This window comes from Ruegeria jejuensis (assembly GCF_041537905.1).
Taxonomy (GTDB): domain Bacteria; phylum Pseudomonadota; class Alphaproteobacteria; order Rhodobacterales; family Rhodobacteraceae; genus Ruegeria_C.
On record NZ_JBGRUO010000010.1, the window covers coordinates 1 to 56,915 of the forward strand.

General features: G+C 62.2%; 52 protein-coding genes (1 of these 52 running past the window's edge). 26 read left to right on the forward strand and 26 right to left on the reverse strand.

The window, feature by feature from the left end; genetic code table 11:
• The first annotated feature begins 318 nt into the window (after nt 1-318).
• Nucleotides 319-1,206 (forward strand): AEC family transporter, encoded by an 888-nt coding sequence (locus tag AB1E34_RS12935; RefSeq protein ID WP_372572762.1) that lies wholly within the window; start codon nt 319-321, stop codon nt 1,204-1,206.
• Nucleotides 1,207-1,218: 12 nt separating this feature from the next.
• On the opposite strand, the gene AB1E34_RS12940 is transcribed toward AB1E34_RS12935, so the two are convergent.
• On the reverse strand, nt 1,219-1,569 hold the full coding sequence (locus tag AB1E34_RS12940; RefSeq protein ID WP_372572763.1) for a hypothetical protein: 351 nt from the start codon (nt 1,567-1,569) through the stop codon (nt 1,219-1,221).
• A gap of 649 nt (nt 1,570-2,218) precedes the next feature.
• On the opposite strand from AB1E34_RS12940, the gene AB1E34_RS12945 reads away from it, so the two are divergent.
• Nucleotides 2,219-2,713, forward strand: a complete 495-nt coding sequence (locus AB1E34_RS12945) for a CHAP domain-containing protein (RefSeq protein ID WP_372572910.1) — start codon at nt 2,219-2,221, stop codon at nt 2,711-2,713.
• Nucleotides 2,714-2,755: 42 nt separating this feature from the next.
• Here AB1E34_RS12945 and AB1E34_RS12950 read toward each other — a convergent pair whose 3' ends face one another.
• From AB1E34_RS12950 to AB1E34_RS12965, 4 genes are all read right to left on the reverse strand, one after another.
• Complete coding sequence (locus AB1E34_RS12950; RefSeq protein WP_372572764.1) at nt 2,756-4,225, reverse strand: carboxypeptidase M32; 1,470 nt, start codon at nt 4,223-4,225, stop codon at nt 2,756-2,758.
• A 1-nt stretch (nt 4,226) separates the two neighbouring features.
• Nucleotides 4,227-5,372: a heme A synthase gene (gene ctaA, locus AB1E34_RS12955; protein ID WP_372572765.1), complete on the reverse strand. Its 1,146-nt coding sequence runs from the start codon at nt 5,370-5,372 to the stop codon at nt 4,227-4,229.
• Between the two features lie 60 nt (nt 5,373-5,432).
• Entirely contained in the window at nt 5,433-6,179 is a 747-nt protein-coding gene (locus AB1E34_RS12960; RefSeq protein WP_372572766.1) for an RNA methyltransferase, read from the reverse strand.
• A gap of 61 nt (nt 6,180-6,240) precedes the next feature.
• Nucleotides 6,241-6,996: an SDR family oxidoreductase gene (locus AB1E34_RS12965; protein ID WP_372572767.1), complete on the reverse strand. Its 756-nt coding sequence runs from the start codon at nt 6,994-6,996 to the stop codon at nt 6,241-6,243.
• Nucleotides 6,997-7,234: 238 nt separating this feature from the next.
• Here AB1E34_RS12965 and AB1E34_RS12970 point away from each other — a divergent pair, with 238 nt between their 5' ends.
• Nucleotides 7,235-7,855, forward strand: a complete 621-nt coding sequence (locus AB1E34_RS12970) for a thiamine phosphate synthase (protein ID WP_372572768.1) — start codon at nt 7,235-7,237, stop codon at nt 7,853-7,855.
• Between the two features lie 2 nt (nt 7,856-7,857).
• Here the strand turns inward: AB1E34_RS12970 and AB1E34_RS12975 are convergent, their stop codons facing one another.
• A complete protein-coding gene (locus AB1E34_RS12975) occupies nt 7,858-9,000 on the reverse strand; it encodes a HupE/UreJ family protein (protein WP_372572769.1) in 1,143 nt (380 codons plus the stop codon).
• Here AB1E34_RS12975 and AB1E34_RS12980 point away from each other — a divergent pair.
• The 4 genes from AB1E34_RS12980 (at nt 8,999) to AB1E34_RS12995 (ending at nt 12,408) form a co-directional block, all read left to right on the forward strand.
• On the forward strand, nt 8,999-9,796 hold the full coding sequence (locus tag AB1E34_RS12980; RefSeq protein WP_372572770.1) for a DUF4198 domain-containing protein: 798 nt from the start codon (nt 8,999-9,001) through the stop codon (nt 9,794-9,796). The genes AB1E34_RS12975 and AB1E34_RS12980 overlap by 2 nt on opposite strands.
• Before the next feature lie 49 nt (nt 9,797-9,845).
• The gene (locus AB1E34_RS12985; RefSeq protein ID WP_372572771.1) at nt 9,846-10,739 is read left to right on the forward strand and encodes a PfkB family carbohydrate kinase; all 894 of its coding nucleotides are present in this window, start codon (nt 9,846-9,848) and stop codon (nt 10,737-10,739) included.
• Nucleotides 10,736-11,650 carry a pseudouridine-5'-phosphate glycosidase gene (locus tag AB1E34_RS12990; RefSeq protein WP_372572772.1) on the forward strand — a complete coding sequence of 305 codons (915 nt, stop codon included), beginning with the start codon at nt 10,736-10,738 and terminating at the stop codon, nt 11,648-11,650. The genes AB1E34_RS12985 and AB1E34_RS12990 overlap by 4 nt, the downstream gene beginning before the upstream one ends.
• 77 nt (nt 11,651-11,727) lie before the next feature.
• Nucleotides 11,728-12,408 (forward strand): DUF502 domain-containing protein, encoded by a 681-nt coding sequence (locus AB1E34_RS12995; RefSeq protein ID WP_372572773.1) that lies wholly within the window; start codon nt 11,728-11,730, stop codon nt 12,406-12,408.
• Here AB1E34_RS12995 and AB1E34_RS13000 read toward each other — a convergent pair whose 3' ends face one another.
• Nucleotides 12,409-13,434 (reverse strand): patatin-like phospholipase family protein, encoded by a 1,026-nt coding sequence (locus AB1E34_RS13000; protein ID WP_372572774.1) that lies wholly within the window; start codon nt 13,432-13,434, stop codon nt 12,409-12,411. It lies immediately after the preceding gene.
• Between the two features lie 58 nt (nt 13,435-13,492).
• Nucleotides 13,493-14,266 (reverse strand): 3-hydroxybutyrate dehydrogenase, encoded by a 774-nt coding sequence (locus AB1E34_RS13005; protein ID WP_372572775.1) that lies wholly within the window; start codon nt 14,264-14,266, stop codon nt 13,493-13,495.
• A gap of 399 nt (nt 14,267-14,665) precedes the next feature.
• Here AB1E34_RS13005 and AB1E34_RS13010 point away from each other — a divergent pair, with 399 nt between their 5' ends.
• Complete coding sequence (locus AB1E34_RS13010) at nt 14,666-16,483, forward strand: extracellular solute-binding protein (protein ID WP_372572776.1); 1,818 nt, start codon at nt 14,666-14,668, stop codon at nt 16,481-16,483.
• Between the two features lie 32 nt (nt 16,484-16,515).
• Complete coding sequence (locus AB1E34_RS13015) at nt 16,516-17,193, forward strand: aquaporin (RefSeq protein WP_372572777.1); 678 nt, start codon at nt 16,516-16,518, stop codon at nt 17,191-17,193.
• A 2-nt stretch (nt 17,194-17,195) separates the two neighbouring features.
• Here the strand turns inward: AB1E34_RS13015 and AB1E34_RS13020 are convergent, their stop codons facing one another.
• Nucleotides 17,196-17,819, reverse strand: a complete 624-nt coding sequence (locus tag AB1E34_RS13020; protein WP_372572778.1) for a helix-turn-helix domain-containing protein — start codon at nt 17,817-17,819, stop codon at nt 17,196-17,198.
• Between the two features lie 64 nt (nt 17,820-17,883).
• Between AB1E34_RS13020 and AB1E34_RS13025 the strand changes: the two genes are divergently transcribed.
• From AB1E34_RS13025 to AB1E34_RS13040, 4 genes are all read left to right on the forward strand, one after another.
• Entirely contained in the window at nt 17,884-19,392 is a 1,509-nt protein-coding gene (locus AB1E34_RS13025; protein WP_372572779.1) for a class I adenylate-forming enzyme family protein, read from the forward strand.
• Nucleotides 19,389-20,051: a DsbA family oxidoreductase gene (locus AB1E34_RS13030; protein WP_372572780.1), complete on the forward strand. Its 663-nt coding sequence runs from the start codon at nt 19,389-19,391 to the stop codon at nt 20,049-20,051. The genes AB1E34_RS13025 and AB1E34_RS13030 overlap by 4 nt, the downstream gene beginning before the upstream one ends.
• A 75-nt stretch (nt 20,052-20,126) precedes the next feature.
• Nucleotides 20,127-21,335 (forward strand): multidrug effflux MFS transporter, encoded by a 1,209-nt coding sequence (locus tag AB1E34_RS13035; RefSeq protein ID WP_372572781.1) that lies wholly within the window; start codon nt 20,127-20,129, stop codon nt 21,333-21,335.
• A gap of 51 nt (nt 21,336-21,386) precedes the next feature.
• Complete coding sequence (locus tag AB1E34_RS13040; RefSeq protein ID WP_372572782.1) at nt 21,387-23,054, forward strand: tetratricopeptide repeat protein; 1,668 nt, start codon at nt 21,387-21,389, stop codon at nt 23,052-23,054.
• Here the strand turns inward: AB1E34_RS13040 and mfd are convergent, their stop codons facing one another.
• Nucleotides 23,055-26,513 carry a transcription-repair coupling factor gene (gene mfd, locus AB1E34_RS13045; RefSeq protein WP_372572783.1) on the reverse strand — a complete coding sequence of 1,153 codons (3,459 nt, stop codon included), beginning with the start codon at nt 26,511-26,513 and terminating at the stop codon, nt 23,055-23,057. It lies immediately after the preceding gene.
• A gap of 21 nt (nt 26,514-26,534) precedes the next feature.
• Complete coding sequence (locus AB1E34_RS13050; protein ID WP_372572784.1) at nt 26,535-27,056, reverse strand: component of SufBCD complex; 522 nt, start codon at nt 27,054-27,056, stop codon at nt 26,535-26,537.
• 124 nt (nt 27,057-27,180) lie between these two features.
• Between AB1E34_RS13050 and hemB the strand changes: the two genes are divergently transcribed.
• The 5 genes from hemB (at nt 27,181) to AB1E34_RS13075 (ending at nt 32,993) form a co-directional block, all read left to right on the forward strand.
• Entirely contained in the window at nt 27,181-28,179 is a 999-nt protein-coding gene (gene hemB, locus AB1E34_RS13055; protein ID WP_372572785.1) for a porphobilinogen synthase, read from the forward strand.
• Nucleotides 28,180-28,319: 140 nt separating this feature from the next.
• Entirely contained in the window at nt 28,320-28,892 is a 573-nt protein-coding gene (locus tag AB1E34_RS13060; protein ID WP_372572786.1) for a lipid-binding SYLF domain-containing protein, read from the forward strand.
• A gap of 133 nt (nt 28,893-29,025) precedes the next feature.
• Nucleotides 29,026-31,491, forward strand: a complete 2,466-nt coding sequence (locus AB1E34_RS13065; protein ID WP_372572787.1) for a penicillin acylase family protein — start codon at nt 29,026-29,028, stop codon at nt 31,489-31,491.
• Between the two features lie 111 nt (nt 31,492-31,602).
• Nucleotides 31,603-32,484 carry an alpha/beta hydrolase gene (locus tag AB1E34_RS13070; RefSeq protein WP_372572788.1) on the forward strand — a complete coding sequence of 294 codons (882 nt, stop codon included), beginning with the start codon at nt 31,603-31,605 and terminating at the stop codon, nt 32,482-32,484.
• 113 nt (nt 32,485-32,597) lie between these two features.
• Nucleotides 32,598-32,993, forward strand: coding sequence for an SgcJ/EcaC family oxidoreductase (locus tag AB1E34_RS13075; RefSeq protein ID WP_372572789.1), 396 nt, complete (start codon nt 32,598-32,600; stop codon nt 32,991-32,993).
• 44 nt (nt 32,994-33,037) lie between these two features.
• On the opposite strand, the gene AB1E34_RS13080 is transcribed toward AB1E34_RS13075, so the two are convergent.
• From AB1E34_RS13080 to trkA, 5 genes are all read right to left on the reverse strand, one after another.
• A complete protein-coding gene (locus tag AB1E34_RS13080) occupies nt 33,038-33,634 on the reverse strand; it encodes an imm11 family protein (RefSeq protein ID WP_372572790.1) in 597 nt (198 codons plus the stop codon).
• A 60-nt stretch (nt 33,635-33,694) separates the two neighbouring features.
• Nucleotides 33,695-34,966 (reverse strand): GTPase HflX, encoded by a 1,272-nt coding sequence (gene hflX, locus AB1E34_RS13085; protein WP_372572791.1) that lies wholly within the window; start codon nt 34,964-34,966, stop codon nt 33,695-33,697.
• Nucleotides 34,966-35,205: an RNA chaperone Hfq gene (gene hfq, locus AB1E34_RS13090; protein WP_027260655.1), complete on the reverse strand. Its 240-nt coding sequence runs from the start codon at nt 35,203-35,205 to the stop codon at nt 34,966-34,968. Before hfq ends, hflX begins: the two co-directional genes overlap by 1 nt.
• Nucleotides 35,206-35,335: 130 nt before the next feature.
• A complete protein-coding gene (locus tag AB1E34_RS13095) occupies nt 35,336-36,871 on the reverse strand; it encodes a TrkH family potassium uptake protein (protein ID WP_372572792.1) in 1,536 nt (511 codons plus the stop codon).
• Complete coding sequence (trkA, locus tag AB1E34_RS13100) at nt 36,871-38,247, reverse strand: Trk system potassium transporter TrkA (protein WP_372572793.1); 1,377 nt, start codon at nt 38,245-38,247, stop codon at nt 36,871-36,873. Before trkA ends, AB1E34_RS13095 begins: the two co-directional genes overlap by 1 nt.
• Before the next feature lie 96 nt (nt 38,248-38,343).
• Between trkA and AB1E34_RS13105 the strand changes: the two genes are divergently transcribed.
• Nucleotides 38,344-38,829 (forward strand): hypothetical protein, encoded by a 486-nt coding sequence (locus AB1E34_RS13105; protein WP_372572794.1) that lies wholly within the window; start codon nt 38,344-38,346, stop codon nt 38,827-38,829.
• Nucleotides 38,830-38,835: 6 nt separating this feature from the next.
• Here the strand turns inward: AB1E34_RS13105 and ntrX are convergent, their stop codons facing one another.
• From ntrX to dusB, 5 genes are all read right to left on the reverse strand, one after another.
• Nucleotides 38,836-40,251: a nitrogen assimilation response regulator NtrX gene (gene ntrX / locus AB1E34_RS13110; protein WP_372572795.1), complete on the reverse strand. Its 1,416-nt coding sequence runs from the start codon at nt 40,249-40,251 to the stop codon at nt 38,836-38,838.
• On the reverse strand, nt 40,244-42,532 hold the full coding sequence (locus AB1E34_RS13115) for a sensor histidine kinase NtrY-like (RefSeq protein WP_372572796.1): 2,289 nt from the start codon (nt 42,530-42,532) through the stop codon (nt 40,244-40,246). Before AB1E34_RS13115 ends, ntrX begins: the two co-directional genes overlap by 8 nt.
• Before the next feature lie 99 nt (nt 42,533-42,631).
• Nucleotides 42,632-43,999 carry a response regulator gene (locus AB1E34_RS13120; protein WP_372572797.1) on the reverse strand — a complete coding sequence of 456 codons (1,368 nt, stop codon included), beginning with the start codon at nt 43,997-43,999 and terminating at the stop codon, nt 42,632-42,634.
• Nucleotides 43,999-45,081, reverse strand: coding sequence for a two-component system sensor histidine kinase NtrB (locus tag AB1E34_RS13125; protein ID WP_372572798.1), 1,083 nt, complete (start codon nt 45,079-45,081; stop codon nt 43,999-44,001). The genes AB1E34_RS13120 and AB1E34_RS13125 overlap by 1 nt, the downstream gene beginning before the upstream one ends.
• On the reverse strand, nt 45,078-46,061 hold the full coding sequence (gene dusB, locus AB1E34_RS13130; RefSeq protein WP_372572799.1) for a tRNA dihydrouridine synthase DusB: 984 nt from the start codon (nt 46,059-46,061) through the stop codon (nt 45,078-45,080). The genes AB1E34_RS13125 and dusB overlap by 4 nt, the downstream gene beginning before the upstream one ends.
• 184 nt (nt 46,062-46,245) lie before the next feature.
• Here dusB and AB1E34_RS13135 point away from each other — a divergent pair, with 184 nt between their 5' ends.
• The 4 genes from AB1E34_RS13135 to AB1E34_RS13150 all read left to right on the forward strand — a co-directional run bounded on the left by AB1E34_RS13135 (nt 46,246) and on the right by AB1E34_RS13150 (nt 49,727).
• A complete protein-coding gene (locus AB1E34_RS13135; protein WP_372572800.1) occupies nt 46,246-47,379 on the forward strand; it encodes a bifunctional 2-C-methyl-D-erythritol 4-phosphate cytidylyltransferase/2-C-methyl-D-erythritol 2,4-cyclodiphosphate synthase in 1,134 nt (377 codons plus the stop codon).
• A complete protein-coding gene (locus AB1E34_RS13140) occupies nt 47,376-47,888 on the forward strand; it encodes a phosphatidylglycerophosphatase A family protein (RefSeq protein ID WP_372572801.1) in 513 nt (170 codons plus the stop codon). The genes AB1E34_RS13135 and AB1E34_RS13140 overlap by 4 nt, the downstream gene beginning before the upstream one ends.
• The gene (locus AB1E34_RS13145; RefSeq protein ID WP_372572802.1) at nt 47,885-48,364 is read left to right on the forward strand and encodes a CinA family protein; all 480 of its coding nucleotides are present in this window, start codon (nt 47,885-47,887) and stop codon (nt 48,362-48,364) included. The genes AB1E34_RS13140 and AB1E34_RS13145 overlap by 4 nt, the downstream gene beginning before the upstream one ends.
• A 181-nt stretch (nt 48,365-48,545) precedes the next feature.
• Nucleotides 48,546-49,727: an ammonium transporter gene (locus AB1E34_RS13150; RefSeq protein WP_372572803.1), complete on the forward strand. Its 1,182-nt coding sequence runs from the start codon at nt 48,546-48,548 to the stop codon at nt 49,725-49,727.
• A 66-nt stretch (nt 49,728-49,793) separates the two neighbouring features.
• Here the strand turns inward: AB1E34_RS13150 and AB1E34_RS13155 are convergent, their stop codons facing one another.
• Together AB1E34_RS13155 and AB1E34_RS13160 are read right to left on the reverse strand one after the other, a co-directional pair.
• Complete coding sequence (locus tag AB1E34_RS13155) at nt 49,794-51,089, reverse strand: MmgE/PrpD family protein (RefSeq protein ID WP_372572804.1); 1,296 nt, start codon at nt 51,087-51,089, stop codon at nt 49,794-49,796.
• 36 nt (nt 51,090-51,125) lie between these two features.
• On the reverse strand, nt 51,126-51,572 hold the full coding sequence (locus tag AB1E34_RS13160; RefSeq protein ID WP_372572805.1) for a type II toxin-antitoxin system RatA family toxin: 447 nt from the start codon (nt 51,570-51,572) through the stop codon (nt 51,126-51,128).
• A gap of 74 nt (nt 51,573-51,646) precedes the next feature.
• Here AB1E34_RS13160 and hpt point away from each other — a divergent pair, with 74 nt between their 5' ends.
• On the forward strand, nt 51,647-52,186 hold the full coding sequence (gene hpt / locus AB1E34_RS13165) for a hypoxanthine phosphoribosyltransferase (RefSeq protein WP_372572806.1): 540 nt from the start codon (nt 51,647-51,649) through the stop codon (nt 52,184-52,186).
• A gap of 1 nt (nt 52,187) precedes the next feature.
• Here the strand turns inward: hpt and lipA are convergent, their stop codons facing one another.
• Complete coding sequence (gene lipA, locus AB1E34_RS13170) at nt 52,188-53,144, reverse strand: lipoyl synthase (RefSeq protein ID WP_372572807.1); 957 nt, start codon at nt 53,142-53,144, stop codon at nt 52,188-52,190.
• A 248-nt stretch (nt 53,145-53,392) separates the two neighbouring features.
• Here lipA and AB1E34_RS13175 point away from each other — a divergent pair, with 248 nt between their 5' ends.
• The gene (locus AB1E34_RS13175) at nt 53,393-53,941 is read left to right on the forward strand and encodes a peroxiredoxin (RefSeq protein WP_372572808.1); all 549 of its coding nucleotides are present in this window, start codon (nt 53,393-53,395) and stop codon (nt 53,939-53,941) included.
• 54 nt (nt 53,942-53,995) lie between these two features.
• Here AB1E34_RS13175 and AB1E34_RS13180 read toward each other — a convergent pair whose 3' ends face one another.
• Nucleotides 53,996-55,117, reverse strand: a complete 1,122-nt coding sequence (locus AB1E34_RS13180) for a DUF6456 domain-containing protein (RefSeq protein WP_372572809.1) — start codon at nt 55,115-55,117, stop codon at nt 53,996-53,998.
• 237 nt (nt 55,118-55,354) lie between these two features.
• On the opposite strand from AB1E34_RS13180, the gene AB1E34_RS13185 reads away from it, so the two are divergent.
• On the forward strand, nt 55,355-55,648 hold the full coding sequence (locus tag AB1E34_RS13185) for a DUF6477 family protein (RefSeq protein WP_372572810.1): 294 nt from the start codon (nt 55,355-55,357) through the stop codon (nt 55,646-55,648).
• Nucleotides 55,649-55,654: 6 nt separating this feature from the next.
• Here the strand turns inward: AB1E34_RS13185 and AB1E34_RS13190 are convergent, their stop codons facing one another.
• Nucleotides 55,655-56,915 carry the 3' portion of a trimethylamine methyltransferase family protein gene (locus AB1E34_RS13190; protein ID WP_372572811.1) on the reverse strand. Its footprint extends 284 nt past the window's final position, so the window shows 1,261 of its 1,545 coding nt (coding positions 285-1,545); its start codon lies off the right edge, out of view — the gene reads right to left on this strand; it ends in the stop codon at nt 55,655-55,657.

Consider the following 56,915-nt stretch of genomic DNA (forward strand, 5'->3'; position numbering starts at 1 on the left):
TTTGCGAAGGATCGCGGCTAGGACATTCGACCAGATGTTCGATGCACTCGCCGAAATCTGCAATCTGTTCACATCGCGGGAATGTTGGAATTACTTCTGTGAGGCTGGATATGGATCAGGTTAAAGGCTCGGAACTTTAGAGGCGCCGTTGCCCCGCGTCATTGTTCTGGATCAATGCACGGCGCGTTTCGCGGCGTCGGCCGTGGTTTTTGCAAGCCCCCCAAGGCTCTTGCCGCCATCGCGGAATTGGCTCAGGCTGCCGGTAACCTTTTTTGCTTTCGGGCATGGGGGCAGCGCTGGCAGGAAAGGTCGGAAATTTTGGAGCAGCTCTTTCTGCATGTCCTGAACGTGGTGCTGCCGGTGATGATCTGCGCCGGGATCGGCTGGTGGCTGGCAATCATCAAGGCGCCGTTCGACAACAAGGTCATTGGCGGGATCGTGAGCAAGGTTGGTTATCCGACCCTGATCCTTTCACATCTGTCGACCACCAAGATCGCGGTGAGCTCCTTTCTCGACATGCTTGCGGCGGCATCACTTGTTGTCGCGGGGTTTGGTGTTCTGGGCTTTGTCGTGCTCAAGGCCATGCGCCTGCCGGTGCGCGCGTTTCTGACACCGCTGATGCATTCCAATGTGGGCAATATCGGCCTGCCGATCACGCTGCTGGCCTTTGGAGACGCCGGTATGGCCTATACGATGGCGTTTGTCGTTGTCGTGCTGGTCAGCGTTTTCACCATCGGCATGTGGATTCCCGCAGGGACGTTCTCGCTAAAAAGCCTGCTGACCTCGCCGATCATCTATGCGGTGATCATATCACTGGGACTGATGGCGACCGGCCAGTCTCTGCCCGCCCCGATCGAGAAATCCTTCGACATTCTGGGTGGGTTGTCGATTCCGCTGATGCTGCTGACGCTGGGCCATACCTTGGCGACGCTCAAGGTCGGCGCGCTCTGGCGATCCGGGCTTCTGACCCTGCTGCATCTGATCATGGCGGTGGTCATCGCCAGCGTTCTGGTGCCGGTCTTTGGGTTCACCGGGGTCGAACGCGGGGCCTTCATGCTGTGCTGCCTGATGCCCTCCTCGGTCGCGACCTATCTCTTCATCGACCAGCATGTGCCGGAATACGCACCCGAGGTGGCAGGGTTCATCCTGGTGTCGACGCTGGCGACCATCCTGGTGCTGCCCCTTGCGCTGACCTATTGGATCTGAGCCCGGCCAACGTCAGTTCCGGGACAGTTCCGAGGGATCGCGCAGCAATTCGCCATTGGCATGACGCCCCGAGCGAACGACCACTTTCGGCCGCCCCATCCGCGCGACCAACTCCTGCATGCTCAGCCCAAGAAAGCGCAAGCCGCACAGGCGCTGCCCGTTGCGATCATCAATGATCGAAAACGTGCCGCCCCGGAAGGCAAGGCTGTATTCTTTTGCCTGCATCTCATCAATCAGCGCCGTCCAGGACGAGACGCGGTTGAAGATCGGCAGGAGGATGGATCGAAGAAGTATAGCTGTTTCACAATCCCAGACCGCAGGCTGCGGGCCGGAGGGATTGGGTACTGGATTTGAATGCAACATAACAACACCGCACAATTTTACTCATTACTACAAGACAAGTGTGGCATAGATCGCGCAACAATGCTTCAAAAAATGTCCGTTTCTTTGAAACTTTATGCCGCCACAAAGGCCCTTACCAAACAATACTAACAGGGCGCTACTATTGTTTCTGTGAAAGATATCACAATGAGTGTTTTTTGCACGCCGCGGCGGACGGCGGTTGGCCAGACCGGGGCCGATTGTTTGTGCCGACGCGACGAATCTGTGACCGACTCTCCCCGGCGGGCGCTCGATTTCAGTGATTGAAATCGCACCGGGAACTTTCAAAGTTTTCGAAACCGGAAGCGGGTTACTCTCTGAACCGCCTTGGATACCTCGAACCCGCATGCAAGCCAAATCACTAGCGTCGGGCGTGTGTTCTGAACCTATTGCAGAAGCGCAGCGTTCGTCCTTGAGGGACCATCGGCGTCTATCGTCCCGGACATTTGCCTAGATGCGGCGCGGGGGATTGGCAAAATCTTGCCGGCGAATTGCCAAGCCTCTTTTCAATTCCCGTGGGACCACCGTAAAACGCTGTAACCCCTCGAACCGGCACTGAAGCTTCTTGCAAAACAAAGCCCGTAAAACGAATACGATTTGGCCGCGCCTGCGCGGCACCGCCCGGACTGCTATTGCGTTGGGGCTTTTCGGGCTTGTCGCTGCCTGCGCCCAAAGCCCAACTGAAGCGGATATCAACCCGGAACGTCAGTCAATGGCGCTGCTGGAGGTCTCGCACAAACGCGCGCGCGGGCAAAGGGTGTGGTGCGTGCCTTACGCAAGAGACCTCAGCGGCATCGAAATTCGCGGCAACGCCAAGGACTGGTGGGGTAAGGCGCGTAATACTTATGAGAGGGGCGCTGAACCGGTTGTAGGAGCGGTGATGTCGTTTCGGGCGACGGGCGGGATGCCGCTAGGCCATGTGGCAGTCGTGTCCGATATTGTCACCGACCGCGAAGTCATCGTGAACCACGCCAACTGGCACCGCAACCGGGTATCGTTGAAAATGGGCGTCAGGGACGTGTCCAAAAACAATGACTGGACGCTGGTTCGGGTCGAAAGCCAGCCTGGCCGGTATGGCAGTTCCTACCCGGTGAACGGATTCATCTATCCGAGTGTTGACGAGTAGCCCACTGCACAGCAGAGCTTTGGCCTAGAACGCCCCCAAAGCTCAAAGGCCGTAAAGCGCGACGAACTTTGCCTCAAGGTAATCCAGCAGCGGCTCCGGTGACGGTTCAGTTCCACTGGCGCGCCTGATCACCTCGCGCGGCGCGTAGAGGCCGCCGAAACGTTGCAGATTGTCGCGCAGCCAGCCTGTCGCGCCGGAGGTGTCTCCGCCAGCCAGTTGCGTGTCCAGATCGGGAACCGCCTGGCGCAGCGCGTCATAGAGGCAACCGGCATAGACATTGCCCAGGCTGTAGGTCGGGAAGTATCCGAACAGGCCTACAGACCAGTGCACATCCTGCAGACAGCCGTTCGAGGGAATGTCGACCGCGTAACCGAAATCAGCCTCGAACCGGTCGTTCCAGGCGGGTTCGAGGTCGCGGACCTGCAGGTCGCCCTGCATCAGGGCCCGTTCCAGATCAAAGCGCAGCATGATGTGAAGGTTGTACTGCACCTCATCCGCCTCGGTGCGGATATAGCCGTTATGGACGCGGTTGACGGCACCGTAGAAGGCATCGGCATCCGCGATCCCGAATTCGCCGAACCTGTCGCGCATCTGCCCATAAAGCCAGCCGGCGAAGGCGCGGGAGCGGCCAAGCTGGTTCTCATAGATCCGGCTCTGGCTTTCATGCACGCCCATCGACGCGCCCTGCCCCAGCGGCGTCAGCAGATAGGCCGGGTCGATATTCTGCTCATAAGTGGCGTGACCGACCTCGTGAATAGTGGAATAGAAGCAGTTGAACGGGTCGGTCAGGCTGGTGCGCGTGGTGATCCGCACATCGTTACCAGAGCCGGAACTGAAAGGATGTACCGCCTTGTCCAATCGGCCCCGTGTCAGGTCATATCCGAATGTCCGGGCCAGAAGATGGGTCAGTTCCATCTGTTTGGGCTCGTCAAATTCGCCCTCCAGCCCCGCGGGCATGGGCTGCGCCAGAAGCCGGGCGCGCAGATCAACCAGCCGGGGGCGCATTGCGTCAAAGATCGCGCCGATCTGGGCTGCGGTCGTATGCGGCTCATAATCCTCGATCATCGCATCATAGACATCCCCGCCCGAAGCCAGCGCCGCGCCCTCTTCGCGTTTGAGTGCGACCACCTCCTCCAGCACCGGCAAGAACGCCGCCACATCCTCATCGGCGCGTGCCTGTGCCCATGTGCCCTGCGCCTCGGAGGTCACCTGCGCGATGCGCTTGGCCAGATCGGCGGGCACTTTGACCGTGCGCTCATAAGCGCGACGGATTTCGCGCAATTGTGCCGCACCCGCCTCATCCGGAGCCTCAGCGCGCGCCAGCCACGCGCCCACGCGCGGGTCCGAGCGGCGAGCGTGCAGCACCGCCTCGATCGCGGCCATCTCCTCGCCGCGCTGACTGGCTGCGCCGCGTGGCATGACGGTTTCCTGATCCCAGCCGAGGCGGCCCGCAATCATGCCAAGCGCGGTTGTCTCGCGCTGATAGGCCATCAACTCGTCATAGGCACTCATGTCAAATTCCCCGGACAGAGGTGGAAATGGGATAAGCGCACAGGAACCGCGCCCGCAGGATCAGCACCCAGACCAGAACGGCCATCAACTGATGCAGGATGGCGATCTGCCAGGGCGCGGCATAGATCACCGTTATGATCCCCAGCACCACCTGTAGCGACAGCCCGGCCAGCACCGCATTGAAGGCAAAGCGTGTCTGCGGATGGGCACTGCTGCGACCGCGCCGCCAGACAATGATGCCAAAGATCAGCAGCAGATAGCCCGCCACCCGGTGGATCCACTGCACCAAACCGGGGCTTTCGAAAAAGTTCCGCCAGATCGGCTCCAGCACCGTGGCGTCAGGTGGCAGCACCTGCCCGCCCATCAGCGGCCAGTCGGTATAGGACCGCCCGGCATCAATCCCCGCCACCAGCGCGCCGAGCAGGATTTGCAGGAACGCGAAATGCATCAACCCGGTGGAAAGGGAAAAGAGCTTGGCTTCTTTGGCCCGCCTCGCCTGCATCAGTTCACGCTCTTCACGCCCCAACAGGAAGATATACCAGCCCAGCACGCCCAGAATGACAAAAGCGAGCCCCAGATGCACCGCCAGACGGTAACTGGCAACGGCAATCATCCCTTCGCCCTGTGTCACGCCTGAAGCGACCATCCACCAGCCGACACCGCCCTGCACCGCGCCCAAAGCACCGGGAATGATCAGACGGCCCGTCCAGCCGGTCGGGATTTTCCGCAAGACCAGAAAACCCAGGAACCCAACGGCCCAGACCAGGCCAACCACGCGGCCCAACTGCCTGTGGCCCCATTCCCACCAGTAGATCTCTTTGAAATCAGGCAATTCCATCCACTGGTTCTGGATGCGCCACTGGTCGATCTGCTTGTATTTGTCGAACTCGGCCTGCCATTCGACCTCGGACATGGGTGGGATCGCTCCGGTCACGGGCCGCCATTCGGTGATCGACAGCCCGCTATCGGTCAGCCTTGTCAGCCCGCCCACCACGATCATCGCCACGACGAGCGCAAACAGCACCATCAGCCAGGCGCGAATGCCGCCCCGCGCGCCGCCGCGCCCGCGGTCGATCATGCCCGGCTGCACGGCCTCCTGTTTGCTGTCGTCCGAGACCTCTTCGAAGATGCTGCGCTTTCCGCTCATCCGATCCTCATATTCCGTGTCTGGCCGCAAGCTAGGGCGCTTGGCTGGGAAGGTCCAGCGTCAGTCGCCGCGTTCCTTCCAGCGCACCATCTGCCGCATGATCCCGTGTAGCATCTGCACATCCGCTCGCGTCATTCGCATCCGCGACCAGAGATTGCGCAGGTTCAGCTTCATATTCGCGGCCTTGGCAGGCGGGTAGAAGAACCCCGCCTCCTCCAGCCGTTCCTCGTAATGCTCGACCAGCTTCTCGACCTCCTGCCCGGTCGCCCAGTCGCCCTTGCCCAGATCGGTGCTCTCATGCACCACATCGCCGGTCCGGCGCATCCATTCATAGGCCATCAGCAACACGCATTGGCCGAGATTGAGCGAGGCATATTCCGGGTTCACCGGCACCGAGATGATGGCGTTGGCCTTGGCGATATCGTCATTTTCCAATCCGGCGCGTTCCGGCCCGAACAGCACCGCAACCTTTTCCCCCGCCGCGATCTTTTCAGCAGCCATCTGCATCGCCGCTTCCGGGCTCAGCACCGGTTTGGTCAGACCGCGCTGGCGCGCCGTGGTGGCAAAAACAAAGGTGCAATCCGACAAAGCGCCGGGCAGATCGTCAAACAGCTGCGCCTCATCCAGCAGCCGCCCCGCGCCCGATGACATGGCCACCGCCCTGGGGTTGGGCCAGCCATCGCGGGGCGCGACGATCCGCATCCGGTCGAGCCCGAAATTCCACATCGCCCGCGCCGCCGCACCGATATTCTCGCCCATCTGCGGGCGCACGAGCACAAAGGCGGGCTGGGGTCTGTCGCTAGGCATTGTGGTCTCCTGATCAGGCGCGCCTGCTCTACTGCCCCAGCCCGGTCAGGGCAAGTGGGCGTTAGAGAAGTCGCACCGCCATGCCGCCATCCACCGCCATGGCCCCTCCGGTGACAAAGCTTGCCCGGTCAGACAGCAGGAACATAGCGGCCTGCGCGATCTCCCTTGGTGCGGCCATGCGTTTGACTGGGTGCAATCCGGATATGAAAGCATGGGCCTCGGGGTCGTCTCCGGCCATGGCGGTCTTGGTTCCGCCGGGCAGAAGCGCGCTGACACGGATACCCTCGGCGGCGTGATCGGCGGCAAGCGAGCGAACCAGACCGGCCAACCCGGCCTTGGACGCCGCATAAGCGCCCATTCCCGGCAACCCGCCATTGCTGATGCCAACAAAAGAACCGGTGAACACGAGGCTGCCGCCGCCCGCTTCGCGCAGCGCGGGAATCTGCGCCTGCGCCGCCAGAAGCGCGCTGGTCAGGTTGGTATCGATCACCGCCCGCCAGTTGGCGAGCGCCATCTCAGGCACCGGAGCCATGTCGCCCATCATCCCGGCATTGTTGAACGCCCCGTCAAGCCCGCCGAACTCCGATTGCGCCAGCGCAACCAGCGCCTTGGCATAAGCCTCGTCGGCAACGTCGCCTGCCAGACAAACCGCCTTGCCGCCGCTTTCGGTGATCTCGTCTGCGACCTGCTGCAACTCGGCCCCGCGCCGCGCGCCAAGCACCAGAGTCGCGCCCTCAGCTGCAAACAATCGGGCTGCCGCGGCGCCGATCCCGCTGCTGGCACCGGTGATGATGAGTGTTTTTGCCTCAAGTTCCATGATCCATGTCCTCGCTGATGTGAATGATCAGCCAGTACCCATCACCGCCCCATTGCCGCGATCCGTTTCCTGCGCTCTCGGCCTCATCACGACGCGAAACCGCAAGAATCGGATCGGGCGAGACTCGGCTTGTCTGCGGCAGTGCCCCTTGCCCGCGCAAACGGCCGTGCCTTTGATATTCCCATCCCCGCCGCAATCCAGTAAACGGCCCGGAACAAAGACGTGAAGGACCGCCATCATGGACAGCCCCGAGCAGCCGCAGATCTATCTGATCACCCCGCCCGAGATCGATCTTGAACAGTTCCCCGATCAGATGGCGAAGGTGCTCGACGGGACCGAGATCGCCTGTATCCGGATGGCGCTCTCCAGCCGCGACGAAGATCATGTGGCCCGCGTGGCAGATGCTTTGCGCGAGGTGGCCCACGCCCGCGACATCGCGCTGGTGATCTCGGATCACGTGCTGATGGCGCAGCGTTTGGGGCTGGATGGCGTGCATCTGAGCGATGCCGCGCGCTCGATCCGGGCCGCGCGCAAGGAACTGGGACCGGACGCGATCGTCGGCAGTTTCTGCGGCATCTCGCGCCATGACGGCATGACCGCAGGCGAGGCCGGCGCGGATTATGTCAGCTTCGGCCCGGTTGGTGCCACGGCATTGGGCGATGGCGCCTTTGCCGAGGCCGACCTGTTCCAGTGGTGGTCGGAAATGATCGAGGTGCCGGTGGTGGCCGAAGGTGGTCTGAGCGACGAGCTGATCCGCCAACTGGCCCCGCAGACGGATTTCTTCGGCATAGGCGATGAGATATGGACAGCGCCGGACCCGCTTGCGAGGCTGAATGAGCTACTGGCTGTAATGGTCTGATTTCACGTCAGATAGACCCGCTCCACGCACCAATACATCCCGATCCCGGCGATCACCAGTGAAGCCGGGATCGCAATCCGCCCGCGATACCAGCTGCGGTCGCGAAACCAGAGTCCGACCGTCAGGAAGGCGATGGCAATTACCGTCAACTGCCCGATCTCGACCCCGATATTGAACCCGACCAGCGCGGGTATGAACTGCGCGGTCGGCAGCCCGTATTCGCCTAGCACCGTGGCAAAGCCCAACCCGTGCAGCAGGCCAAAGCCAAACACCACCACCACCCGCCATGGATAAAGTCGCCGGATAAAGACGTTTTCCAGCGCCACAAAAACAATCGACAGCGCGATCAGAGGCTCGACGATTTCGGGGTTCATTCGCACCACCCCCAGCGTCCCCAGCGCCAGTGTCAGCGTATGGGCCAGCGTGAAGGCGCTGATCTGCCAGACCAGCGGGCGCAGGCGCGGGCTGAGAAAGAACAGCCCCAGCACAAACAGGATATGGTCGATCCCATAGGGCAGGATATGTTCGAACCCGATCGGGATATAAGATTGAAACGTCGCCCATGGCCCCAGCGCCGCACCGCCTGCAAGCGCGATGGCGGGGCTGGTCTCGCCGCCTTTCAGATAGCCGGTATAGGGCGCCTCGACCCCCTGCTGGCGCAGCACCAGATCCCCGGCGCCAGCAGGCCATGTCATCTGAAAATCACGCGCGCTTTCGGGCACCGGCCCGGCAAAGAGAATGTGGGTGGCGCGCGGCAGATCGGTATCCCCGATCACCGGAATGCGCGCGCCTTCGAACGACAGATCCACCGGCCCGCCCACGGTGACGCCAAGCGATTCGATCCACCTGACCGCAAAATCCCGCACCAACGGCTCCAGCTCGGCCGAGCCCATGGCGCGATAGCTGTCGTAGCTGCTGGAGAGCTCCGATTCGTCGGTGTCGCTCATCCCGTCCAGATCGATCCCGGCCAGAAACGCCTCGACATTCAGGCGGAATTCCATCGTCAATTGACCATCCGCGACCGAGAAATCAGCGATGCTGGGCGTCACCTCATGGGCGGAGGCAGGCAGGCACAGACACCAGAGGCTTGACAGCAGGGCCAGCAGGCGCAGCTTGAGATGCATCGCGTGAAAGGTCCCTGCCATGATCCGCCGCCCCCTGCTCGCCCTTGTTTTGGCTTGTGTCTTTGCCCAACCGGGTCTTGCACATGAGTTTTGGATCGAACCGTCCGAGTTTCAAGTCGAAACCGGCACAGAGCTGACCGCGCAGCTGCGCGTGGGTCAGAAATTGAAGGGTACGCCACAGGCCTATTTTCCAAATCGCATCGCCCGGTTCGAATTGAATTCAGGGGGTGCGGTGCAATCCTATGAGGGACGTCTTGGCGATATACCGGCGCTGGCCATGCAGCCGGACCGGGGCGGGTTGCTGGTCCTCCTGCATCAGACCGCGCCCAGCACGGTGGATTACAAGGAATGGTCCAAGTTTCAGGCCTTCGCCGATCACAAGGGTTTCCCCGATATTCGCAACCGGCATCTGGCACGGGGCCTGCCGCTGGGCGGGTTCACAGAAATCTATACTCGCTTTGCCAAATCGCTGGTTGCGGTCGGGTCTGGCGCAGGCACAGACGCAGCAAGCGGCATGGAAACTGAATTTGTTGCCCTGACAAATCCTTATACGGACCCGCTCACCAACGGGGTGGCCGTGCAGCTCATCTATCAGGGCCAGCCGCAGCCGGACGCACAGGTCGAGATTTTTGACCGCGCGCCCGATGGCACCGTCACCATCACTCTGACCAGCACCGATGCGCAGGGACGCGCCGTGATCCCGGTGACATCCGGTCATGACTACCTGCTCGATTCCGTCCGGATGCGCCCTTACAGCGGCCCCGAAGAGGCGGTCTGGAAAAGCCTGTGGGCGTCGTTGACATTCGCGGTGCCCTGAGTGGCACCAACCCTTGCGCAGCAGGTGATTTCTGGGCAAGAGAACGGGTATGACACAGCAGACAGATATTCTTTGTATCGGCTCCGTTCTGTGGGATGTGATCGGGCGTTCGGCCAGTCACATGCGGCAGGGCTCGGACGTGCCGGGGCGCATTACCCGCCTGCCCGGCGGTGTGGCGATGAACATCGCGATGACGCTGGTCCGCTTCGGCATGACCCCGGCGCTGCTGACCACGATCGGGCGCGATGGCGAAGGCGATGAGTTAATCGCCGCCTGCGCGCGCATGGGCATGGAAACCAGCCATGTCTACCGCTCCGAGGATCTGCCCACGGATCGCTACATGGCGGTTGAGGGGGCCAACGGTCTGATCGCAGCCATTGCCGACGCCCATTCGCTGGAAGCGGCAGGCGCGAAAATCCTGCGCCCGATGGAAAACGGCGCGTTGGGCTCGCGCGATGCCCCTTATGACGGGTTGGTCGCCCTTGATGGCAACCTGACGCTTTCCTTGCTCGAAGAGATCGCGAAAAACCCGGCCTTTGCGCGCGCCGATCTGCGCGTGGCCCCGGCCTCGCCCGGCAAGGCCGAGCGCCTGCTGCCCTTCCTGCAGAACGCCCGCGCCACGCTTTATGTCAACCTCGAAGAGGCCGGGCTGCTGTGCCAGACCGAATTCGCCGATTCCGCCACCGCCGCACAGGGCCTGCTGAGCCGTGGCGCACTGCGGGTGCTGGTGACCGATGGTGGCAAATCCGCGACCGAGGCTGATGCCAGCGGCGCAATCACCCAGACCCCGCCCGAAGTGCTGGTCACCCGCGTGACCGGCGCGGGTGACACCTTTATGGCCGCCCATATCGCCGCCGAGGCGTCCGGTTCAAACCGCGCAACCGCGCTCAACCGCGCGCTGCTGGCCGCCGCGACGTATGTTTCAGGAGAGACCCCGCTGTGATCGACATTCGACATTCCTCCGAGGTGGCCGCCGCGCGCGCCTCAGGCAAACCCGTCGTGGCGCTGGAAAGCACCATCATCACCCATGGCATGCCCTACCCGCAGAATATCGAGGTGGCCGCGCAGGTCGAACAGGATATCCGCGACGCGGGGGCCGTGCCCGCCACCATCGCGGTGCTTGAAGGGCAATTGCATGTGGGGCTCGAGTCGCAGGAATTGCAGGCGCTTGGCCGGTCGCAAGGTGTCGCGAAGCTGTCACGCGCTGATATGGCCGCCTGTATCGCCACCGGCGGAACCGGGGCCACAACGGTTGCCGCCACCATGATCGCCGCCCATCGCGCCGGGATCGAGGTGTTTGCCACCGGCGGCATCGGCGGCGTGCATAAAGGCGCTGAAACCAGTTTCGACATCTCTGCCGACCTGAACGAGCTGGCACAAACCCCGGTCACCGTTGTGGCTGCGGGGGCCAAGGCGATCCTTGATCTGGCCAAGACGCTGGAGGTGCTCGAAACCTTCGGCGTTCCGGTCATCGCCCACGGTCAGGATGCCTTTCCCGCCTTCTGGTCGGCGCAGTCTCCGCTGAAGGCACCGTTGCGGATGGATGATGCCGCCAGCATCGCGCGCGCACACGCCACACGCGCCGCCCTCGGCCTGCCCGGCGGGCAGCTGGTCGCCAACCCGATCCCCGTTGAGGATCAGATCCCGGCAGAGGAACTGGCACCGATCATTGCCCAAAGCCAGGCCGACGCCGATGCGCATGGCATCACCGGCAAGGCGGTGACACCCTACCTGTTGCAACGAATCTATGAGCGCACCGAAGGCCGGTCTCTGACCGCCAATATCGCGCTGGTCCGTAACAACGCCCGTCTGGCCGCAAAAATTGCCCAATCGCTGACCGAAATCACCGGCTGAGCCTACGGAAACCACCCCGCCCCATTGTTACCGAGATGAGAAAGACTTAACTAACCAGCGGGCTGGACGGGATAAACATGAATACGCCATTTGACGAGGAACCCCACCGACGCCCCGGTCTGCTGGCCGGGCTGCGCGCGTCCTTTCTGACCGGCATTGTCGTCATCGCACCGGTCGGGCTGACAATCTGGCTGATCTGGAGCGTGGTCGGCTGGATCGACGGTGTGGTTCTGCCGCTGGTGCCACACACGATCCGCCCCGAGCAATATATCGGCATCAACCTGCGCGGCGTCGGTGTCATCATCTTCCTGATCTTCACGGTGTTCGTGGGCTGGATCGCCAAGGGCCTTATCGGCCGCTCGCTCATCCAGATCGCCGAAAGCATGGTCGACCGGATGCCGGTGGTGCGGTCGGTCTATTCCGGCATCAAGCAAATCTCGGAGACCGTGTTTGCACAGAGCGAACGCAGCTTCGAAAAAGCCTGCCTGATCCAGTATCCGCGCCGGGGGATCTGGGCCATCGGCTTTGTCTCGATCCCGGCCAAGGGTGAAGTGGCGAAGCGCGCCGAAACGGGCGGCCAGTTGTTGGGCGTCTTCGTGCCGACAACCCCGAACCCGACCTCTGGCTTCCTGCTTTATTTTCCCGCCGAAGACGTGATCATTCTGGACATGAGCGTCGAAGAGGCCGCCAAGCTGGTGATCTCGGCCGGGCTTGTCTATCCCAACGGCAAGGACCCGACCCAGCCGCCCGAAGAGTGATCAGCCGAACATCTCGGCCAGATCAACGGTGCTTTGCGCGCCCAGATCGGATTTGTGCTGGCTCAGAAAGCGGTCCGCGGCCTCCTGCCCGGCACTTTTCAACCGGTGCAGGATCGGCGGCGTCGGCACCAGTTTTGTCGCCACCGACAGCTCGTTCATCAGATCGTCATCGGCGATCATATGCACCAGCACCCGCTTCATCCGACCCGCTTTCAAGGTCCCTTCAGCCAGCAGCCGCTGCACGAAATTGATCGCCCGCAACTCGCGAAACAGCGATGAGTTGAAGCTGATCTCATTGATCCGGTTCTGGATCTGCTGCGGTGTCACCGGCAGTTCATCCCGCTCCAGCGGGTTGATATTGACGATCACCACATCGCTGGGCAGGTCCTCATGGAACAGCGGAAACAGCGCCGGATTACCGGTATAGCCACCATCCCAATAGGCCTCGTCACGACCGGTTTTCGGATCGTGAATTTCCACCGCCTGAAACATGCTGGGCAGACAGGCCGAGGCGAGGATCGCATCGGTGCTGATCTCGCCGCCCTTGAACACCCGGATCTTGCCCGAGCGCACACAGGTCGCGCAGATGAACAGATCGGGCCCATCCTCCGCGCAGACGGTTTTGTAATCGAACCCGTCCACCACCGGCCGTAACGGATTGGAATAAAACGGCCCATAGGCATAAGGTGACACCATGCGCGACCAGGTATCCGCGACCGAAAACGGCAGAGAATACTCGATCGTGCGCGCCAGATGGCCGGGATCAAGCGCCGACATCCAGCCGGTGAGCCGCAGGTCATCCACCGCCCCCATCCGGCCCCAGAGCGCATCCAGATTGCGCCGCGCGCCATCGCGCCCATCCGCCACCATACCGGACTTGAACGCCGCGCCATTCAGCGCGCCAGCCGAGGTGCCGGTGATCGCCGCCACCTCCACGTCCGGCTCGTCCAGAATGCGGTCCAGCACGCCCCAGGTAAACGCCCCATGCGCCCCACCACCTTGCAGCGCAAGATTGATCCGTTTCACCTGATCCGCTCCTTCATCTGGCCAGAAATATCGCAGAAGCCCGGCGCCTCAACATCGATCACAGCGCGGTCCAGCCACCATCCACCGAAATCGTGGTCCCGGTGATCTGCGCAGCGGCGTCCGAGCACAGGAACACAGTCGTGCCGCCCAGTTGTTCCACGGTGGCAAATTCTTTCGAGGGCTGACGCTCCAGCATCACTTTTTTCACAACCTCGTCCCGGCCCATATTGTATTTCTCCATCGTGTCGGGGATTTGCGCCTCGACCAACGGGGTCAGCACATAGCCGGGGCAGATGGCATTTGCCGTGATCGGCTCCTGCGCGGTTTCCAGCGCGACGCTCTTGGTCATGCCCACGACGCCGTGCTTGGCCGCGATATAGGCCGTTTTGAAGGGCGACGCGGTCAGCCCATGGGCCGAGGCGATATTGACCACCCTGCCCCAACCAGCCTCGCGCATCATCGGCAGCGCGGCAGCCGTCGTATGAAAGGCCGAGCTCATGTTGATGGCGATGATCGCCTCCCATTTCTCGACCGGAAACTCATCGATCGGGGCGACATGCTGAATGCCTGCATTGTTCACCAGAATATCGCAGGACCCCGCCTGCGCGATCAGGTCCCGGCACTCGTCCCCTTTCGACATGTCAGCTTTGATGTAACGCGCCTGCGTGCCGGTCTCCCCGGCGATTTGGCGGGCCAGCGCATGATCCTCATCCCGGTCGGTGAAGGAGTTCAAAACCACATCCGCGCCCGCGCGCGCCAGTTCCCAAGCAATCCCCAATCCGATGCCGGAATTTGATCCGGTAATCACGGCGGTCTTTCCCGATAAGGTCATGGCTCATCCTCTTCTTCATCCGATCTGATTGCGGCGCAGCCTGCCATGCTGCAGTTGCAAAGAAAACGGGGAAGTTACGGCGCATGGTGACCCAGCCTCAAGAAGACAGGCGGGTTCCCGCGTAGCCTGACAATATGCCGCAAAATCAAACGACAAATCCGGGCTATATGGATCTACGAGCCAACTCCGCCCGGATGCCAACACGGCGAAAAAAAACGCCCGCACGAAGCGGGCGTTAAGTTATTGAGGCAGGTTTCATACAGGCAAGAAACCTATCGAGCAGTGACACCTTTATAAGCAATTCCGCTGCGGCATCCAAGCTAAAAGTTTGAAAAGACGTGAATCCATCGCTACGCTTAAAGCATAACAAAATAAGGCCAGAGCAGGATTGTTGCTAAAATGCTACAGGATATCGCCCCGCGGATACGTGCGCTAAGTGCCGGAATCGGCCTGATTTTTGCGGCACAACTTGTGGATGCAGAATCGGCACATGGCATAGCTATGTATGGTGCCCCCGAGCTGCCACCGGATTTTGTGTCGCTCCCCTATGCCAACCCCGACGCCCCCAAGGGCGGGCGCGTTGTCTTTGGCAATACCGGTGGTTTCGATAGTCTCAACCCGTTTGTGCAAAAAGGCACCGTTCCGTGGCAATTGCGCTTCTGGACGCATGAAAGCCTGATGGGCCGGTCTTTTGATGAACCTTTCACGCTTTATGGGCTGTTGGCCGAATCGGTCGAGACCGATCCGGATCGCACATGGGTGGAATTCACCCTGCGGGAGGAGGCCCGATTCTCTGATGGCAGCCCGGTCACGGTCGAAGATGTGATCTGGTCCTATGAGACGCTCGGCACCGAGGGACACCTGCGCTATCGCGGGCTCTGGGACAAGATCGCCAGTATCGAGGAAACCGGACCGCGCAAGGTGCGCATAACCTTCAATGTCGAAGATCGCGAACTGGCGCTGATCACCGGGATGCGCCCGATCCTGCAGAAAGCGCAGTGGGAGGGCAAGGATTTCGCCGCAGCGCAGCTACAGGATATCCCCATCGGCTCAGGTGCTTATGTGATCGACAGCTATGAGGCGGGCCGTTTCGTCAATTTCAAGCGCAACCCGGACTATTGGGGCACGGACATCCCTTTCCGACGCGGCACGATGAACTATGACGAGATGAGGCTTGAGTTTTTCGGCGACCAGACCGTTCTGTTCGAGGCGTTCAAGGCGGGCCAACTGTCAGCCGTGCGCGAGTTCAACGCCGACAAATGGGCCAACCAATACAACTTCCCCGCCGTTCAGCGCGGCGATGTGGTCAAGACCGAAATCCCGCATCTGAAACCCTCGGGCATCACCGGCTTTGTGATGAATACCCGCAAACCGCACTTTGCTGACTGGCGCGTGCGCGAGGCGCTGATGCATGCGTTCAATTTCGAATTCATCAACGACACCATCACCGGCGGCGCGCAACCACGCATCACCTCTTATTTCTCGGGCTCCGAGCTTGCTTTGCAGCCAGGCCCGGCAGAGGGACCGGTGCGCGCGTTGCTGGAGCCCCACGCCGACGAGTTGCTACCCGGCGCGCTCGAGGGTTACGACCTGCCGCAAAGCGACGGCAGCGAGCGTAACCGTCGCAACATCCGGGCCGCGACCGCGCTGCTGGAAGAGGCCGGGTGGACCGTGAAAGATGGCGTGTTGCAGGACCAGAACGGCACGCCTATGCGGTTCAACATCCTGATCAGCCAGGCAGACAAGGAAAGCGAAACCGCGATCGAGATCTTTGCCCGCGCGCTGGAACGGCTGGGCATCGTGATCGCCGCCGAAAAGGTGGATGATGCACAGTTTACGTCGCGCACCAACGAGCTCGATTTCGACATGACCTATTACCGGCGCGCCTTGTCGCTGTCGCCGGGCAACGAACAAAAGCTCTATTGGGGCAGCGAAAATGCCCATACGCCGGGCACGCGCAACCTGATGGGCGTGTCCTCTCCGGCGGTGGATGCGATGATCGAGCATATGTTGACCGCCACCTCGCGCGAAGATTTCATCGCCGCGACCCGCGCGCTGGACCGTCTCCTGATCTCGGGGCGCTATGTGATCCCGTTCTGGAATTTCGACGTTGGGCGCATCGCCCATGTAAAGGAAATGAAATTCCCCCAAGCTCTGCCGATCTATGGCGACGGGCCGCAATACATGCCCGATGTCTGGTGGTATGAGGCCAACTGAGCGACCCGGATCGATTCTCTCGGAGGCCTGACGTGACCGCCCGCAAACTCTTTGCCGAATTCTTCGGCACCGCCTTCCTGCTGATCGGTGTCGTGGGTTCGGGCATCATGGCCCAGACGCTGTCGGACGGGAATATCGCCTTGGCGCTTCTGGCCAATGCCATCGCCACCGGCTGTATCCTGTTTGCGATCATCACCACGCTGGGCCCGATCTCGGGCGCGCATTTCAACCCCGCCGTCACGCTGGCCTTTGCCCTGCGCGGCGAACATGCATGGAAAGATGTCGCGCCTTACGTGGTTGTGCAGATCATCGGTGCGATCCTCGGCGTCTGGGCCGCGCATCTGATGTTCGATCTGCCGGTGCTGCAAGCCTCGACCACCCTGCATCGCAGCGGCGGCGCGCAGTGGTTTTCCGAGATCATCGCCACGCTCGGCCTACTTTTCGTGATCTTTGGCGGCGTGCGGCACCGGCCCGATGCGGTGCCACCTTTGGTCGGCTTCTATATCACCGGGGCTTACTGGTTCACCTCGTCCACCAGCTTCGCCAACCCGGCAGTGACCATCGCGCGCGGCTTTACCGACACCTTCGCGGGCATCTATCCCGGTCATATCGCGATGTTCATACTGATGCAGATCATCGCCGTCTTCATCGGCCATGTGGTGCTGAACTGGCTCTTTGCCGCTGAAGGCTCCGAGGATAGCAAGGCCTGACGTCAGACCAGCGAGGTCACCCACAGGATCGTCGCATCCTCGTCGCTGACCGATACCACGTTATGCCCCATCGTGGCATCGTAATAGGCGCTGTCGCCCCGGCGCATTTCAACCGGCTCGTAGAACTCGGTATAAAGCCGCACCACCCCGGTCAGCACATAGAGGAACTCTTCGCCGTCATGGCGCACCCAGCCATCGAACTCCTCCATCGCGCGGGCGCGCACCCGCGCACGATAGGGCAGCATCTGCTTCTTGGTCAGGGCACCGGCCAGCAGCTCATGTTCATAGGTGGCGGTGGCATGTTCCGAGCCTTCGCCGGATTTGGTCACCGACATGCGCCCGTTGACCTGGCCCTTTTCCGGCTGGGTGAACAGCTGCGGCACCGAGATGCGTAGCCCCACCGCCAGTTTCTTGAGCGCATCATAAGTGGGCGACATCTGCCCGTTCTCGATCTTGCTGAGCGTCGAGCGCGCCAGCCCGGCCTGATTGGCGGCCTGTTCCAGCGTCCAGTCCTGCGCCTTGCGCAGCTCGCGCACCCGCGCGCCAAGGTCCAGCGGTTCCGAGCTTTCCTCGGTCCCGTTTTCGCGGGCAATACGGATGAGTGATGTGGGGTCTTGCGGTTTCATGGCGCCTGTATAGGAGCCGCGCACGCGGCTTGCAACGCGCGCCCGCGCAAGATAGCCAATCGTCATGCTAGCGATCTTCGATCAGGGGCCGCCGCCGCCCTGCCCAACCCCGTTCAACCTGGCCGCTTTTGTGATGCGGCACGCGCAGGCGCTACCCGACAAGGTGGCACTGTCGGTGCTGGGCGCGCAGGACTGGACCTATGGTGAACTGGAGGGCGCCATTCGCGGCACCGCCACCGGCCTGCTGGCGCGCGGTGTCCAACCCGGAGAGATCGTTCTGATGCGGCTGGGCAATACGGTCGATTTCCCCATCGCCTATCTCGGCGCGATTGCCGCCGGGATCGTGCCGGTGCCGACCTCGTCACAACTGACCGAAGCCGAGACCGCCAAGATCATCGCCGATCTGTCCCCGACCGCAGTGCTGCGTGATCCGCAAATCGCCTGCGCGCCGCATAACCGCACCATCTCGCTCACTGATCTACAGACCATGCGCACCCTGCCGCCCGCCGCCTATGACATGGGTGACCCGGATCGGATGGGGTATGTGGTCTATACCTCGGGCACATCCGGGACACCTCATGCGGTGGCCCATGCCCATCGCGCGATCTGGGCGCGGCAGATGATGGTCGAGGGCTGGTATGGCCTGACGCAAGAGGATCGCCTGTGCCATGCGGGCGCGTTCAACTGGACCTACACGCTGGGCACCGGGTTGATGGACCCCTGGGCCATTGGCGGCACCGCCCTGATCCCTGCCGCCGGAACCGCGCCAGAACAGCTACCTGCGCTCTTGCGCGATCATAAGGCGACGATTTTTGCTGCCGCGCCGGGCGTTTACCGCAAAGTCCTACAGCAGGACGAAGTGCCCGACCTGCCCGATCTGCGCCACGGGCTCTGTGCAGGAGAAAAGCTGTCACCCGCCCTGCATGAGCGCTGGAACATCGCCACAGGGACCGAGCTCTATGAGGCCTATGGCATGTCCGAATGCTCCACCTTCATCTCGGCCTGTCCGGGCCATCCCGCAAGCGGCGACGTTTTGGGCCACCCCCAAAAGGGCCGCCGGATCGCGATGCTGGGCAAAAACGGGCCGGTCGAGATCGGCGAGGAAGGCACAATCGCCATCCATCGCTCTGACCCCGGCCTGATGCTGGGCTATCTGAACGCGCCCGAGCAAACCAAGGCCCGGTTTCAGGGCGACTGGTTTCTGACCGGCGATCAGGGCGTCATGCACGAAGATGGCAGCATCGCCTATCTGGGCCGCAATGACGACATGATGAATGCGGGCGGTTACCGGGTTTCGCCGGTCGAGGTCGAAGCGGTGCTGAACCGCCATCCGGGCATTACCCAATCCGGTGCCACCGCCGTTGAGGTCAAACCCGACACGTTCATCATCGCCGCCTTCTATACTGGCCCCGAGGCACTGGACGAGGGCGCCTTGCAGACCTATGTGGAAACCCGGCTCGCCCGATACAAGCAACCGCGCGCCTATATTCACCTGCCGGAGCTGCCCATAGGCGGCAATGGCAAGCTTCTCCGCCGCGCGCTGCCCGCGCTTTTCAAGGTGCCATCTTCATGACCCAGACCACCGTCAAGCTCGATATCATGTCCGACCCGATCTGCCCCTGGTGCTATATCGGCAAGACGCATCTGGACAAGGCGCTGGCGGCGGTGCCGGATCATCCCTTCGTGATTGAATGGCATCCATTCCAGCTGAACCCCGATATGCCGGCCGAGGGCATGGACCGCCGCGCCTACCTGGAAGGCAAGTTCGGCGGCAAGGAAGGCGCAGTCAGGGCTTATGCACCGGTGGTCGAGCATGCCGAACAGGCCGGGCTGAACATCAATTTCGACGCCATGCAGCGCACCCCCAACACGATGGATGCCCATCGCCTGATCCACTGGGCGGGGATCGAAGGCAAGCAGACCAAGGCCGTGGACGCCCTTTTCGAGGCCTATTTCGTCGAGGGGCGTGATATCGGCGACCATGAGGTTCTGGGCGATATTGCCGACGGGATCGGGATGGATGCCTCGGTGGTTCTGAAACTGCTGCAATCGGAGGCCGACCGGGACGATATCGCCGCGCGCGACACCCATTCGCGCAAGATGGGCGTGAATTCCGTACCGACCTTCATCGTTGCCAGCCAGCACGCGGTTCCCGGCGCGCAACCGCCGGAGCTGTGGGAAAAAGTCATTCAGGATATCAAGTCTCAGCTTGAAACCGGGGCTGCGCAGTAGCACAAGTCTTGTGCAATTACGTCTATGGCTCTGATCCCATCCGCGTGATAGCGCGGGCGGAGAAGGAGCAACCAGATGAGTCAGCGGATATCGACGGGAGAGTTCATCGCGCTAATCGGCGTGATGTTCGCAACCATCGCGTTTTCCATCGATGCGATGCTGCCCGCCCTGCCCGAGATCGCCCAGGAACTCAGCCCTGATGAGGAAAACCGCGCCCAACTGATCCTGACCTCTTTTGTGGCGGGTATGGGGATTGGCACGTTTTTCACCGGCCCGCTCTCGGATGCGTTCGGGCGCAAGCCGGTGATTTATGGGGGCGTCGCGCTTTACATTTTCGCCGCAATACTCGCCTGGGCCAGTACGTCACTCGAAACCATCCTGGCCGCGCGCGTGCTGCAAGGCATCGGTGCAGCGGCCCCCCGGATCGTGGCGGTGGCGGTGGTGCGCGACCTCTATTCCGGCCGCCAGATGGCGCGGATCATGTCGATTGCGATGATGATCTTCACGCTTTTCCCCGCCATCGCCCCCGCCATGGGCGCAGGTATCATCGCGTTTTCGGGCTGGCGTGGTGTCTTTGTCGCCTTTGTGGTGTTTGCCTGCATCATGGTGACCTGGATGAGCCTGCGGCTCGATGAACCGCTGCCGCGTGAAAACCGCCGTCCCTTCCGCGCACCGCTGCTCTGGGGTGCGGTGCGGGAGATGTTCCGCAATCCCACCGTGCGCCTGTCGATCGCGGTCCAGACCCTTTGTCTGGGCATTCTCTTCACCATGCTCACCATGGTGCAGCCGGTCTATGACGTGATCTTTGGTCGGGAAGAGACCTTTCCCTTCTGGTTCGGTGCAGTGGCACTGGTCTCTGGCTCTGCCAGCCTGCTGAACGCCGCCGTTGTGGTCCGACTGGGCATGCGCCGTCTGGTCACATGGGCGCTGGGGGTGCAGATCGTGCTGTCGGGCAGTGTGTTATTCCTGACCAGCCTGCCCCTGCCCGATCTGGCCAGCTTTGCAATATTTGTCGCCTGGCAAGCAACCGTCTTTGCCATGGCAGGCGTCACACTGGGCAACCTCAACGCGATCGCGATGGAGCCGATGGGCCATATCGCGGGCATGGCCGCTTCGGTGATCGGAGCGATCTCAACCGTATTGGCCGCGCTGATTGCGGCCCCGATCGGGCAGTTCTTCGATCACTCCCTGCTGCCGCTGACCAGCGGTATCTTTATCATGTCGGTGCTGGCCTTCCTGCTCATGCTGCAAATGGCGCGGGTGGAACAGAGCGTCACAGCCTGAGCTTTGCGGAATCGCGCACCTGACCTATCCTGCCCCGCAGGAGGGGCCACCATGTCATATGATTACGACCTCGGCACGCATAGCTGCCGGATCACCACCCGTTCGGAAGAAGCGCAACTCTGGTTCGACCGGGGGCTGGTCTGGACCTATGGCTATAACCATGACGAGGCGGTGGCCTGTTTCGAGCGCGCGCTGGAACATGACCCGGATTGCGCCATGGCCCATTGGGGCGTGGCCTATGCTGTCGGTCCCAATTACAACCTGCCCTGGGCATTGCTGGACGAAGGCGGGCGCGAACGGGCGCTGACCAAGGCCTATGACGCCACACAGGACGCGCTGGCGAGGCTGCAGGGTCTTACCAAGCTGGAAACCCAGCTGATCAACGCCCTGCCTGCCCGCTACCCGCAACGCACGCCGATCGACCAAATGGAGGCCTGGGACAGCGACTTCGCCGACGCCATGCGCGCGGCTTTCACCGCCTGCCCGGATCAACTGGACCTGCGCACGATCTATGTCGAAAGCCTGCTCAACATGACCCCGTGGAAGATGTGGGACCTGCGCAGCGGTGGCCCGGCTGAAGGTGCTGCCACGCTGGAGGCACAAGAGGCCCTCGAAACCGCGATGCGCGACGACCCGGCCGCGATGTCCCATCCCGGTTTGCTGCATCTCTACATCCACCTGATGGAGATGTCGCCGACACCCGAAAAGGCGCTCAAAGCCGGAGATATCCTGCGCACGCTGGTGCCTGATGCCGGGCATCTGGTGCATATGCCGACCCATATCGACGTGCTCTGCGGTCACTACCAGAACGTTGTGCGCTGGAACCGGCAGGCGGTGGTCGCCGACCTGAAATATTACGAGCGTGAGGGCGCGTTCAACATCTATACCGGCTATCGCCAGCATAACTATCACTTCATTATCTATGGCGCTCTTTTCCTTGGACAAATGCAGCCCGCGCTGGAAGCCAATCGCGGCATATGGGACACCACGCCCGAAGAGATGCTGCGCATCGAAAGCCCGCCCATGGCGGATTTCTTCGAAAGCTACATGGCGATGGAGCCGCATATCCTGATCCGCTTCGGCCAATGGGAGCGTGCCAAGGCGCTGGAACTGCCCGACGACACCGATCTCTACCGGACGGTCACGGCAACGGTGTATTACGCCCGCGCCATCGCCCATGCAGCGACCGGCGACATGCCTGCGGCGGAGGCCGAGGAAAAGCTGTTTGACGCCGCCCGCGCCCGGGTTCCGGAAACGCGGCTGATGCACAACAATAAGGTCGTCCACCTGCTTGAAATCGCGTCAGAAATGCTACGAGGCGAAATCGAGTATCGCAAAGAAAATTACGAGGTTGCCTTTGCCCACCTGCGCGCCTCGGTCGCTCTTGATGACGGCTTGCCTTATGACGAACCCTGGGGCTGGATGCAGCCCACCCGCCACGCGCTCGGGGCGCTGCTGTTTGAACAGGGCCATACGGAAGAGGCCGAAGCGGTTTATCGCGAAGACCTCGGTCTTGGTGGCCAGCTCAGCCGCGCGACCGTGCATCCCGACAATGTCTGGAGCCTGAAAGGCCTGCATGATTGCCTGAAGGCGCGCGGGGAAGATGTTGAAATCATTCAGATCAAGCAACGTCTTGACCTTGCGCTAGCCCGCGCCGACGGCTCGGTTGGGGCCTCCTGTTTCTGTGCGCAGGCGGCGATGCAGGCGCAGACAGGCTGATCAGGCGGTTTTTGCTTTTTTCCGCGTCCCGACAACTTTCTCGGCCAGATCGCGGGCAATCGCAAACGCGCCTTTGATCTTGTCGCTTTCCTTGGCCCAGTCCCGGCGCACCACGATCTTGTTGTCCTTGACCTTGGCCAGACCCTTCTGGTTCTGGATGAACTCCACCAGACCCTCGGGTGAGGCAAACTTGTCGTTGTGGAACTGGATCGTCGCCCCTTTTGGCCCGCCATCCAGCTTGGCGATGCCAGCGCGTTTGCACATCGCCTTGATGCGCACCACCAAGAGCAGCGTGTTGACCTCTTTCGGCAAAGTTCCGAACCGGTCGATCAATTCAGCCGCGAACCCTTCCAGTTCCACCTTCTTCGACAGCGACGACAGGCGACGATAAAGACCCAGCCGCACGTCCAGATCGGGCACGTAATCCTCCGGGATCAGCACCGGCACGCCGAGATTGATCTGCGGCGCCCATTGATCATCCGCATCGCTGAGCCCCTCCATCTCGCCCGCCTTGATCTTGGCGATCGCCTCTTCCAGCATGGATTGGTAGAGTTCATACCCCACATCACGCATCTGACCGGACTGTTCCTCGCCCAGCAGGTTGCCCGCGCCGCGAATGTCGAGGTCTTGGCTAGCCAGCGTGAACCCAGCCCCCAGCGTATCGAGCGAGCCCAGCACGCGCAGGCGTTTTTCGGCCGTATCGGTCAGTTTAGCGCGCGGTTTGGTGGTCAGATAGGCATAGGCGCGGGTTTTCGAGCGGCCTACCCGGCCCCGGATCTGGTAGAGCTGCGCCAGGCCGAACATGTCGGCGCGGTGGATGACCATCGTGTTGGCGGTCGGGATATCGAGGCCGGATTCGACAATGGTCGTGGCCAGAAGCACGTCATATTTACCGTCATAGAAGGCATTCATGCGGTCATCGAGCTCTCCGGCGGCCATCTGGCCATGCGCGACCATATAGGTCAGCTCGGGTAGCTGCTCTTTCAGGAAGGCCTCAATCTCGGGCAGGTCGCTGATGCGGGGCACCACGTAAAAGCTCTGCCCGCCCCGGTAGTGTTCCCGCAGCAGCGCCTCGCGAATGGTGACGGCGTCGAACTCGCTGACATAGGTGCGGATCGCCAGACGGTCGATGGGTGGTGTGCCGATTATCGACAGATCGCGTACGCCGGTCAGGCTGAGTTGCAGCGTGCGCGGGATGGGTGTGGCGGTCAGGGTCAGGACGTGGATGTCGCTGCGTAGCTGCTTCAGGCGCTCCTTGTGGGCCACACCGAAATGCTGCTCTTCATCAATGATCAGCAGGCCGAGGTTCTGGAACCGGATGCCCTTGGCCAACAGGGCATGGGTACCGATCACGATGTCAACCGTTCCGCGCGACAGGCCATCGCGGGTTTTTTGCGCTTCGCCGGCAGAAACAAAGCGCGACAACTGTCTGACTTCCAAGGGAAACCCCCGGAAGCGTTCGGCAAAGCTGGCCGCGTGCTGCCGTGCCAGCAAGGTTGTCGGCGCAATCACCGCCACCTGCAACCCGGACATGGCGGCGACAAAAGCCGCCCGCATGGCCACTTCGGTCTTGCCGAAACCGACATCACCGCAGACCAGTCGGTCCATTGGCTGGCCGGACTGCAAATCCTCCATCACGTCCCCAATGGCGCGCAGTTGGTCATCGGTTTCCTGATAGGGAAAGCGGGCGGAGAACTCCTCCCAGGCATGGGCGGGCGGGTCCAGCATCGGGGCCTTGCGCAGGGCCCGTTCGGCGGCGATGCGGATCAGCCTATCGGCCATCTCACGGATGCGTTCCTTGAGCTTGGCCTTCTTGGCCTGCCACGCGCCGCCACCCAAGCGATCCAGCAGCCCCTCGTCATGGCCGTATTTCGACAGCAGTTCGATATTTTCGACCGGCAGATAGAGCTTGGCCGCTTCGGCATATTCCAGCAGCAGGCACTCATGGGCGGCCCCGGCGGCGGTCACCACCTCCATGCCCTGATAGCGGCCGATGCCGTGATCCACATGAACCACCAGATCGCCGGGGCTGAGCGATTGGGTTTCGGTCAGGAAATTCTCGGCCTTGCGGCGTTTCTTGGGCGCGCGGATCAGCCGGTCGCCCAGCACATCCTGTTCCGAGATCACCACCATCTCGGGCGTCTCAAATCCGTGTTCCAGTGCCCAGACCGCCAGATGCAATCCGCGCTTGCCGATCCGCGTGCCATTGGGGACCGGAATCGCCTCGGCGAGGCCCTCATCCTCGATCAACCCGGTCAGGCGTTCGCGCGCGCCTTCGGAATAGGAGGCGATCAGGACCGGTTTGGCGTCCAGTTTCTCCTGAACATGACCAGCCAGCGCGCCGAAAAGACTGATGTTTTCCTGCTGCCTTTCGGGCGCGAAATTGCGCCCGATACGTCCGCCCGCATCGATCACGCCCGGACCGCTGGCCTGTTGCAAAGGGTTGAACTGCATCACACGACGGGCCGCCACGGCCTCGCTCCAGGCGGTGTCATCGAGATAGAGCAGCCCCGGCGGCGTCGGTTTATAGACGCTGTCCATGCGCGAGCGGTTCTGCAGCGCATGGGTCCGGGTCTCGTACTGGTCCTGGATGCTGTCCCAGCGTGCCAGCCGGGCGGGCGTGACCTGATCATCCAGCGTGATCGTGGCCTCTGGCAGATAGTCGAACAGGGTCTCTAGCTTGTCATGGAAGAAGGGCAGCCAGTGCTCCATCCCCTGATGCTTGCGCCCGGCGCTCACCGCCTCATAGAGCGGGTCATCAGTGCCCGCTGCACCAAATTCGATCCGGTAATTCTGCCGGAAACGGGTAATCGCGGCCTCGTCCAGGATCACTTCGCTGACCGGGGCCAGTTCCACGATGTCGAGCTTTTCGGTGGTGCGTTGCGAGACCGGGTCGAACCGGCGCGCGCCGTCCAACACGTCGCCGAACAGATCCAGCCGCACCGGGCCGCTTTCGCCCGGCGGGTAGATATCGATGATGCCGCCGCGAATGGCGTAATCGCCGGGCTCCATCACCGTGGGGCTCTGGGTGAATCCCATGCGCACGAGAAAGGCCCGTAGCGCCTCTTCGTCGATGCGACGATCGACCTGCGCGGTAAAGGCGGCCTCGCGCAACAGCGCGCGCGCGGGAACCCTCTGGCTGGCCGCGTTCAGCGTGGTCAGCAACACGAAACGCTGCGGCATCTGGTGCACAAGGGCAGCCAGCGTCGCCATACGCGCGGCAGATACTTCGGCATTGGGCGAAACCCGGTCATAGGGCAGACAATCCCAGCCGGGAAAGACAAAGACCGGCATGTCAGGCACCAGGAACGCAAGCGCGGCGCGCATCGCCTCCATCCGCTTGTCATCGCGCGCAACATGGCAGACCGGACCATCGGCGCGGGCACTCTCGCGCAGGATCAGCTGCGCGTCATAGCCTTCGGGGGCACCGCCAACCAGAACGTGATCCGCTGCTGTCATGCTTTGGGTCCTTTCCCCGCCCTAGAGGGCTCCGATGGAGAGGTTCTGATACATACCCCAAAGGGCGGTGACAAAGATCGAGATCATGCCAATGACCTGCGTGATGATCCGGCAGCGGTTCAGGAAACGCGCAATCTCAACCCCTTGGGCGTTCTGCCCATGGATAGCGCGGGCCGTCGCCAGATTGACCAAACCGACAATCGACATCGGGAAGGCCAACAGGAACAGCGCCTGTGCAAATTCGATCCCGTAGAAGAAGCCAAGCATCGCCATCCCCGAAAGGAGAAAGCAGCCGATCGCCAATATCCACAGCCCCGAAACCTCGGTGATATAGAGCAGCCGGTTCACGTTCACCCGGGTGATATCGTTGAGATCCTGCTCGGCCTGCCCGCCCAATCGGCGCGCGCGGGTGACCATGTCAAAGGGGATGCCCATCACCCAGTGGCTGGCGGATGACCACATGACCGCAAGCGCAATCCAGAACCAGAGGTTCGAAAAGCTGCGCATGTCGATCATCTCGAAGATCGAGTCGTACCAGTCCAACCGTCGTCCCCTGCCCTATGCCCTTATCCTGAGGCCTCTGCCATGGCTTGCGTTCAAATGCCACCCTTGAGACCGGGACAATTCCATGCCACCCAGAGCGCAGTTGCGCAAGGAGTATCACCAAATGAAACCCATCGTTGCCCCTTTTCCGACCGCCCGGTTCCGCCGCGCCCGGCAATCCGAGGCCATTCGCGGGCTGGTCCGCGAGAACGTGCTGACGGTGGATGACCTGATCTGGCCGGTTTTCGTGCGCGATGGGGACGGCGTTGAGGAACCCGTGCCCTCAATGCCCGGCGTCATGCGCCGTAGCGTCGACCGGATCGCGCAGGTCGCCATCGAGGCGCAGGCGCTTGGTATCCCGGCGATCTGCCTTTTTCCCTATACCGATCCGTCCCTGAAAACCGAGGATTGCGCCGAGGCCTGGAGCCCTGACAACCTCAGCAACCGCGCGATCCGGGCGATCAAGGCGGCGGCGCCTCAAATCGCGGTGATGACCGATGTGGCGCTCGACCCCTATAACATCAACGGCCATGACGGCTATGTGGTGGATGGCGAGATCGTGAATGACGAAACCGTCGAGGCGCTGACGAAGATGGCGCTGGCGCAGGCCGATGCGGGGGCCGATATCATCGGCCCGTCGGACATGATGGACGGACGCATCGGCGCGATGCGGCAGGCGCTGGAGGCGAGCGGCCACCAGAATGTGATGATCCTCAGCTATGCCGCCAAATATGCCAGCGCCTTTTATGGGCCGTTCCGCGATGCGGTGGGGGCCTCGGGCGCGCTGACCGGCGACAAGAAAACCTATCAGATGGACCCGGCCAATTCCGATGAGGCGATGCGGCTGATCGCCCGCGACCTGAACGAGGGCGCGGATATGGTGATGGTAAAGCCCGGCATGCCCTATCTCGATATCTGTCGTCGCAGCAAGGACATGTTTGGTGTGCCGACCTATGCCTACCAGGTGTCCGGTGAATACGCGATGATCCAGGCGGCGGCATTGAATGGCTGGGTGGACGGCGAAAAGATCATGCTGGAAAGCCTGATGTCGTTCAAACGCGCCGGGTGTGATGGGATTCTGACCTATTTTGCCCCCGAAGTTGCGCGAATTTTGCAGGGCTAACCCTTTAATTCATGTGATTTTCCGGGCGATATCCCGCCCGGTACCGTCATGAACAAGGTGACAGCGCCCCACATTGCGCGTATGCTTGCGGCCAAGACCGGACAAACCGGCTTATCAGGCAACCCACAGAGACAGAGAAAATGAGCAGTACCCAATCCCCACGACTGAGCCGTCGCGGCTTTGCCCTTGGCATGGCCGGGCTGACCGTCACCGCCGCCTGCGGCAATGGCGTCGGAAATTCCAACGCCGCCGTCATCGACGCCCGCGTCGATGCCACCCTGCAGGAACTCTACAACCAGTATCCAAACACCGTCGAGATCGGCAACAAGGCCAATGGTATTCTGGTCATGCCGCTGATCACCGAGGCCGGTTTTGGTTTTGGCGGCGCCTACGGGCGCGGCGCGCTGCGCGTCAATGGCGTCACGGTGGATTACTACCAGACCGTCAAGGGCACCGCGGGCCTGCAGATCGGCGCGGCGCAATATGCCACGGTTCTGTTCTTCATGACCGAGGACGCGCTGGGCAGGTTCCGCCGCTCGACCGGCTGGGAAGCGGGCGCGGATGTGGCCTATGTGGTTGGCGACCAGGGCGAACAGCTTTCAGCCACCACCACCACCACGACCTCACCGGTGATCGCGGCGGTCTTTGGACAGGCCGGTCTGCTGCTGGGGGCCACGGTCGAGGGCACCAAATACACCCGCATCATCCCCTGATGCAGGCCGGTGCCGACGGGGCTATGCCCCCGTCGGTCAATCCGACCGGGTTTCCGTAGGGAACGGCCTTTCGGCCGCAAGCCGCTTGCTCTAGTTTGGCCGCGATCCGGACAGCAGAAGGCACGGCACACCCATGAGATTGATCTTTCGCTGGCTGCTGCGGATTGCCACCGGTCTGATCCTGCTGGTCCTGGCAGGTGTTGCCCTGGTCTATTTCCTGGCCAGCCAGTCCCTGCCCGACTACGACCGCGAGGTTTCTGTTACGGGTCTCTCCTCGCCGGTCGAGATCGTGCGTGACAACGCCAATGTGCCGCATATCTTTGGTGAAACCGACGCTGATGTCTATTTCGGCCTCGGCTATGCCCATGCGCAAGACCGGATGTGGCAGATGACGCTGATGCGCCGTACGGTGCAGGGCCGCCTGTCAGAGGTGTTCGGCGAGCGCACGGTCAAGATTGACCGGCTGTTGCGGCGGCTAGACCTCTATCGCGCGGCGCAACGCTCGGTCGCGGTGCAGGACGAAGAGACGATGGTGGCCTTACGCGCCTATGCTGCCGGGGTGAATGCGCGCCTAAACCAGATCAATGAAGAATCCCTTGGCCGAGGCGCGCCCGAGATGTTCCTGTTTCCAACCCCCATGGCCCCCTGGCAACCCGCCGACAGCATCGCGATGATCAAGCTGATGGCGCTGCAATTGTCGGGGCATCTGGAAGAAGAAGTTCTGCGCGCCCGCACCTCGCTGATGCTGAGCGATCCCGACCGGTTGCTGGATATCTTGCCCGATGTGCCCGGTTCGGGCATTGCCGCACTGCCGGAATATTCGGCGCTCTTCCCCGATCTGCCCCGTTATGCCGCCGGTGAAAGGCCCGCTGCCGATCCGATCTCGCCGATCCCGGAGCGCGGGCTGGCCGGGGCCTCCAATGCCTGGGCGGCTGACCCCTCCCGCTCTGCCAGCGGTGGCACCCTGCTGGCCAATGATCCGCATCTGGGCTTTTCGGCCCCTTCGACCTGGTATCTGGCGCGGTTGGAACTGACCTCGGGCGGGGTGATCGGCGGCACCATCCCCGGCATTCCCGCCGTCTTAACCGGGCGCAGCGACTATCTCGGCTGGGGCGTCACCTCGTCTTATGTGGATGATCAAGACCTCTATATCGAGCAGCTCAACCCCAACAATCCCGAGGAATACCTGACCCCAGACGGCTACAAACCGTTCGAGAGCCGCCCCTCGATCATCCAGATCAAGAACGCCGCGCCAATCACCCTGACCCTGCGCTGGACCGAAAACGGCCCGGTGCTGCCGGGCAGCCTGTACAATCTGGGAACCATCACGCCACCGGGCCATGTGGTGTCACTGGCCTGGACCGCGCTCAGCCCGAATGACACGACCATGTCGGCGGCCATCGCGCTGATGAGCGCCAAAACCGTGACCCAAGCCATCGAGGCTGGCGAGCGCTACCTCACCCCGGCCCAGAACCTGACCCTGGCCGATCGTGAAACGGTCGCGATGCAGACCATCGGTGCGATCCCCCGTCGCGATGCGCGCCATCAAAGCCAGGGGCGGATGCCCAGCCAGGGCTGGCGGCCTGAAAATCGCTGGCAGGGGCGGATGCCGTATGATACCAACCCCTCTTTCCTGTCGCCCGAGGGCGGCTTGCTGGGCAATACCAACAACAAAACGGTCGACCGGCCCTTCCCGAACCATGTCTCTCATAGCTGGGGTGACACCCAGCGGGTGAACCGCTGGGAACGCCTGATGCAATCGCGACAGGTCCATACCCGCGACAGTTTCATCGAGGCGCAGCTGGACCCGGTCAGTTTCACCGCCCGCTCGCTGCTGCCGCTGATCGGGGCCGATCTGTGGTTCACCGGCGAGGCCGCACCCGAGGGCACGCCCGAACGCCAGCGCCAGATCGCGCTGTCGCTGCTGGCGGACTGGAATGGCGAGATGAACGAGCATCTGCCCGAACCGCTGATCTATGCCGCCTGGCTGCGTGCCCTGCAAAAACGCCTGATCGAGGATGAGCTGGGACCGCTTGCCGACGAGTTCAAACATGTCGATCCGCTCTTTATCGAACGGGTCTACCGTGATGTCGACGGCGCCTCGGTCTGGTGTGACGTCAGCCAGAGCGCGCCGGTCGAAAGCTGCACCGACATGGCCCGTCTGGCGCTGGATGACGCGCTGGTCTGGATCGCCGAGAACCACGGCAGCGCGCTGGAAAGCCTGCGCTGGGGCGATGCGCATCAGGCCACCCATGACCACCCGATTCTGGGTGAGGTTCCGGTGCTGCGTTATTTCGTGAACATCCGGCAATCGACCAGCGGCGGGGACAACACGCTGCAACGGGGCCGTACCTCGGGCGAGGACCCGGCGCCGTTCCAGAACGTGCATGGGGCCGGTTTCCGCGGCGTCTATGATTTCGCTGATCCCGACAGTTCGGTCTTTGTCATTTCCACCGGCCAGTCGGGCCATTTCCTGTCGCGCCACTATGACGATCAGGCGCAGCTCTGGCGGCGGGGCGAATATATCCCGATGTCACTGGATGCCGATCTGGCGCGCGCGGCCTCGGTCGGGATCACCACGCTCACCCCGAAACCCTGACCTGATGCGGCCCGGGCGCAACATCACGCATGAAAATGGTCAGGCGGCTGGCCGTCTCAAGCGGTGTGCGACACACTCATAAGCAGATTCAACAAAAAGGAAGTACCAGTTTTGGCTGTTCTGCGCGCCTTGCTTTTGCTTGTTCTCTTTGCCGCATGTGCAACGGTGATTGCCGCCTATCTCGTTTCCGAAAAGCCAGCGACGCAACGGGCCCACACGCCAGCCGCAGTCGCTCAGGAACAGGTCGCCTTTGCCCCCATGCCTTCGGCGGCCGAGTCCGGCACGATCGAGCCGGGCGGTTTCGCGCATGTCAGGCGCGGCGGCCTAAGCTATGCCAATCCGGCGGAGTTCACCTACGAGGTGCCGCAGGATGTCATCGATGCCAGCCAACGACACAGCGCATCAGGTCGCGTCTGGTACAGCTTTCATCCCGATGCGACCGGCCCCGCGCCGGTTATCCTGCTGTTGCACGGGTCCAAGCGAAACGGGTTGTCGATGATCGACATGTGGCGTGAGACGGCAAAGGCGCAGGGTCTGGTTCTGATCGCGCCCGATGCGCGCGGCGACTCATGGGGGGCGGATGATCTGTCGCCAGCACTGCTCGACCAGATTCTGGACACCGCCGCACAAGATCAGCAGATCGACCGCGACCGGATCTACCTCTTTGGCCATTCCAGCGGCGCGATCTATGCGGCACATCTGATCAATCGCACACAGGGGCCGTGGAAAGCTGCTGTTCTGCATGGCGGGTTCGGCACAGCGGATCACTACCGGCCCGCCAACGAGGCAAAGCCGGTCCGGCTCTATCTGGGAGAAGAGGATGCGCTCTTTTCGGTCGATGATGCGGTAGAAACCGGCAAGGCCCTGGCGCGCGCGGGCCATTCGGTGACGCTGCAGCGCATCCCCGGACACACTCATTGGTTCTATGTCATCGGCCCGTCGGTCGCGCGCGACAGCTGGCAGTGGCTCAGGTCGCTGCCGCCCCACGGCTGACGACGTCGCGCGCTGCGTTGGTAATATTCCGCCCGCCACTCGCGCAAGTCATGGACGCGGCCTCGGCAAATATCGTAACTAGGGTTAAATGCCCACGACCCGAGGAAATCCCGATGGCTACAGCCCAGGACAAGCTGCAAAATCTCGCGCGGAACTATGCCCTGGCCTGGAGTTCCGGCAACCCCGATTATGTGGCCAGCTTTTTCGCCCCCGGCGGCCAGATCACCATCTATCGCGGCGCGCCGCTGGTCGGTCAGGCTGCGGTGGCGGAAGTGGCCAAGGGGTTCTTTACCGAATTCCCTGATCTCGACATGACCTGCGACACGATGCGCAAGGCGGGGGATCATGCGCTCTTTGCCTGGACGCTGCAAGGCACCCATGCCGAAACCGGCAATCAGGTCACCATACGGGGCTGGGAAGAGTGGGAGATGGATGCCGAATTGCGCATCCGTTCAGCCCATGTCTGGTTCGACCCCGACGACCACCAGCGCCAGATCGAAGGGCGCTGACACCGTTTGGGTGGACTTCGACGGACTTGTGCTGAGAACTCGCCTTATGAAAGGTATCTGATAAAGGATTCTATTTTGCTGAAGCCGCCAAAGCCCCGGTCTTCGGCGGCTTCCAGAAACGCATCCGAAACACAGAACCTTAGTCCCAGATATCGATCAGCAAATACGTGGCGACCCTTGATCTTGTCGCTACGCCAGACAAGTTTGGGCCAGGCGTTACTGCTGTAGAACCCGATCTTGCCTCTGCGCATCACGGGTTGCACACTCGACTCGTCGACGATGATCCCGTCCTCAATGAAGTCCGCAAACTTGTGCAGGAAATAGGCATCCTCCAAGACGCGCCCGTCATTGCAATGCAGAACAACAGGATAGTAGTGACTGTGGCCCGGGTCCATCTCTTCGATCAGGTCGCGAAATGCGCGGCTGACAAGTATCTTGCCCAGCCCTCCTCCTCGCATGAAGTCGGTGAACTCTGTATGTGGCGAGGTCTGTTGAAAATCCAGAGGATACTGATCTGGGGTGATCTGCACCGTCGGCATATAGATTTTGGGCTCCCTTCGATCTGCACCGGTTTTCACATCCCGGAAAGCCCATGTCACATCTTCTTCGTCCGAGATGCTCTCGTGCAAAATCCAAGGCATCACCACTCTCCTGCCTGATCTTTTGTCTAAACGCCGCGTTTCAAGCGGCACATCTCGGGATCACAGCGCCGCAAACTGCGCCTCTTGCTTGCCGGTCCAGAGTACGAGGATCTCGAACCCCTCCTCGGTCTGTTTCTCGTTCTGGATCAGGTCCTGTTCAAACAGCCAGGCGCGTTTGCGGCCGTCGGAAAAGCCCAGCCGCAGCAAGGTTTCATGGCGTGCGCCCTGCAGTTCAACCGCGATCCGGTCCAGCAGGGTGTCGATCCCCTCGCCCGTGACGGCCGAGATCGCAAAGACCCCGTCCTCGCGCCCGGCGCGGGTCACGACGCTGTCACGCATCTCATCGGGCAGTTGGTCGATCTTGTTCCAGACCTCGAGCCTCGGTCGTTCCTCCTCGACCCCCAGCGAGGTCAGGATGGCTTCGACATCTGCTGCCTGCGCCTCGGTCTCGCCATGGCTGATATCGCGCACATGCAACACCAGATCAGCGGCCAGCACCTCCTCCAGCGTGGCGCGGAAGGCGGCGACCAGTTCGGTCGGCAGGTTCGAGATGAAACCCACCGTATCCGACAGGATCACCTCGGGCCCATCGGGCAATTGCACCCGGCGCATGGTGGGGTCGAGCGTGGCGAACAGCATGTCCTTGGCCATCACCTCGGCCCCGGTCAGCCGGTTGAAGAGCGTTGATTTGCCCGCGTTGGTATAGCCCACGAGCGCGACAATCGGGTATGGCACCTTGGCGCGCGCCTTGCGGTGCAGCTCACGCGTCTTGACCACCTTCTGCAATTGGCGGCGCAGGCGCACCAACTGGTCGTCAATGGCGCGGCGGTCGGCCTCGATCTGGGTTTCGCCGGGGCCGCCGACAAAGCCAAGCCCGCCGCGCTGGCGTTCCAGGTGGGTCCAGGCCCGCACCAGCCGTGTGCGCTGATAGGACAGCGCGGCCATTTCGACCTGCAACACGCCTTCTCGGGTCCGTGCGCGGTCGCTGAAAATCTCAAGGATCAGCCCGGTCCGGTCGAGGATCTTGACCTTCCACGCCTTTTCCAGATTGCGTTGCTGAACCGGGCTGAGCGGCCCGTCGATCAGCACCAGTTCGACCTCGGCGGCTTTCAGTTCAGCGGCCAGTTCCTCGATCTTGCCGGAGCCGAACAGATAACCGGGCTGCGGTTTTGCCAACCGCACGATTCCAGCCCCGGCCACGTCAAGATCGGGCAAGGCCGCCGCAAGGGATACGGCTTCTTCCAGCGCCGGTTCGGGTGTCCGGCGCTCGGCGTCTGATCGGATATCGGGATGCAGCACCCAAGCTCGGGTGCGCGCCCTCTCATGCTCCATCAAGTGGCGTCTTCGCCCTCGTAAAGGCTGATCGGTTGTGCCGGCATGATGGTTGAGATTGCATGCTTGTAGACCAGCTGCGACTGACCATCGCGCCGCAACAGCACGCAGAAATTGTCAAACCAGGTGATGACACCTTGCAGTTTCACGCCGTTGATCAGGAAAATTGTGACTGGAACTTTGGTTTTTCTTACATGGTTCAGGAAGGCATCCTGAAGATTCTGTCTGTCCGAAGCCATTAATTCTGTTCTCGCCTTTGTTCTTGCGACGCGCTGCGGACCAACGCGCTCCCTCTGCGTCAAGTATGGAGTGCCGGGAAAGGATATTCCAGACGAAAAATCAACAATGGCAACGCAGTGGCAAAACTGTTCAGTTGCGCCACAGGTCGGGTGTGATCAGTGCGATGATCGCCAATGTCTCAAGCCGCCCGACCACCATGGCGATACACATGATCAGCTTGGCCCAGGCGTTCAACTCCACCAGACGGATCGAGATTTCGCCGGACATGTCGATCAATGGCCCGGTGGTGGACAGCGTGGCGATGCTCAGCACCAGCGCCTGATCGAAGCTGAGGCCAAAGGCGGCCAGCAGCGCGCTGACCACCGCCAGCGAGATCGCAAAGAGCATGAAGAAGATCCAGGCGATGAACGCCCCGTCCCGCCGGATACGCCGGTTTCCCTTGTCGCCTGAATCAACCGAGGATGGATGAACCAGCTTCTCCATCTCTCTGTAACCGTTGAGATAAAGCGCATAGACCCGCAGCAGCTTCACCCCGCCCGCAGTGGTGGCGACCCCACCACCGATCAGTGCCAGGCCCAGCAGGATCAGGCCGGGATTGCCCAGCCCCGACCATTGCCGCGCCTCCTCCCAATCGGCGCTGACAAAGCCGGTTGTGGTCAGAAAGGACATCACCGTGAACACCGATCCCCAGAGCGAGCGCAGGGCAAATTCAAGGGTCACCACGACGTCGATATCGAACGCGGCCAGCCAGTGCCGCAGAAACAGCAGCAGCGGCAGGCCGATAACGATGGCGACGCCGATGCGAAATTCCGGGTCCCGGTCCAGACGCGCATGACCGCTGGTGGCGGTGTCGCTAGAAAAGGTCAGCCGCGACAGGGCAAAGAACATGAACAGGAACAGGATCGCCTCGCCGGTGATACCAGAGGTCGACCCGGCGATTCCCCCGACCGGAGAAATCCCCGAGGTCGCCAGGATCGACATCGCATGGCATATCGCGGTCAGTTGCGCCTCGCCCGCGATCAGGAGCAGGACGCAGACCACCGATGTCAGCCCCAGATAGACCGGCGCCAGCGTGCGGCTGATCCGCAGCAAACGGCCGCGCGGGTCGGCGCGCTCGCTCTGCGCCGCGCCCGGTACGGCGCGGCCCGGCTGGCCGCGCGCAGTCACCTCGAAGCCCCCCAGCGACAGCGGCGCCAGAATGGCTGCCGCCGCAATCCACATGACCAGCCCACCCATCCAGGCCACCATCGCCCGCCACAGATGCAGCGAGGGCGCCAGCCGCCCGGGATCGGGGAACAGGTTCGCGCCGGTGGTGGTAATCGCGCTGACCATGTCGAAATAGGCGTTCAGAAAACTCGTGGTGCGCAGCGCGTCGTGAAACGGCACCGCCAGAAACAGTGGTAGCAACGCAAATGTCGCCATCAGCGCCAGCAACTGCCCCAACGTGCCGCGCCGCGAACGACGACCTTGCAGCGCCAGCGAGATCATCGTGACCACCGTCAGCCCGACAATGCCCGAATAGAAAAACGACCGCGACACATCATGGTCGTTCTGGATCAGCGCCATCACCGCCGGAACCCACATCAGCAGCGAGGCAATGCCCCAGATCAGCAAAAACAGCGGCAATTGCCGCACCAGGCTGATCTTCTGAGCGCTGCGTGCCATCAGAAGAAGTCGATCGAAACCTGCATCAGGCGTTCGACCTCCGGCACGTCCTTGGCCATGGCAAAGAGCGCGATGGTGTCCCCCTCTTCGATGCGCAGCCCGCCCGAGGGGCGCACCACCTCTTCTCCCTTGCGCAGCGCGCCCACAAGCACGCCTTCGGGAAAGTCGATATCGCGCAGTTTCTGGCCCGCCATGGGCGAGGTCGACAGCACCTCGGCCTCGATCACCTCGGCCTCGGCATCGCCGATGGAATAGACCTGCCGCACCCGCCCATGCCGGATATGGCGCAGGATCGAGCTGACCGTTGTGGCGCGCGGGTTGATATAGGCGTCAATGCCCAGCGGCGTCATCAACGGCACCAGCGTCGGGTCATTGATCAGCGCGATGGCGAGCGGGCAACCCTCTGCCTTGGCGCGCACCGCGGCCAGAAGGTTGGTCTTGTCGTCATCGGTCACCGCGAGCATCGCATCGGCACGGGATATCCCGGCCTCGGACAATAGCGAGGCATCCAGCCCGTCACCGTTCAGCACGATGGTGCGTTCCAGCGCCTCCGCCGCCAGTTCTGCGCATTTGCGGTCGCGCTCGATCACCTTGGCGCGGATGCGCGTCTTGTGCTTTTCCAGCGTGCTGGCAACCTCCAGCCCAACATTGCCGCCGCCCACGATGACAACCCGGTCCTGTTTGCCGTGCTTCTTGCCGAAGATCTCCATCGTGCGTTCGACATCGTCCACATGGGAAAAGACATAACATTCATCGCCGGTGAAGATCTGATCACCCGGTTCCGGCGCAAAGAGCGACCCCTCTCGCCGAATCCCCACCACGATGGTGCGCAGGGTCGAAAACAGGTCGGTCAACTGCCGCAGGGGCGTGTTCACGATGGGGCAATCCTCGTCCACCGAAATGCCCAGCAACTGCGCGTCGCCATCCATAAACAACTCGGTATCAAACGCCGCTGGCACCGACAGGCGGCGCATCGCGGCGGCGGCCACTTCGCGTTCGGGGCTGATCACCACGTCGATCGGCAGGTGGTCGCGGCGATAGAGGTCGGAATAGATCGCCGTCAGATAAGATTGCGAGCGCAGCCGCGCGATCTTGCGCTGGATGCCAAAGACCGAATGGGCCACCTGACAGGTCACCATGTTGACCTCATCGGAATGGGTGGCGGCGATGATCATATCCGCGTCCTTGGCCCCGGCCCGATCCAGCACGTCCGGGTAGCTGGCAAAGCCCGAAATCCCCTGAACATCCAGCGTCTCGGTGGCGCGCCGGACCAGATCGGGATTGTTGTCGACGACAGTCACGTCGTTCAACTCGCCCGAGAGATGGCGGGCAATCTGCCAGCCCACCTGCCCGGCCCCACAAATGATGACCTTCATCGCACTGGTCCCTTCATGCCGAATTTCTGAATGACAGAAGCCCAAAACATGGTCAATTGAATTGTCAGGCTGGCCGCTCTGCGGCACAGTAAGCCCATGAAAACGCTGGTTCGGATTGTGGTGTTGGGGATGTTGCTTGCAGGATGCGGGCCGCTATCGCTTTATTATCAACCCGGCGTGACGGTCACGCGGCAACAGAACGACACCTCCCGCTGCCAGGTACAGGCGCTTCAAGAGGTGCCGGTCAACACGCAGATCCGCCAGGGGCCACCGGTTTATTATCCCGGCAACCGGTACTGCAATCGTGGTCAATGCTGGCACACGACCGGCTATTGGGACCGTGGGCCGGTCTATTCCGTGGATGCCAACAAGGGCCTGCGTAACCGCGTGACGCAGATGTGCATGGCCGAAAAAGGCTATCAGCCGGTGCAGATCCAACCTTGCAGTTCCGGTGTCAAAGCGCAGGTGCCAGTTGCAAGAACCACAACGCTGCCGCCGCTTGCAAGCACCTCCTGCTTTATCCGCAATGAGGATGGCAGCTATCAGATCGTGACGCCCCAGATTGCCAGCACCCGGGGCTGAGCGCGCTTACTCTGCGGCTTCAGTCACCTCTTCATCCACATGCGCGACCCGGTTGCCCGCCTTGTTCGAGGTGACCACGCCCAGCGATTTCAGTTTGCGGTGCAGGGCGCTGCGCTCCATGCCGACAAAGGACGCGGTGCGGCTGATATTGCCGCCGAAGCGGTTGATCTGGGTCAGCAGATACTCGCGCTCAAACGCCTCGCGCGCCTCGCGCAGGGGCAGCGTTGCCAGCGCGCCGGACAGAACCACGCGGCCCTCTTCGCTTTCGCGTTCCTCTTCGCTGGGCAGTTCGCGCGCCTCGATGGGACCGGTGCTGTCACCCAGGATCAGAACCCGCTCAATCAGGTTCTTGAGCTGGCGCACATTGCCCGGCCAGGCCATGGTCTGCATCAACGCGATAGCCTCATCACTTAAGGGACGTGCCGTAAGCCCTTGGGTTTCATTGCACATCTCGATGAAGTGCTCGGCCAGAAGCGGAATATCCTCGCGCCGCTCCTCCAACGAGGGTACGGCGATCGGCACCACGTTCAGACGGTGGAACAGCTCTTCGCGGAACCGTTCGGCGCGGATTTCCTCCTCCAGGTCCTTGTTAGTCGACGAAATCACGCGCAGATCGACGCGCACCTTGTCAGAGCCGCCGACGCGCTGGAACTGCTGATCGACCAGCACCCGCAGTATCTTGGACTGGGTGCCCAGCGGCATGTCCGCCACTTCGTCGAAATAGATCACGCCGCCATGGGCCTCTTCCAGCAGGCCCGGCTCGACCCCGCGTTCAGCGGTTTCGCGACCGAACAGAACCTCTTCGACCCGTTCGGGTTCAACACCCGCGCAGTTCACGGTCACGAATGGACCATTGGCGCGGTTCGATTGCGCATGCACGAAGCGCGCGGCGATCTCCTTGCCCGATCCCGCCGGACCGCTCAGCATCACCCGGCCGTTGGAGCGGGTGACCTTCTCCAACTGCCCCAGCATCGACCGGAAGGCCGCCGAATTGCCGATCATATCGGCATTCGTCACTTCACGACGTTTGAGCGCGCTGTTCTCGCGGCGCAAGCGCGAGGTTTCCATGGCGCGGCGGATCACTACCATCAACTGATCGATGTTGAACGGCTTTTCGATGAAGTCATAGGCACCCTGCTTGATCGCGGCGACCGCGATCTCGATATTGCCATGCCCCGAGATGATGACCACAGGAATATCCGGGTTGTCGCGCTTGACCGCCTTGAGGATGTCGATCCCGTCCATGCGGCTGTCTTTCAGCCAGATATCCAGAATCAACAGCCCCGGAGGTTCTGCGTTGATGGCCGCCATGCAATCATCGGAATTGCCCGCCAGCCGGGTCGCATACCCCTCATCTTCAAGAATATCGGAAACCAGTTCGCGAATGTCGCGTTCGTCGTCTACGATCAGAATATCACTCATCTTGCCCCGCTTTCACCTTTTTACCGGTTGTTTGTTTGGATGACGCCGCTTTACGGGCCGCGTCTTGCCCGGGAAGGCGGATCACGGCCATGGCGCCGAAATGATCCTGCCCTTCAAAAATCGGCGCATCTTCCAGCGCCAATGTTCCACCATGTTCTTCGATAATCTTCTTGACGATCGGCAGGCCCAGCCCGGTGCCCTCGTCACGGGTCGTCACGTAAGGCTCGAAGAGCCGCGCGCGATCCTCCGGCAGGCCGATCCCGTTATCTGCAATAGTGATCAGGTTGCCATCACCGCTGCTATCCAATGTCACCTGAATCTCTGGCCTCAAGTTATCGTGCGCGCCTTTTTTCTTCAGCGTTTCAATCGCTTCACCTGCATTCTTGATCAGGTTGGTCAGCGCCTGGCTGAGCATGGTCGCATCCACATCGCTCATCACCGGACCATCGGGCAGTGTGGCCGAAACCTTCACATCCGGTTGCCCCGTCTGCTGCAACAGCACCGCGTCGCGCACCAGTTGGTTGATATCTTCATCGCGGCGCACCGGTTCGGGCATGCGCGCGAATTTCGAGAATTCATCAACGATGCGGCGCAGATCGTTGGTCTGGCGCACGATCACATCGGTCATCGACACCAGCGTATCGGCATCCGCCTCGTCCAACTGGCGCGCGAATTTGCGTTTGATGCGCTCGGCGCTGAGCTGGATCGGGGTCAGAGGGTTCTTGATTTCATGCGCGATGCGCCGCGCCACGTCGCCCCAGGCCGCCATCCGTTGGGCGCTGACCAGATCGGTAACGTCGTCAAAGGCCACCACATAGCCTTCCAGCCGCCCCTCCTCGCCGCGCCGCGTCGCCATACGCACCAGCAGGTTCTCGGCACGGCCCTTGCGGGTGACCTTGACGGCCCCCTGCGCGGTTTCATTGCTGCCCTCTTTGAGCGCTTCAAACAGGGGCAAAAACTCGGGCACGGCGACGCCGATGGCCGGGTTCTGACCGCCACCAGACCAGTCCAGCAGACGTTCGGCAGAGCGGTTCACGAAAGTCACGCAGCCATCGGGGTCCAGCCCGACAACGCCCGAGGTTACCGAACTGAGCACCGAGTCGAACAGCCTGCGACGGCTTTCGATCTGACGGGTGTTTTCCAGCAGCGTATCGCGCTGACCTTTGAGCTGCCTTGTCATCTGGTTGAAATAACGCCCCAGCATGGCGATCTCGTCATCGCCTTTTTCTTCCACCACCTGCACAGCCAGATCGCCTGCCCCGACGCGCTGCGCTGCTGTGGTCAGACGCCCCACCGGGCGCGACAGGCGCTCGGCAAACCAGAGCCCCAGCCAGACTGCCGCCAGGATCAGGATCAGTGCAAAGCCCAGATAAAGCAGGCCAAATTCGAACAGCACCCTGCCCCGTTCGCTTTCCAGCTGCTGATAGAGCCGCACGGTTTCCTTGGTATCATCCAGCAGATTCAGGATTTCGCCATCCACCACGCGGCTGACATAGAGGTAGCGGTCAAGATAGGCGTAAAGCGGCACGATGGCGCGGAACTCGTTGTTGTCCCAGTCCTGAATGATCAACTCGCCATTGATCTCGGCCTCAGACACCTGCTCGGGCGTGGGTGCCTCGAAGTCGAACAGGTAAGACCGGTCACCCCGCACCCGGATTTCGCCGGTGCCATCAATGATATAGGCCTCTTTCAGCCCGCGCTGAATTTGTGCCTGGCCCTGCGCCAGCACTTCGCGCAGTTCGGCATCGTTGATGTAGAAATCGATCGCGCGGGCCTGATCCAGGAACCGCCCCAGCGCCTGCGCGTCTTGGGTAAGGTCCTCGCGATGCTCCAACTCATAGGCCTCAGCCGCAGCAAGTGAGTTGCCGACCACCTGCCGCACCCGGTCCGAGAACCAGCCCTCAAGCCCGATATTCACAGTGAGCCCGGCAAAGATCGCCACCGTCACGGTGGGCACCAGCGCCAGAAAGGTGAAAACGCCAATCAGCCGCAAATGCAGCCGCGAGCCCGCTGACTTCGCCCGGCGCGCCGCGATCAATCGCCCCACCTGCGCCAGAACAAGCGCAGCGAGCACCAGAATGTAGACCAGATCGGTAAGAAGGATCAGCCGCAGCGTCGGCCCTGAGACATCCAGCTCGAACGGGCCGATCACCAGATAGGTGGCCAGCGTCAGGACAGGCCCGAGAACAACAAGCCCCAAGGTCCCGAAATTGCGAACCTTTCGAGATCTGCTCCACTGGCTAAAGGATGGAATTGGCCCGTTCTGTGACCAGGTTGCCACCTGCTGCCCTCATACTGATGTGCCGCCGAAGCGACGTACCGCCATATCTCGTGGTCGTTTCCAGGCCGAAACCCGTTTGCCACGGTTTGTGTGGCGATATTACATCAGTTTGCGCCTGCGTGTCACCTTTATATCGAGGTCCGATATCTTTTTTCTCAACGTATTCCGGTTGATCCCCAGAAGATCGGCGCATTTCGCCTGATTTCCACCCGTCGCATCAAGCGCGATTTCTATAAGCGGGCCTTCCACTTCGCGCAGAATCCTCTGGTACAATCCCGGCGGAGGCAGCATCCCGCCATGCAGGTCGAAATACCGCCGCAAATGCCGCCCGACAGAGGCGGAAAGCTTCTCACCATCGCCTCCACCAAGCGCCGGTTCCGCTTCGGGCTGGCTGCCCAGCACCGACTCGACCTCGGCGCGGGTGATCTCTTCGGCACGGCTGGTCAGGCCCAGTCGCCGCACCGCGTTCTCCAATTGGCGCACATTGCCGGGCCAGGAATAGACCCGCACCAGATCATGGGCATCCTCGCTGAGCCAGCGCTTTGACGCGCCTTCGCGCTCGGCCCGAGCCAGGAAATGCTCGGCCAGCAGCGGGATGTCATCGACACGCTCGCGCAGCGCCGGAACCTCGACTGTTGCGCCGCTCAGCCGGTAATAGAGGTCCTGCCGCACCCGTCCGGTTTCCATGGCCGAGGCCAGATCGTCCTGACTGGTCGCCATGAAGCGCGGCACGTGATCGCCCGGCGCATCCATCATGCGCACGATCCGGGCCTGAATCTCATCCTCAATATCAGAGACCTCGTCGATCAGCAGCGTACCCCCCTTGACCCGCGCCAGCACCCGAGCCGGGCCCTCAAGGTCCTGCAGATCAGCGGCGGTCACGGTGACGAAGGGCAAGGTCCGCCGGTCAGAAAAGTCGTGAATAGCGCGCGCGATCAGGGACTTCCCCGTGCCACTTTCACCGGAAATCAACACGGGCAGATCGGTGTTCATCACCCGCGCCACCAGCCGGTAGAGCGACTGCATCGCTGGAGTCCGCCCGACCAGCGGCAACTCATCCGGTCGGGTATCGTCCTCTGGCGGGGCCTCGGCCGGGCTGCGGCGGCGCTGGTCCAGCGCCCGCGCGGTACGCTTCATCAGGTCCGGCAGGTCGAACGGTTTGGGCAGGTAGTCATAGGCGTCGGCCTCAGCCGCCTGAATCGCAGTCATGATGGTGTTCTGGGCCGAGATCACGATCACCGGCAGGCCGGGGCGGTCCTCGTTGATCTTGGGCAGCATTTCCAGCCCGTTGCCATCCGGCATGACCACATCCGAGATCACCAGATCACCTTTGCCTTCGCCCACCCAGCGCATCAGCGTGGTCAGCGACGAGGTCGCATGCACCTTGCACCCTGCTCGTGTCAGTGCCTGTGTCAGAACCGTGCGGATCGTGCGGTCGTCATCCGCGACCAGAACCGTGCCATCCATCAGGTCTTCTCCTCTATATCATAGCCGCGCGGCACCCGAGGCAGCGACAGCCGAAAGACGGTTCGTCCCGGAACCGACGTGACCGAAATCCATCCATTGTGGTCCGAGATAATCTTGCTGACCAAAGCCAGCCCAAGCCCCGTGCCGTTCTCACGCCCCGACACAAACGGGTCGAACACGTCATTGCGAATGTCTTCCGGCAGGCCCGGCCCATCATCGATAATCTCGACCTGCAGCGGCAGAGACTGGCCGGTGCCGTCACTGCGGCGCAGGCGGAAGGAATGTTCGAAATAGCTGTGCAGGCGGATCGTGCCGCCCTTGGGCTCTGCCGCCTCAGACGCATTGCGCAACAGGTTCAGCACCACCTGCAACAGCTGGTCAGGGTCACCAAAGGCCAGTGGCAGCGAGGGGTCGTAATCCTCGATCATCTTCATATGCGCACCGAACCCCAGCAGCGCTGAGCGCCGCGCCCGGTCCAGCACGTCATGGATATTGACGGGGCGGAAATCCGGCGGGCTGAGATTGCCGAACTGTTCCACCTGTTCCAGCAGCTTCACGATGCGGCGGCTTTCGGCCACGATCAGATCGGTCAGTTCCAGATCGTCTGGGCTGAGGTTCATGCTGAGCAATTGCGCCGCGCCGGTGATGCCGGCCAGCGGGTTCTTGATCTCATGGGCCAGCATCTCGGCCATACCGATCGCGGATTGCGCAGCGGATTTCACCGTATGGCTCTGGGTCATCCGCCCGGCCAGTTCGCGGGGCGAGATCAGCATCAACATCTTGCCCGGCTGCCCCAGTAGCGGCGCGATCTGTAGCGCGCATTGCAAAGGCGCGCGGCTGCCGGTGCCCACGTCGATATCGTTGACAAAAAGCGGCGTGCCATTGCTGCGCGCGCGCTCGAACGCCTCTTCGATCGGGGCGTCTATGGCGATCTGATCCCAGACCGGCGTCCCCGCAACAGATTTCACTGAGGCGTTCAAAAATCCCTCCCCGGCAGAGTTTGCATCCTCGATCCGGTCTTCGGCACTGATAACGAAGGCGGGAACCGGCAGCGATGCCCAGATGGTCTGATCGGGGGTCATGCGGCCTGCTCCTTCTGCCCATCCATGGCTAGCGGCACCAGGCGCAGGACCTCACCCGGATCGCGGCTGGTCAGGACCTGACGGCGCAACGCGGGCGAGGTTCCGGCCTGATCCATATACCAGCCCAGATGTTTGCGGGCGACGCGCAGCCCCAGCTCGGACCCGTAAAACCCCAGCATCGCCTCGTAATGGGCTGAGACCATATCACTCAGCGCCTGGCCGGTTGGAATATCCGGAGAGGCGGAAGCCCCAAGCGAGGCCGCAATCTCTGCCAGCAGCCAGGGCCGCCCCTGCGCGCCGCGCCCGACCATGACCCCATCCGCGCCGGAGCGCTTGAGCGCGGTGCGGGCCGAGGCCAGATCGACGATATCCCCGTTGGCGATCACCGGGATCGACACCGCCTGTTTCACGGCACCTATCGCCTCCCAATCGGCATGGCCCTTGTAGAACTGGCAGCGCGTGCGTCCGTGAATTGTGATCATCCGCACCCCTGCCGCCTCGGCCCGGCGGGCGATCTCGGGCGCGTTCAGCAGGGCGTCATCCCAGCCCAGCCGGGTCTTGAGCGTCACCGGTATCTCTACCGCGCCCACAACCGCCTCGATCAGGCTGAGCGCATGGTCGGGGGTCTTCATCAGCGCCGAGCCGGAATAGCCGCTGGTCACCTTCTTGGCCGGACACCCCATGTTGATGTCGATGATCCGCGCGCCCCGGTCGGCCACCTGCCGCGCGGCCTCGGCCATCGATTCCGCATCGCGGCCCGCCAGTTGAACGGCGGTGTTTTCCACATCAGCCCCGATCTCGGCACGTTCGCGGACGCCGGGTTTGGCCTGCACCATTTCCTGACTGGCCACCATCTCGCTCACCACCAGCCCGGCACCAAAGCGCATCACCAGATCGCGAAACGGGCGATCGGTGATTCCGGCCATCGGAGCCAAGATCACAGGAGGTGAGATGTGTTTGTCGGCAAGACGCAAGGTCACTTTGCCCAATCCTTGTGCGTTTTTCTAGGTGGTATCGAAACCCCGCGAAATGCACAAGAAAACTGGGGGCAAATTGCCTCGCGGCAAACTCGTTTGCACAATTTTTAAGCAGTTGGTCGGAGTGATTGCTCTTGGCCCTCTCTGGTCCTAAACAGAGCCCGACCCCAGCAGGAGCCCGCCGCCCATGACAACAGCTGCCATCATCGTTGCCGCCGGGCGCGGGCGTCGCGCTGGTGGCGATACGCCCAAGCAATGGCGCGCGCTTGCCGGACGGCGCGTGGCGGACTGGACTCTGGACCGCTTCCGCTTGCCAGAGATCGCCCATATCGTTCTGGTGCTGTCGCCCGAAGACGACATGGCATGGAAGGAGTTCGGCGCGACGGACCTACTGCTCGCCCAAGGTGGCGCGGAACGGGCGGATTCGGTGCGCAACGGGTTGCAAGCGCTGGAGGGGCGCGGTGTCACACGGGTGCTGATCCATGATGTGGCGCGGCCTTGCGTGAGTGCGGCGCTGATCCGCGCGGTGATGCAGGCGCTCGACAGTTACAACGCCGCCGCACCGGGTCTGGCGGTCACCGATGCGCTCTGGTCCGGCGCGGAGGGGGTTGTCGACGGCACGCGGGATCGTTCGGGGCTTTTTGCGGCGCAAACACCGCAGGGGTTCGACTATGATCTGATCTGCGCCGCGCATGAGGACCGATCGGGCGAGGCTGCCGATGATGTCGAAGTGGCCCGCGCGGCGGGCATGAAGGTTGCCATCGTCCCCGGCGAGGCAGACAATCTGAAGATCACGCGGGCCGAGGATTTCGCCCGCGCGGAAAGGATATTGAGGCGCGATATGGATGTGAGACTGGGCAACGGCTATGACGTGCATCGCTTCGGGCCGGGCGATCATGTGATCCTGTGCGGCTGCCGTATCCCGCATGGGCGCGGGCTGCAGGGGCATTCGGATGCAGATGTGGGCATGCATGCGGTCACCGACGCGATCTATGGCGCGCTGGCGCAGGGCGATATCGGGCGACATTTCCCGCCCTCGGACCCGCAATGGAAAGGCGCGGCAAGCCAGATTTTCCTGGCCCATGCGGTGGGGCTGGCCGGAGACATGGGCTATCGGATCTCCAATATCGACTGCACGCTGGTCTGCGAGCACCCGAAGATCGGACCGCATGCTGCTGATATGCAAACAGAAATGGCGCGGATCATGGGGCTGACGCCCGATCAGGTGTCGATCAAGGCCACCACCTCGGAACGTCTGGGCTTCACCGGGCGCGAGGAAGGCATCGCGGCGCTGGCCACCGCCTGTCTGGTGCGCTTATGAGCGTCGGGCGCGACCGCGCGGCGCGGCTGATCGCGACCGTGGGCGGCGTTGGCTACCTGCGCCCCGCGCCGGGCACTTGGGGGTCACTGGCGGCCCTGCCCATGGCTTGGGTGCTGCATCAACTGGGCGGCTTTCCCCTGCTGTTTCTGGCCACGTTGCTGGCGGCTCTGGTCGGGAACTGGGCAACCCATGCGATGACAAAGGACAGCGACGACCATGATCCTTCCGAGATCGTGATTGACGAGGTGGCCGGGCAGTTTCTGGCGCTTTGGGCGGTCTCGGCCCCGGCCTGGGCGCATGGGCTGGATATCTCGGCGCTCTGGCCCGGCTGGATCGCGGCATTCCTGCTGTTTCGACTGTTCGACATCACCAAGCCCGGCCCTGTCGGCTGGGCCGACCGGCGCGGCGATCCGCTGGGTGTGATGCTGGATGATCTGATCGCCGGGATCTTCGCGGCCATCGGCGTCGCGGCGCTGGCCTTCCTTTCGCATGGGGTGCTGGGGCTGTGAGCGTCGAGGCGCTCCTCGCGCGCGCCCGTGCGCGCGGCCTGCGGGTCTGCACCGCCGAAAGCTGCACCGGCGGCATGGTGGCCGCCGCACTAACCGACATCGCGGGCAGCTCGGACGTGGTCGAATGTGGCTTCGTCACCTATTCCAACGCCGCCAAGCAGCAGATGCTGGGGATCCAGGCCGCGACGCTGGCCGCTCATGGTGCCGTATCCGAAGAGGTGGCGGCAGAGATGGCCGAAGGCGCGCTTGCGCATAGCGCGGCGGATATCGCCGTATCGATCACCGGTATCGCCGGTCCCGGCGGGTCCGAGTTCAAGCCCGAGGGGCGCGTCTGTTTCGGTGTGGCGGCGAAAGGCGCACAAACCCGAACCGAAACCATCGAATTCGGCGCTTTGGGCCGCGACAAGGTGCGCGAAGCCGCGCGCGACCACGCGCTGGACTGTCTGGACAAGGCCGCTTCGCGCAGCGATCAATAAGTAACCGATACCACCAGATTTACGCCTAATTTTTGATCATTGTACAAAAAGCACGCAAAATAAGCAGTTTTTCCACCCCCTGCCTCTTTTTTCCCCACGTCTCCTCCGATTGAACCGCCCGCACCATCACACACCCGCGATGCGGACGCATCGCTTGCAGGCAAAAAAAGGAGGGCGGTTCATGAACGGAGCCGACACAGCCTGGATCATCGTGGCAACCGCGCTGGTCCTCTTCATGACATTGCCGGGACTGGCGCTGTTTTACGGCGGCCTCGTGCGCGCCCGCAACGTGCTCAGCGTTTTCATGCATTGTTTTTCAATCGCCTGTCTGATGAGCATTCTGTGGCTTGTCGCGGGCTATTCCATCGCTTTTGGCGGCGGCTCAAGCGGCTATTGGGGCGGGCTGGACAAGATATTTCTGCTGGGCATCACCCCCGAGACGCTGGCTGGCACCCTGCCCGAGGTGCTGTTCTTTGCCTTCCAGATGACCTTCGCGATCATCACCCCGGCGCTGATTGTCGGCGCCTATGTGGAACGCATCGGCTTCGGCTTCGTGCTGACATTCTCGGCGCTCTGGATGCTGCTGGTCTATGCGCCGGTGGTGCATTGGATCTGGGGCGGCGGGTTCCTGTCGGATGGCGGTATCTTTGGCGAGATCGGCGTGCGCGACTTTGCCGGTGGCATCGTGGTGCATGAAACCGCTGGTCTGGCGGCCCTTGTGATCGCCATCTTCCTCGGCCCGCGCCGCAACCACACCACCCCGCCGCACAGCCCCGGATTCGTGATGATCGGGGCGGCGATGCTCTGGGTAGGCTGGTTCGGCTTCAACGGCGGCTCGCAACTGGCCGCTGATGGTGGTGCCGCGATGGCGCTGACCGTCACCCATATCTCGGCAGCAACCGCCTCGCTCAGCTGGGCGCTGTGGGAGAAGATCAAATACGGCAAGGCCTCGATGGTCGGTCTGGTCACCGGCACCATCGCCGGTCTGGCCTCGATCACCCCGGCCAGCGGCTTTGTTGGCCCGATCGAGGCGCTGATCATCGGTTTTGTCGCTGGTATCCTGTGTCAGGAGGCGGTGAATGTTGTCCGCAACGTCGCGAAAATCGACGACACGTTGGATGTGTTCGCCGTGCATGGTGTCGGCGGCATTTTCGGCACGATCATGATCGCCGCCTTCGGTCAGGGCGCATGGGCTGCGCAACTGGGCGGGCTGGTGATTGTCGGGCTGTTCACGGTGGTTGCCACCGTCGTTCTGGTAAAGCTGGTTGCGCTTGTCACGCCGCTGCGGGTAGATGCCGAGACCGAAACAAACGGGCTCGACCTCTCGGTACACGGAGAGCGGGCTTACGACATGACCAGCTAAGCCCACCTTTTGCTGTGTCAGGCCGGAAACGGCCGGAAAGCGGGTCCCGAACGAGGCCCGCTTTTCCTATTCTGCCATCCGCGCGGCAAGCTCGGCGGCCGACCCGCCGGTGCGCAGCAGCGACCAGATCTCGTCACTTGCCTGCGTGCCGATCAGCTTGGCCGACTTCGCGCGCACCCGTTCCTCGCGCGTGGCAAGCGACAGCGGTTCCATCAGATCATGGCTGGCCTCCAGCCTTTGTCCGTCGCGGCGCAGCACGCTCAGATGCGCCTGGGTCTCGCTCAGGGTCTCGTCGGCCTCGACCGTGATGTGATCGCGCAGGCGGTGCAGCCTAGGGTCGGCACAGACCTTTTCGGAATAGCTGTCGAGCCGCGCCGTGTCATATCCCAGCGCCCACATCGCCAGCACGGTGCGATAGGAGAATTTCGCGCCCAGCCCGGTGGTTGGTGCGGGCTGGTTGCAGACGCTCATCCAGCGCGGATGGGTTTTGACCGCCATCTCGGCCAGTTCGGGTTCCGCAATGTCGAGACTGCGCGCCGCCTCAAGCGCCGCATGCAGCCCGTGACAGCAGGCGTGGAACTTGTGGCTGACCTGCTCGAACAGCCACGTCTCGCCAATCCCGTCCAGCGCCGCGTCGCTGTCGCCCGCACCGTGATGGATGGCGCCAAAGCCGGTCGGCCCCTCCATCGCGTCGGGGTTGGCGACAAATCCGCGCTGAACCAGCTGCACCGCCTCGACCCCGCAACTTGCGGCAATCCCGGCATTGTAAGGCTTGCCCATGGTGCCGAACTGCACCTTGAGCCCTGCCGCACGGGTGGCGGTCAGGCCAAACACCTGCGCCATCTGATCGGGCGTCAGCCCCGCCAGCCGTCCCGCGGCCGCCGCCGCGCCAAAAGCCCCGGCGGTAGCGGTCTGGTGAAAGCCGGTCTGGTAATGCTCCCGGCCCAGCCAGAGACCGACGCGCACCGACAGCTCCATCCCGACCAATGCGGCCTCTTGCAGATCGACCAGCGGCAGTTCGTGCAGCTCTGCCATGGCAAGCGCTGCCGGGATCACCGCGACCGAGGGGTGGCCGATATGGGCAAAATGCGTGTCGTCATAATCCAGCGCATGCGAGATGGTGCCATTGACCAGCGCCGCCGCCCGCGCAGGCGCGGCAGACCCGCCAAACAGATGCGCCTGCGCGGCCCCGCCCTCGGACAGCACCATGTCGCGGATGATGAGCGAGACCGGCTCCTCTGCCCCTGCATGCCCCACCGAAAACCAATCGAGAACCGACAGGGCGGCGATCAGGCGCGCGGCGGCGCTGGTGGCGACGGGACCGGCGGCAAACCCGGCAAGCTCTGAGGTCAATCTGGTCATGGGCGCAGTCTAGCGCCGACCTGCCCGCGGTAAAGCCTAACCGTAGAGCGCCTGCGCGCGCTGCTCAAAGGCGCGCACGATCCGGTGCATCGCCTCGTTAAAGACCACGCCGATGATCGTTTGCAGCATCGCGTTCCTGAATTCGAAATCCACATGGAAGGACACGTCGCAGCCGCCACCCGGCGCATCTGCAAAGGACCAGTTGGATTTCATGTATTTGAAGGGGCCGTCCAGATATTCGGTATCGATCCGGTGATCAGCATCATAAAGCGTCACCCGGCTGCCGAATTTCTCGCGGAACACCTTGAACGAGATGACCAGATCCGCCTCCAACACCCGCGCGCGGCCATCATCATAGGTGCGCCGCATCCGGGCCGCTGAACACCAGGGCAGGAATTCGGGGTATTTGCCCACATCCGCGACCAGATCATACATTTGCTGGGCGCTATGTGGCAGGCGTCTTGTCTCGGAATGGGTTGGCATCAGGTGTGGCGTCTTCGTACATGACAATGGCGGGTGATGTCGTATGTTGGGCGCAAAAGATCAAGGGGGATGCAATGAGTGACCGCGCTTATGTGATAGATCAGATGATCTCGGCCAAGTCGATCGCGGCGCGGATCGAGGCGCTTTGTGATGAGATTACCTCGGAATTTACCGGAACCGATAAGCTGGTCGTGGTCGGCCTCTTGCGCGGCAGTTTCGTGTTCATCGCCGATCTGGTGCGCGAGCTGGACCTGCCCATCGAGGTGGATTTCCTGGAGGCCTCGTCCTACGGCGATTCGATGGAAAGCAGCCGCGAGGTCCGCATTCTCAAGGATTTGCGCGGCGCCATCGAAGGGCGCGATGTGCTGGTGGTCGAGGATATCGTTGATACCGGCCACACGCTGAACCACGTCACCAAGCTGCTGCAAAGCCGGAAGCCTAAACGGCTGAAATCCATCGCCCTGCTCGACAAACCCAGCCGCCGCGAGGTCGATTTCCGCTCCGACTGGATCGGGTTCGAGATTCCGGACGAGTTTGTCGTGGGCTATGGCATCGATTACGCGCAGCGCAACCGCAACCTGCCTTTCATCGGCAAGGTGCGGTTCACCGAATAGCCTAGCCTTTGCGCCCGCCCAGCTTCGCCTCGCGCGCCTCGCGCAGGCGGGCGAAATCGTCTCCGGCGTGGTAGGAGGATCGGGTCAGCGGGGTGGCGGACACCATCAGGAAGCCTTTGCCGAACGCCGCCTTTTCGTAAGCCGCGAATTCATCTGGCGTGACGAAACGATCGACCTTGTGATGTTTGGGCGTGGGTTGCAGATACTGGCCGATGGTCAGGAAATCGACATCTGCCGCGCGCATGTCATCCATCACCTGCCGCACTGCCTGCCCATCCTCGCCCAAGCCGACCATGATGCCGGATTTGGTAAAGATCGACGGGTCCAATTCCTTGACCCGCTGCAACAGCCGCAGGCTGTGGAAATACCGCGCGCCGGGGCGCACCTCGGGATAAAGACCGGGCACGGTTTCGAGGTTATGGTTGAACACATCCGGTTTTGACTCGACCACGACCTCTAGCGCGCTGTCGTCGCATTTGATGAAATCGGGGGTCAGAATTTCAATTGTGGTCTTGGGGCTGCGGTGGCGCACGGCGCGGATGGTCTGGGCAAAGTGGTCTGCGCCGCCATCCTCCAAATCATCGCGGTCCACGCTGGTGATCACCACGTGATTGAGCCCCAGCTTCTGTACCGCATGGGCCACCCTGCCCGGCTCAAACGCGTCCAGCGTGTCGGGCTTGCCGGTGGCGATGTTGCAGAAGGTGCAGCCGCGGGTACAGATCTCGCCCATGATCATCATGGTGGCGTGACCCTGGGACCAGCATTCGCCGACATTGGGGCACCCTGCCTCTTCGCAGACTGTGGTCAGGTTGTTGTCGCGCATGATCTTGTGGGTATCGGCATAGCCCTTGCCGCCGGGGGCCTTGACCCTGATCCAGCTTGGTTTCTTGGGCTGGGCATTGTCCGGGCGATGCGCCTTTTCGGGGTGGCGTTGCTCGGGGATTTTCAGATCGCGCACGGTTCTGCGTCCTCACCTAGGGTCAGCATGGGTGTCCATACCATAATCCGTCCAGAGACAAACAGCCAGTGGCGCATGGCCGCTATGCACCGCCAATTTGCATACGCAGCATATCTGCCACCGAAATACGTGTAACAACATGTTTTAACATAACTTTACACAAGGCTGTCGCAGAAAGATCGACTTGAACCCGATTTGGAATCATTTTAATCGGCGGCGAGTTCACAGCCCCGAAGAGGACATAGCAGATGAAAACCGGAACCAAACTCCCCTACGTCACGTTTCACACCCGGGTGCGCGACGATGCGATTGAGGGGCCAAACCCGTTCCGCTGGCAGGATGTGACCACCGCCCATTACTTCGCTGGTAAACGCGTTGTTCTGTTTTCGCTGCCCGGTGCTTTCACCCCCACCTGCTCGACCTATCAACTGCCCGGATTCGAAAACGGCCACGCCGGTTTCATCGCTCAAGGGATCGATGAGATCTATTGCCTGTCGGTCAATGACAGCTTTGTCATGAACAAATGGGCCGAGGCGCAGGGGCTGAAAAACGTCATGGTGATCCCCGATGGCTCGGGCGAGTTTACCCGCAAGATGGGCATGCTGGTCGACAAGGACAATCTGGGCTTCGGCATGCGTTCGTGGCGCTATGCGGCCATCGTCACGGACGGTGTGGTCGAGGCCTGGTTCGAAGAGCCCGGCCTGATGGATAACTGCCCCGAGGACCCCTATGACGTGTCCTCGCCCGAGACGGTGCTGGCCTATCTCGCCGAGCAGAAACAGCCGGAACCGGCCTAAAAGAACAAGGCCCGCCATTTGGCGGGCCTTTTACGTTTCAGTTCAATGCGCCGGTCAACCGATCATGGCATCCGCCTCGCTTGCCATCTCATAGTGCCGCTTGAGCCGCTGTAGCGCGATGCGCAGTACGATCTTGCCGGACCGCGCTGACCAGCCCAGATGCTTTTCCGCAAGTTCCAAACCTTCGAGATAACAGCAGCAGCGCAGCGCCACCTCGCTCAGCCCCGGCCCCAGATCGCTGAGTGCACGGGTGACCCGGTCGCGCGCGGGTGATGAGCCGCTGCTGACCGGATCGCCGCGCCGATCACCGCCGCATTTCCCGGCCAGAAACCCGTCCCAGCTTTGGGTGACATTCGGGCCGATCTGCGCCAGTTCGAAATCTTCGCGCAGCCGCTCACCGGCGCGGACCAGATCCTCGGCCAGAAACGGTTTGCCATCGCGATCCTTGCGCCGCGCCAGCGCGGCCAGCGGGCTTTCGGCCATCCCATAACGCATCTTGCGCCGGCTTGGCGCCTGCCCCGAGCGCTCCACCTCCGCGCGGCTGGCAGGTCCGGTGAAACCGGCCTGCGCCTCGGCCAGCCCGTCTTCGCGGGCGCGGCGGGCGCGGTTTTCGGCCTCAGCCAGCAATTGCCCAAGCGCGGCCCGCCCGGCGGCGGTGATCCGGTAGCGGCAGATCCGTCCCGGTTTGTCGCAGGAAATCCAGTCATTCAGCGCCAGCGCCTGCGCAATTGCCGCTGCCACCACGGCCGTGCGCGTGTTGCCCGCCGGACCGCTGTCGCGCACGACAACCGCCTTGTCCATATCCTCGGCCACCGCCAGAACCGCCCCGGTCTCGCACAGCCGCCGCAGCACCCGCGCGGCTTCGTGATCGAACATCGCCTTGTCGACGGGCTGCTCGTCCTCTGCCTGCGGGTCGCTTTCCCATTGCATGTCGGTCGGGCTGGGCTTGGGTCGCGGTTGGCAATGCGACGTGGCCAGGTTCTGCAACGCAGCATCTACCAGCGGATCGTCCCGACGCAACTCAACTTTGCGAATCTGCCGCAGCACCGTCGAGGCGTGGCAGCCTGCCCCACGCGCAAGTTCGCGGATGGAATGTCCTGCTTCGGTATGCGCCAGATAGCGCCGGGCGCCTTCTGGAACCCATGCCGGAACAAAAAAGCCGGACCCGTCATTCATCATATCGTACCCTTATCTTGTCATCCCTTGGTGCCCCCGCCACGTCCCCTGAAAAACAAAAACAACCTATGGGAGCATTTGTTACCTGTTTGTTAAGGACGAACCCCTGGGGAAACTATTGTTTAAAATTGATAAACAGGACTGAACCCAAAGAACGGTTAAAGCGCGCCCTCGGCAACACTCGCAAAGGTTGTGCAACAAATGGCGCAACAACGCACAAACCAAGAGGGATCAAACATGCAAGACCTGACCACGATGCGGTCCACGCTCCGCCGCCCCCGCCTGCTGATCCGCGCTGCCCGGCATGGCGTGCAGGAATACAGCCGCGACCGCCATCTGCCGCGCATTCTGGGCTATGGCACGCTGCCGCGCCCGGCGGCGACGCTGATGCGGCTGATGGAGCTTGAGCGGGAGGTCGATGAGCGGCGGCGCAGCGATGATGCGAGCTATTCCGTCATCCGCCATCTGGATCTGCTGATCGCCATGATGGGTGAGGCGCAGCTGTTGAAGGCCAGCCGCGCCCCGGTCTGAGAGACCTCACATGAAGGCGTCGGGCATCGACGCCTTCTTTTCGTCGATATAGGCCTGAAGCGCTTCGGAGATGGCAGGGTCGAGCCCGGGTTGCTGGTAGTTGGCCAATAGATATTCAACCCGCTCACTCGCCAGCATCCGCGTGTCGCGCCCGCCTTCTTCCTCCCAGGTCTCGAAAGGCTTGTAGTCCAGCAACTCGGACTTCCAGAAGGCGGATTTGAAATTGGCCTGGGTATGAGCGCAGCCCAGATAATGCCCGCCCGGACCAACCTCGCGGATGGCATCCAGGGCCTGCGATTCTGCGTCGACGGGCACCCCCTTGGCCAGCCCGTGCAACGCGCCCAACTGATCGGCATCCATCACGAATTTCTCGAAATCCGCCACCAGCCCGCCTTCCAGCCAGCCGCAGGAATGCAGCATGAAGTTCACGCCTGCCAGCAGCCCCATATTGAGCGAGTTCGCGGTTTCATAGGCCGCCTGAGCGTCTGGCAGTTTCGAACCACAAAACGAGCCCGCCGACCGGAACGGCAGCCCCATGCGCCGGGCCAATTGCCCCGCGCCATAGGTGACCATGGACGCCTCGGGCGTGCCAAAGGTGGGGGCGCCCGAATTCATATCGATCGAGGAGACAAAGGCCCCGAAAATCACCGGTGCGCCCGGACGGATGAGCTGGCTATAGGCGATGCCCGCCATCACCTCGGCGAGCACCTGTGTCAGCGTGCCCGCAACCGAGACAGGCGCCATCGCACCGCCCACGATGAAGGGAGAGACGATGCAGGCCTGATTGTTGCTGGCATAGACCTCAAGCGCGCCCATCATCACATCGTCGAAAGTCATCGGCGAGTTGATGTTGATGAGCGAGGTCATCACCGTGTTGTCCTGCACGAACTCCTTGCCGAACAGGATTTCGCACATCTCAACCGAATCCTGTGCTCGGCTGGGATCGGTGACCGAGCCCATGAACGGCTTGTCGCTGAGCGTCATATGGGCGTGCAGCATGTCCAGGTGGCGCTTGTTCACCGGCACGTCGGTGGGCTCGCAGACCGTGCCACCTGAATGGTGCAGCCATTTCGACATATAGCCCAGCTTCACGAATTTGGAGAAATCCTCCATCGTCGCATAGCGGCGACCGCCATTGGCGTCGCGCACGAAAGGCGGGCCATAGACCGGGGCCAGCACCAGGTTACGCCCGCCGATCACCACCGATTTCTCGGGGTTGCGGGCGTGCTGGGTGAACTCTTTCGGGGCGGTCGCGCAGAGCTTTCTC

Excerpts from the sequence above, each read along its gene's own strand:
- AB1E34_RS13175 (WP_372572808.1), top strand. The coding sequence starts at position 53,393 with ATGAAAACCGGAACCAAACTCCCCTACGTCACGTTTCACACCCGGGTG.
- AB1E34_RS13075 (WP_372572789.1), top strand. The coding sequence starts at position 32,598 with ATGGCTACAGCCCAGGACAAGCTGCAAAATCTCGCGCGGAACTATGCC.
- hfq (WP_027260655.1), bottom strand. The coding sequence starts at position 35,205 with ATGGCTTCGGACAGACAGAATCTTCAGGATGCCTTCCTGAACCATGTA.
- ctaA (WP_372572765.1), bottom strand. The coding sequence starts at position 5,372 with ATGAGCGGAAAGCGCAGCATCTTCGAAGAGGTCTCGGACGACAGCAAA.
- AB1E34_RS12985 (WP_372572771.1), top strand. The coding sequence starts at position 9,846 with ATGACACAGCAGACAGATATTCTTTGTATCGGCTCCGTTCTGTGGGAT.
- AB1E34_RS12960 (WP_372572766.1), bottom strand. The coding sequence starts at position 6,179 with ATGCCTAGCGACAGACCCCAGCCCGCCTTTGTGCTCGTGCGCCCGCAG.
- AB1E34_RS12980 (WP_372572770.1), top strand. The coding sequence starts at position 8,999 with ATGATCCGCCGCCCCCTGCTCGCCCTTGTTTTGGCTTGTGTCTTTGCC.
- AB1E34_RS13080 (WP_372572790.1), bottom strand. The coding sequence starts at position 33,634 with ATGCCTTGGATTTTGCACGAGAGCATCTCGGACGAAGAAGATGTGACA.
- AB1E34_RS13105 (WP_372572794.1), top strand. The coding sequence starts at position 38,344 with ATGAAAACGCTGGTTCGGATTGTGGTGTTGGGGATGTTGCTTGCAGGA.
- AB1E34_RS12940 (WP_372572763.1), bottom strand. The coding sequence starts at position 1,569 with ATGTTGCATTCAAATCCAGTACCCAATCCCTCCGGCCCGCAGCCTGCG.
- AB1E34_RS12950 (WP_372572764.1), bottom strand. The coding sequence starts at position 4,225 with ATGAGTGCCTATGACGAGTTGATGGCCTATCAGCGCGAGACAACCGCG.
- AB1E34_RS13185 (WP_372572810.1), top strand. The coding sequence starts at position 55,355 with ATGCAAGACCTGACCACGATGCGGTCCACGCTCCGCCGCCCCCGCCTG.
- hflX (WP_372572791.1), bottom strand. The coding sequence starts at position 34,966 with ATGGAGCATGAGAGGGCGCGCACCCGAGCTTGGGTGCTGCATCCCGAT.
- AB1E34_RS13125 (WP_372572798.1), bottom strand. The coding sequence starts at position 45,081 with ATGACCCCCGATCAGACCATCTGGGCATCGCTGCCGGTTCCCGCCTTC.
- AB1E34_RS13025 (WP_372572779.1), top strand. The coding sequence starts at position 17,884 with ATGCTAGCGATCTTCGATCAGGGGCCGCCGCCGCCCTGCCCAACCCCG.
- AB1E34_RS13060 (WP_372572786.1), top strand. The coding sequence starts at position 28,320 with ATGAGCAGTACCCAATCCCCACGACTGAGCCGTCGCGGCTTTGCCCTT.
- AB1E34_RS13040 (WP_372572782.1), top strand. The coding sequence starts at position 21,387 with ATGTCATATGATTACGACCTCGGCACGCATAGCTGCCGGATCACCACC.
- AB1E34_RS13065 (WP_372572787.1), top strand. The coding sequence starts at position 29,026 with ATGAGATTGATCTTTCGCTGGCTGCTGCGGATTGCCACCGGTCTGATC.
- mfd (WP_372572783.1), bottom strand. The coding sequence starts at position 26,513 with ATGACAGCAGCGGATCACGTTCTGGTTGGCGGTGCCCCCGAAGGCTAT.
- AB1E34_RS13135 (WP_372572800.1), top strand. The coding sequence starts at position 46,246 with ATGACAACAGCTGCCATCATCGTTGCCGCCGGGCGCGGGCGTCGCGCT.
- AB1E34_RS12995 (WP_372572773.1), top strand. The coding sequence starts at position 11,728 with ATGAATACGCCATTTGACGAGGAACCCCACCGACGCCCCGGTCTGCTG.
- trkA (WP_372572793.1), bottom strand. The coding sequence starts at position 38,247 with ATGAAGGTCATCATTTGTGGGGCCGGGCAGGTGGGCTGGCAGATTGCC.
- hpt (WP_372572806.1), top strand. The coding sequence starts at position 51,647 with ATGAGTGACCGCGCTTATGTGATAGATCAGATGATCTCGGCCAAGTCG.
- AB1E34_RS13035 (WP_372572781.1), top strand. The coding sequence starts at position 20,127 with ATGAGTCAGCGGATATCGACGGGAGAGTTCATCGCGCTAATCGGCGTG.
- AB1E34_RS13010 (WP_372572776.1), top strand. The coding sequence starts at position 14,666 with ATGCTACAGGATATCGCCCCGCGGATACGTGCGCTAAGTGCCGGAATC.
- hemB (WP_372572785.1), top strand. The coding sequence starts at position 27,181 with ATGAAACCCATCGTTGCCCCTTTTCCGACCGCCCGGTTCCGCCGCGCC.
- AB1E34_RS13005 (WP_372572775.1), bottom strand. The coding sequence starts at position 14,266 with ATGACCTTATCGGGAAAGACCGCCGTGATTACCGGATCAAATTCCGGC.
- AB1E34_RS13160 (WP_372572805.1), bottom strand. The coding sequence starts at position 51,572 with ATGCCAACCCATTCCGAGACAAGACGCCTGCCACATAGCGCCCAGCAA.
- AB1E34_RS13155 (WP_372572804.1), bottom strand. The coding sequence starts at position 51,089 with ATGACCAGATTGACCTCAGAGCTTGCCGGGTTTGCCGCCGGTCCCGTC.
- AB1E34_RS13020 (WP_372572778.1), bottom strand. The coding sequence starts at position 17,819 with ATGAAACCGCAAGACCCCACATCACTCATCCGTATTGCCCGCGAAAAC.
- AB1E34_RS13140 (WP_372572801.1), top strand. The coding sequence starts at position 47,376 with ATGAGCGTCGGGCGCGACCGCGCGGCGCGGCTGATCGCGACCGTGGGC.
- AB1E34_RS13095 (WP_372572792.1), bottom strand. The coding sequence starts at position 36,871 with ATGGCACGCAGCGCTCAGAAGATCAGCCTGGTGCGGCAATTGCCGCTG.
- AB1E34_RS13180 (WP_372572809.1), bottom strand. The coding sequence starts at position 55,117 with ATGAATGACGGGTCCGGCTTTTTTGTTCCGGCATGGGTTCCAGAAGGC.
- AB1E34_RS13150 (WP_372572803.1), top strand. The coding sequence starts at position 48,546 with ATGAACGGAGCCGACACAGCCTGGATCATCGTGGCAACCGCGCTGGTC.
- AB1E34_RS12975 (WP_372572769.1), bottom strand. The coding sequence starts at position 9,000 with ATGGCAGGGACCTTTCACGCGATGCATCTCAAGCTGCGCCTGCTGGCC.
- AB1E34_RS12965 (WP_372572767.1), bottom strand. The coding sequence starts at position 6,996 with ATGGAACTTGAGGCAAAAACACTCATCATCACCGGTGCCAGCAGCGGG.
- ntrX (WP_372572795.1), bottom strand. The coding sequence starts at position 40,251 with ATGAGTGATATTCTGATCGTAGACGACGAACGCGACATTCGCGAACTG.
- AB1E34_RS13030 (WP_372572780.1), top strand. The coding sequence starts at position 19,389 with ATGACCCAGACCACCGTCAAGCTCGATATCATGTCCGACCCGATCTGC.
- AB1E34_RS13120 (WP_372572797.1), bottom strand. The coding sequence starts at position 43,999 with ATGGATGGCACGGTTCTGGTCGCGGATGACGACCGCACGATCCGCACG.
- AB1E34_RS12970 (WP_372572768.1), top strand. The coding sequence starts at position 7,235 with ATGGACAGCCCCGAGCAGCCGCAGATCTATCTGATCACCCCGCCCGAG.